This is a genomic window from Rhizobium sp. Root491 (assembly GCF_001427205.1).
GTDB lineage: Bacteria > Pseudomonadota > Alphaproteobacteria > Rhizobiales > Rhizobiaceae > Agrobacterium > Agrobacterium tumefaciens.
Genome location: NZ_LMFF01000017.1, coordinates 458,617 through 516,152, shown reverse-complemented (window position 1 = coordinate 516,152; position 57,536 = coordinate 458,617). Strand labels below are relative to the sequence as shown.

The 57,536-nt window shown below is 58.6% G+C and carries 52 protein-coding genes and 1 pseudogene (1 of these 53 running past the window's edge); 16 read left to right on the top strand and 37 right to left on the bottom strand.

Annotation, left to right across the window (positions count from 1 at the left end):
* Window positions 1-110: 110 nt before the first annotated feature.
* Window positions 111-1,394, top strand: coding sequence for a cystathionine gamma-synthase family protein (locus ASD46_RS22475; RefSeq protein ID WP_060642707.1), 1,284 nt, complete (start codon window positions 111-113; stop codon window positions 1,392-1,394).
* Between the two features lie 243 nt (window positions 1,395-1,637).
* Entirely contained in the window at window positions 1,638-2,573 is a 936-nt protein-coding gene (locus tag ASD46_RS22470; protein WP_060642706.1) for an MYG1 family protein, read from the top strand.
* Between the two features lie 151 nt (window positions 2,574-2,724).
* Here the strand turns inward: ASD46_RS22470 and ASD46_RS22465 are convergent, their stop codons facing one another.
* Entirely contained in the window at window positions 2,725-4,239 is a 1,515-nt protein-coding gene (locus tag ASD46_RS22465) for an MFS transporter (protein ID WP_323455143.1), read from the bottom strand.
* 133 nt (window positions 4,240-4,372) lie between these two features.
* Between ASD46_RS22465 and ASD46_RS22460 the strand changes: the two genes are divergently transcribed.
* A complete protein-coding gene (locus tag ASD46_RS22460; RefSeq protein ID WP_060642705.1) occupies window positions 4,373-5,263 on the top strand; it encodes a LysR family transcriptional regulator in 891 nt (296 codons plus the stop codon).
* 251 nt (window positions 5,264-5,514) lie between these two features.
* Complete coding sequence (locus tag ASD46_RS22455) at window positions 5,515-6,309, top strand: SDR family oxidoreductase (protein ID WP_060642704.1); 795 nt, start codon at window positions 5,515-5,517, stop codon at window positions 6,307-6,309.
* A 269-nt stretch (window positions 6,310-6,578) separates the two neighbouring features.
* On the opposite strand, the gene ASD46_RS27955 is transcribed toward ASD46_RS22455, so the two are convergent.
* Window positions 6,579-6,905, bottom strand: coding sequence for a GCG_CRPN prefix-to-repeats domain-containing protein (locus ASD46_RS27955; protein ID WP_013761339.1), 327 nt, complete (start codon window positions 6,903-6,905; stop codon window positions 6,579-6,581).
* Window positions 6,906-7,203: 298 nt separating this feature from the next.
* On the opposite strand from ASD46_RS27955, the gene ASD46_RS22445 reads away from it, so the two are divergent.
* Window positions 7,204-7,422, top strand: coding sequence for a hypothetical protein (locus ASD46_RS22445; protein ID WP_060642703.1), 219 nt, complete (start codon window positions 7,204-7,206; stop codon window positions 7,420-7,422).
* Between the two features lie 118 nt (window positions 7,423-7,540).
* Window positions 7,541-8,431 carry a LysR substrate-binding domain-containing protein gene (locus tag ASD46_RS22440; protein WP_013761341.1) on the top strand — a complete coding sequence of 297 codons (891 nt, stop codon included), beginning with the start codon at window positions 7,541-7,543 and terminating at the stop codon, window positions 8,429-8,431.
* Between the two features lie 6 nt (window positions 8,432-8,437).
* Here the strand turns inward: ASD46_RS22440 and ASD46_RS22435 are convergent, their stop codons facing one another.
* The gene (locus tag ASD46_RS22435) at window positions 8,438-8,704 is read right to left on the bottom strand and encodes a CBU_0592 family membrane protein (RefSeq protein WP_060642702.1); all 267 of its coding nucleotides are present in this window, start codon (window positions 8,702-8,704) and stop codon (window positions 8,438-8,440) included.
* Between the two features lie 233 nt (window positions 8,705-8,937).
* On the opposite strand from ASD46_RS22435, the gene ASD46_RS22430 reads away from it, so the two are divergent.
* From ASD46_RS22430 to ASD46_RS22410, 5 genes are all read left to right on the top strand, one after another.
* Window positions 8,938-10,500, top strand: coding sequence for an ABC transporter substrate-binding protein (locus ASD46_RS22430; RefSeq protein ID WP_060642701.1), 1,563 nt, complete (start codon window positions 8,938-8,940; stop codon window positions 10,498-10,500).
* A complete protein-coding gene (locus ASD46_RS22425) occupies window positions 10,500-11,447 on the top strand; it encodes an ABC transporter permease (protein ID WP_003517729.1) in 948 nt (315 codons plus the stop codon). The genes ASD46_RS22430 and ASD46_RS22425 overlap by 1 nt, the downstream gene beginning before the upstream one ends.
* The gene (locus tag ASD46_RS22420) at window positions 11,444-12,268 is read left to right on the top strand and encodes an ABC transporter permease (protein WP_019566413.1); all 825 of its coding nucleotides are present in this window, start codon (window positions 11,444-11,446) and stop codon (window positions 12,266-12,268) included. The genes ASD46_RS22425 and ASD46_RS22420 overlap by 4 nt, the downstream gene beginning before the upstream one ends.
* Window positions 12,265-13,878 carry an ABC transporter ATP-binding protein gene (locus ASD46_RS22415; protein WP_013761346.1) on the top strand — a complete coding sequence of 538 codons (1,614 nt, stop codon included), beginning with the start codon at window positions 12,265-12,267 and terminating at the stop codon, window positions 13,876-13,878. The genes ASD46_RS22420 and ASD46_RS22415 overlap by 4 nt, the downstream gene beginning before the upstream one ends.
* Window positions 13,879-13,983: 105 nt before the next feature.
* Window positions 13,984-15,987: a CocE/NonD family hydrolase gene (locus ASD46_RS22410; protein WP_060642700.1), complete on the top strand. Its 2,004-nt coding sequence runs from the start codon at window positions 13,984-13,986 to the stop codon at window positions 15,985-15,987.
* Between the two features lie 66 nt (window positions 15,988-16,053).
* On the opposite strand, the pseudogene ASD46_RS27850 reads toward ASD46_RS22410, so the two are convergent.
* A pseudogene (locus ASD46_RS27850) lies at window positions 16,054-16,259 on the bottom strand (type II toxin-antitoxin system VapC family toxin); the annotation flags it as partial.
* Window positions 16,260-16,482: 223 nt separating this feature from the next.
* Between ASD46_RS27850 and ASD46_RS22400 the strand changes: the two are divergent.
* Both ASD46_RS22400 and ASD46_RS22395 read left to right on the top strand, forming a co-directional pair.
* Complete coding sequence (locus ASD46_RS22400) at window positions 16,483-16,692, top strand: cold-shock protein (protein ID WP_003517737.1); 210 nt, start codon at window positions 16,483-16,485, stop codon at window positions 16,690-16,692.
* Window positions 16,693-16,821: 129 nt separating this feature from the next.
* Entirely contained in the window at window positions 16,822-17,046 is a 225-nt protein-coding gene (locus tag ASD46_RS22395; RefSeq protein ID WP_003517740.1) for a hypothetical protein, read from the top strand.
* Window positions 17,047-17,256: 210 nt separating this feature from the next.
* Here the strand turns inward: ASD46_RS22395 and ASD46_RS22390 are convergent, their stop codons facing one another.
* The 10 genes from ASD46_RS22390 to ampC all read right to left on the bottom strand — a co-directional run bounded on the left by ASD46_RS22390 (window position 17,257) and on the right by ampC (window position 29,698).
* Entirely contained in the window at window positions 17,257-18,294 is a 1,038-nt protein-coding gene (locus ASD46_RS22390) for a sensor histidine kinase (RefSeq protein ID WP_060642699.1), read from the bottom strand.
* A gap of 4 nt (window positions 18,295-18,298) precedes the next feature.
* The gene (locus tag ASD46_RS22385) at window positions 18,299-18,736 is read right to left on the bottom strand and encodes a response regulator (RefSeq protein WP_003517744.1); all 438 of its coding nucleotides are present in this window, start codon (window positions 18,734-18,736) and stop codon (window positions 18,299-18,301) included.
* Window positions 18,733-20,187 (bottom strand): sensor histidine kinase, encoded by a 1,455-nt coding sequence (locus tag ASD46_RS22380; RefSeq protein ID WP_060642698.1) that lies wholly within the window; start codon window positions 20,185-20,187, stop codon window positions 18,733-18,735. The genes ASD46_RS22385 and ASD46_RS22380 overlap by 4 nt, the downstream gene beginning before the upstream one ends.
* Window positions 20,188-20,427: 240 nt before the next feature.
* On the bottom strand, window positions 20,428-22,239 hold the full coding sequence (locus ASD46_RS22375) for an ABC transporter ATP-binding protein (protein ID WP_060642796.1): 1,812 nt from the start codon (window positions 22,237-22,239) through the stop codon (window positions 20,428-20,430).
* A gap of 4 nt (window positions 22,240-22,243) precedes the next feature.
* Window positions 22,244-24,028: a gamma-glutamyltransferase family protein gene (locus ASD46_RS22370; protein WP_060642697.1), complete on the bottom strand. Its 1,785-nt coding sequence runs from the start codon at window positions 24,026-24,028 to the stop codon at window positions 22,244-22,246.
* 22 nt (window positions 24,029-24,050) lie between these two features.
* The gene (locus ASD46_RS22365) at window positions 24,051-24,923 is read right to left on the bottom strand and encodes an ABC transporter permease (protein WP_013761355.1); all 873 of its coding nucleotides are present in this window, start codon (window positions 24,921-24,923) and stop codon (window positions 24,051-24,053) included.
* 11 nt (window positions 24,924-24,934) lie between these two features.
* On the bottom strand, window positions 24,935-25,882 hold the full coding sequence (locus ASD46_RS22360; RefSeq protein WP_003499573.1) for an ABC transporter permease: 948 nt from the start codon (window positions 25,880-25,882) through the stop codon (window positions 24,935-24,937).
* A 67-nt stretch (window positions 25,883-25,949) separates the two neighbouring features.
* The gene (locus ASD46_RS22355; protein ID WP_060642795.1) at window positions 25,950-27,458 is read right to left on the bottom strand and encodes an ABC transporter substrate-binding protein; all 1,509 of its coding nucleotides are present in this window, start codon (window positions 27,456-27,458) and stop codon (window positions 25,950-25,952) included.
* A 78-nt stretch (window positions 27,459-27,536) separates the two neighbouring features.
* Window positions 27,537-28,349 (bottom strand): FadR/GntR family transcriptional regulator, encoded by an 813-nt coding sequence (locus ASD46_RS22350; RefSeq protein ID WP_060642696.1) that lies wholly within the window; start codon window positions 28,347-28,349, stop codon window positions 27,537-27,539.
* A gap of 191 nt (window positions 28,350-28,540) precedes the next feature.
* On the bottom strand, window positions 28,541-29,698 hold the full coding sequence (gene ampC / locus ASD46_RS22345; protein ID WP_060642695.1) for a class C beta-lactamase: 1,158 nt from the start codon (window positions 29,696-29,698) through the stop codon (window positions 28,541-28,543).
* 133 nt (window positions 29,699-29,831) lie between these two features.
* Here ampC and ASD46_RS22340 point away from each other — a divergent pair, with 133 nt between their 5' ends.
* Window positions 29,832-30,710: a LysR substrate-binding domain-containing protein gene (locus ASD46_RS22340; RefSeq protein WP_060642694.1), complete on the top strand. Its 879-nt coding sequence runs from the start codon at window positions 29,832-29,834 to the stop codon at window positions 30,708-30,710.
* Window positions 30,711-30,716: 6 nt separating this feature from the next.
* Here ASD46_RS22340 and chrA read toward each other — a convergent pair whose 3' ends face one another.
* The 23 genes from chrA to ASD46_RS22225 all read right to left on the bottom strand — a co-directional run bounded on the left by chrA (window position 30,717) and on the right by ASD46_RS22225 (window position 55,380).
* A complete protein-coding gene (chrA, locus tag ASD46_RS22335; protein ID WP_060642693.1) occupies window positions 30,717-31,946 on the bottom strand; it encodes a chromate efflux transporter in 1,230 nt (409 codons plus the stop codon).
* Window positions 31,947-32,116: 170 nt separating this feature from the next.
* Window positions 32,117-33,343, bottom strand: a complete 1,227-nt coding sequence (locus ASD46_RS22330; RefSeq protein ID WP_060642692.1) for a DUF1501 domain-containing protein — start codon at window positions 33,341-33,343, stop codon at window positions 32,117-32,119.
* Window positions 33,344-33,345: 2 nt separating this feature from the next.
* Complete coding sequence (locus ASD46_RS22325; RefSeq protein WP_323455142.1) at window positions 33,346-34,863, bottom strand: DUF1800 family protein; 1,518 nt, start codon at window positions 34,861-34,863, stop codon at window positions 33,346-33,348.
* A gap of 76 nt (window positions 34,864-34,939) precedes the next feature.
* Complete coding sequence (locus ASD46_RS22320) at window positions 34,940-35,389, bottom strand: periplasmic heavy metal sensor (RefSeq protein WP_003517770.1); 450 nt, start codon at window positions 35,387-35,389, stop codon at window positions 34,940-34,942.
* A complete protein-coding gene (locus ASD46_RS22315; protein ID WP_236759185.1) occupies window positions 35,386-35,799 on the bottom strand; it encodes a hypothetical protein in 414 nt (137 codons plus the stop codon). Before ASD46_RS22315 ends, ASD46_RS22320 begins: the two co-directional genes overlap by 4 nt.
* Window positions 35,800-35,819: 20 nt before the next feature.
* A complete protein-coding gene (locus ASD46_RS22310; RefSeq protein WP_019566427.1) occupies window positions 35,820-36,365 on the bottom strand; it encodes an RNA polymerase sigma factor in 546 nt (181 codons plus the stop codon).
* Between the two features lie 198 nt (window positions 36,366-36,563).
* Window positions 36,564-37,322, bottom strand: coding sequence for an aspartate/glutamate racemase family protein (locus tag ASD46_RS22305; protein ID WP_025595993.1), 759 nt, complete (start codon window positions 37,320-37,322; stop codon window positions 36,564-36,566).
* Window positions 37,323-37,336: 14 nt separating this feature from the next.
* A complete protein-coding gene (locus tag ASD46_RS22300; RefSeq protein WP_060642690.1) occupies window positions 37,337-38,152 on the bottom strand; it encodes an ABC transporter permease in 816 nt (271 codons plus the stop codon).
* A 3-nt stretch (window positions 38,153-38,155) separates the two neighbouring features.
* Complete coding sequence (locus ASD46_RS22295; protein ID WP_060642689.1) at window positions 38,156-39,067, bottom strand: ABC transporter permease; 912 nt, start codon at window positions 39,065-39,067, stop codon at window positions 38,156-38,158.
* Between the two features lie 75 nt (window positions 39,068-39,142).
* Complete coding sequence (locus tag ASD46_RS22290; RefSeq protein WP_003517786.1) at window positions 39,143-40,432, bottom strand: ABC transporter substrate-binding protein; 1,290 nt, start codon at window positions 40,430-40,432, stop codon at window positions 39,143-39,145.
* Window positions 40,433-40,462: 30 nt separating this feature from the next.
* Complete coding sequence (locus ASD46_RS22285) at window positions 40,463-41,548, bottom strand: ABC transporter ATP-binding protein (protein WP_019566430.1); 1,086 nt, start codon at window positions 41,546-41,548, stop codon at window positions 40,463-40,465.
* A 313-nt stretch (window positions 41,549-41,861) separates the two neighbouring features.
* Window positions 41,862-42,587 (bottom strand): amino acid ABC transporter ATP-binding protein, encoded by a 726-nt coding sequence (locus tag ASD46_RS22280; protein ID WP_019566431.1) that lies wholly within the window; start codon window positions 42,585-42,587, stop codon window positions 41,862-41,864.
* Window positions 42,565-43,224, bottom strand: a complete 660-nt coding sequence (locus ASD46_RS22275) for an amino acid ABC transporter permease (RefSeq protein ID WP_019566432.1) — start codon at window positions 43,222-43,224, stop codon at window positions 42,565-42,567. The genes ASD46_RS22280 and ASD46_RS22275 overlap by 23 nt, the downstream gene beginning before the upstream one ends.
* Window positions 43,221-43,892 carry an amino acid ABC transporter permease gene (locus ASD46_RS22270; RefSeq protein WP_003517793.1) on the bottom strand — a complete coding sequence of 224 codons (672 nt, stop codon included), beginning with the start codon at window positions 43,890-43,892 and terminating at the stop codon, window positions 43,221-43,223. The genes ASD46_RS22275 and ASD46_RS22270 overlap by 4 nt, the downstream gene beginning before the upstream one ends.
* A gap of 71 nt (window positions 43,893-43,963) precedes the next feature.
* Window positions 43,964-44,749 carry a transporter substrate-binding domain-containing protein gene (locus tag ASD46_RS22265; protein ID WP_060642688.1) on the bottom strand — a complete coding sequence of 262 codons (786 nt, stop codon included), beginning with the start codon at window positions 44,747-44,749 and terminating at the stop codon, window positions 43,964-43,966.
* Window positions 44,746-45,498 carry a GntR family transcriptional regulator gene (locus tag ASD46_RS22260; RefSeq protein WP_003517798.1) on the bottom strand — a complete coding sequence of 251 codons (753 nt, stop codon included), beginning with the start codon at window positions 45,496-45,498 and terminating at the stop codon, window positions 44,746-44,748. Before ASD46_RS22260 ends, ASD46_RS22265 begins: the two co-directional genes overlap by 4 nt.
* 166 nt (window positions 45,499-45,664) lie before the next feature.
* Entirely contained in the window at window positions 45,665-46,645 is a 981-nt protein-coding gene (locus tag ASD46_RS22255) for a 3'-5' exonuclease (protein ID WP_060642687.1), read from the bottom strand.
* Window positions 46,646-46,844: 199 nt separating this feature from the next.
* Window positions 46,845-48,644 carry an NAD(P)/FAD-dependent oxidoreductase gene (locus ASD46_RS22250; protein ID WP_060642686.1) on the bottom strand — a complete coding sequence of 600 codons (1,800 nt, stop codon included), beginning with the start codon at window positions 48,642-48,644 and terminating at the stop codon, window positions 46,845-46,847.
* Window positions 48,645-48,710: 66 nt separating this feature from the next.
* Window positions 48,711-49,784, bottom strand: coding sequence for a 2,3-butanediol dehydrogenase (locus ASD46_RS22245; RefSeq protein ID WP_035199305.1), 1,074 nt, complete (start codon window positions 49,782-49,784; stop codon window positions 48,711-48,713).
* Window positions 49,785-49,960: 176 nt separating this feature from the next.
* Window positions 49,961-51,835 (bottom strand): sigma-54-dependent Fis family transcriptional regulator, encoded by a 1,875-nt coding sequence (locus tag ASD46_RS22240; RefSeq protein ID WP_060642685.1) that lies wholly within the window; start codon window positions 51,833-51,835, stop codon window positions 49,961-49,963.
* A gap of 109 nt (window positions 51,836-51,944) precedes the next feature.
* Window positions 51,945-52,358 (bottom strand): hypothetical protein, encoded by a 414-nt coding sequence (locus tag ASD46_RS22235; protein ID WP_035199307.1) that lies wholly within the window; start codon window positions 52,356-52,358, stop codon window positions 51,945-51,947.
* Between the two features lie 147 nt (window positions 52,359-52,505).
* Complete coding sequence (locus tag ASD46_RS22230) at window positions 52,506-53,399, bottom strand: lytic transglycosylase domain-containing protein (protein ID WP_003517809.1); 894 nt, start codon at window positions 53,397-53,399, stop codon at window positions 52,506-52,508.
* Between the two features lie 196 nt (window positions 53,400-53,595).
* Window positions 53,596-55,380 carry a methyl-accepting chemotaxis protein gene (locus ASD46_RS22225; RefSeq protein ID WP_060642684.1) on the bottom strand — a complete coding sequence of 595 codons (1,785 nt, stop codon included), beginning with the start codon at window positions 55,378-55,380 and terminating at the stop codon, window positions 53,596-53,598.
* Window positions 55,381-55,825: 445 nt separating this feature from the next.
* Here ASD46_RS22225 and ASD46_RS22220 point away from each other — a divergent pair, with 445 nt between their 5' ends.
* Window positions 55,826-56,299 (top strand): VOC family protein, encoded by a 474-nt coding sequence (locus ASD46_RS22220; RefSeq protein WP_025595986.1) that lies wholly within the window; start codon window positions 55,826-55,828, stop codon window positions 56,297-56,299.
* A gap of 260 nt (window positions 56,300-56,559) precedes the next feature.
* Window positions 56,560-57,536, top strand: the 5' portion of a protein-coding gene (locus ASD46_RS22215; RefSeq protein ID WP_003517816.1) for an extracellular solute-binding protein. The gene runs 367 nt beyond the window's last position; 977 of the gene's 1,344 nt are visible here — the first part of the coding sequence; its start codon is at window positions 56,560-56,562; the stop codon falls past the right edge of the window.

The following is a 57,536-nucleotide window of genomic DNA, read 5'->3' as shown; positions in this document are numbered from 1 at the left end:
CAATGTATTGCTTCATCAGACATATCCACGCTTCAGAATGCAAGGTATTTTGACTTGATTGGATGTAAGCTGCGGACAGTTCAACGTCTGTTGAGGAGGACCTTCCGCAAATGACTGCACCGCATCCGTCTAAAACCCATATCGGCAACCACGCTCTCCATCCTGAAACCCAGATGCTCAATTACGGCTACGATCCGGAATTGTCGGAAGGAGCGGTGAAGCCGCCTGTGTTTCTGACCTCGACCTTCGTCTTCAAGTCGGCGGAGGACGGTCGCGACTTCTTCGACTATGTCTCCGGCCGCAAGGAGCCGCCCGCAGGCAGAGGTGCAGGCCTCGTCTATTCGCGTTTCAACCATCCCAATAGCGAGATCGTCGAGGACCGCCTTGCCGTTTACGAACGCACCGAGAGTTGTGCGCTCTTCTCGTCCGGCATGTCCGCCATTTCGACGACGCTTTTCGCCTTCGTCCGGCCCGGCGACACCGTACTCCATTCCCAGCCTTTGTACGGCGGCACTGAGACGCTGCTGGCAAAGACCTTCCACAATTTCGGCGTTTCGGCGGTGGGTTTCGCCGACGGTGTCAGCGAGGCCTCGGTAATATCCGCCGCAGAGGCTGCGATGGCGAAAGGCAGGGTGTCCGTCATCCTCATCGAGACCCCCGCCAACCCGACAAACAGTATTGTCTATATCCCCATGATCAGCCGCGTTGCCGACGTGATCGGCCAGAAGCAGGGACACAGGCCAATCATCGCATGCGACAACACACTCCTCGGTCCGGTGTTCCAGCGGCCAATCGAGCACGGTGCCGATATCTCGCTCTATTCACTGACAAAATACGTTGGCGGGCACTCCGACCTCATTGCCGGAGCAGCGCTCGGTCGCAAGGATGTCATGAAGCAGGTGAAGGCATTACGCGGAGCGATCGGCACGCAGCTCGACCCGCATTCGTGCTGGATGCTCGGGCGCTCGCTTGAGACGCTACAAATCCGCATGGAGCGGGCAAACAGCAATGCCGAGGTGGTGGCCGAATTCCTGAAGGCGCATCCAAAGGTCGAGAAAATCCATTATCTGCCGTTTCACGATCCGGCGTCCCCGGTTGGCAAGGTGTTTGCAGATCAATGCACCGGTGCGGGATCGACCTTCTCGTTTGACATTGCGGGCGGGCAGGCAGCGTCTTTCAAATTCCTCAACGCTCTCACGATATTCAAACTCGCGGTCAGCCTTGGCGGTACGGAATCTCTCGCCTCCCATCCTGCAACGATGACGCATTCGGGTGTTCCGGCCGACGTCCGCCAGCGCATTGGTGTGCTTGATTCCACGATCCGGCTGTCAATCGGCATCGAACATCCCGACGATCTGGTCGCCGACCTGACCCTCTCTCTGGATGCCGCCTGACGAAGAGGCAAATGCCGCTCCTCCCCGACTGCAATACCCCAGTACATACGAAACGCGGAAACCAACGTAGTGCAGGAAGGCGATAAGGGGAGCGGCGTTACCTTCCGCTACGAGTGGAGACAGTCCCGAACCGGCAATATGATACAGAAGCGGCGAATGACGGGTTGAGATGGCGTCGGGCAAAGGGTATCAGGTGCCTCAATTCCAGGCGGACCTCCCGCAAGCAACAAGGCTTATCCTGACATGATCCCGGATTTTCTCGTCACCCATTCCGGTGGCTTCCATGCCGACGAACTGCTGTCCAGCGTCATCCTGACCCGACTTTTCCCGCAGGCCCGCATCGTCCGCAGCCGGGCGCCGGAATGGATCACCCCCGGCGTGGACCGCATCATCTACGATGTCGGCGGCGCCTATGACGCGACAAGCAGGATATTCGATCACCATCAGCGCGGCGCGCCGCTGAGGGATGACGGTCAGCCATATAGTTCATTCGGACTGATCTGGAAGCATTTCGGCCGGGACTATCTTGCCGCCTTCGGCATCCCCGATGAACATGTCGAAACCGTCCATACCTCTTTCGATGGCAGCTTTGTGCTGCCGGTCGATCTGGTCGACAATGGTGCGGTCAGCCCCTCCGTCGCCGGGCCGCTGGTTGCGCTGACGCTTCCTGTCCTGCTGGAAACTCTGAAACCTGTTTTTGACGAGACCGACCCCGAAGCCGATGATCGCAGTTTCCACGCGGCGCTCGTCATTGCCCGCAGCTTCGTCGAGGCGAAAATAGCCAAAAGCGCTGCGAAACTGCGCGCCGAGGCGCTTGTAATGCAGGCTATCGTCGATGCCGGTGAAGGTCATATTCTGGAATTGCCGATGGGTATGCCGTTTCGGCCCGCCATTGTGAAGGCGGGCGCCGACAATCTACTGTTTGTCGTTCACCCGCGTGACAAGGACTGGTGTCTGACCGGTATCCGTCGCGCGGATGAAGGCTTTGAACTTCGGGCAGACCTGCCTGCCGCATGGGCTGGCCTTACAAATGGCGATCTGGAAGCCGTTTGTGGCATTGAAGGCGCGAGTTTCTGCCACAACGGCCGGTTTATTGCCGCCGCCAAAACCCGTGATGCCGCCCTCGCCATGGCAGAACTGGCTGTGAAAGAGGCGATCTTGCCTGCTCCCGTAGTCTAGTTCATTGAACAACGGCACATGAGTAGGACATCGCCCGGAAGGCGGGCCGGCGAAGCATATCAAAGGATATGCCCGCAAATGTTCTTCGGCCGCATCACTGGACTCTCCTCCTCCATGCCCAACCGGGAACACCGTGTTCGTTCCCGATAATCTACGGAGCCGTTACTTTGTCGGCGACCGCAGCACTATTGGGCAGCAGGAGAAGGACTGCGATGGCACATAGCGCCGTTACCGCGGCAAGCCACCAGCAAAGTGTCGAAAACGCAGTCTGATAGGCATCCCGCAACAGGTCGTCCCCGATGTGGGACGATATTGCCGCTGCACCCGCCAGGTCGCCCACTGCCAGACGCTGACCTGTCTGATTCAAGAGGGGCGTAGACAAAGGCGCCAGCCGTCCGAGGGATGCCGAGGTCAATGCCGACAGGGCGGCGCTGACGACTGCTAGCGCGATGCCCTCACCGGCAACCCGCACGGTACTGAATATGCCGGTCGCCATTCCCGCACGCTCCACCGGCACGACGCCAACGGACAAGCCATCCATCAGGCCCCATGGCAGGCCGGCGCCCACCCCGATGACGAGCATGGGCAGAACGATCATGGCTCCATCCTCTGCCGTGAAGCCGGCAAGCCAGACGAGGCCAGAGGCGGAGATCAGCAGGCCGATGCCGCAGAGCATGCCCGGCGAAACATGACGCGCGAACATCGTCGCGACTATAGGCACCACCAGCATCGGAGCCGACAGTCCCAACATGATGAACCCCGCCCCGATTGCTCCTTGTTGCTCGATACCGATGAGGCGCAACGGAATGATAACAAGAAGAACAACGAAACAGGCGCAGGTGGCGATTGGCAATAGCTGCACCCCCACGAACCGCGGATAACGGAAGAGCGATAAGTCCAGCATCGGTCTCGCCGCCCGCATTTCGATCAAGACGAAGGCTGCAAGCGAAAATGCAAATCCTGTGCTGAAAGCGATGATACCGTTAGACCCGAGAACAGGCAGTTCGATCATCGCAACGGTGAAGAGGGTGAGTGTTAGGGTAAAGCTTGCAGCGCCCAGCCAGTCGAGTTCCGCCGCATTGGGATCCCTCGTTTCACGCATCCGTGGCGGGCCGAGGATCAGGGCAAGGAGGCCGATCAGGCCGCCGGCAAGGAATATTGCCCGCCATCCGACCGTTTCGATCATAAATCCCGTCAGCAGCGGACCAGATGCAAGACCGACGCCGAAGGTCGTTCCAAGCAACCCAAAGGCGCGCGTCCTAGCGTGGCCGTCGAATTCCTGCGCAAGTGCGGCCGTCCCTCCGGCCAGGGCAGCGGCGGCGCCCACGCCTTGACCGGCACGCAGCAGATCGATGATCCACACCGAAGGCGCAAATCCAAGCGCAAAGGAGAAGCCGGTAAACAGCGCAAGGCCGATCAAGAACACCCGCCTTCTGCCATATCGATCTGCAAGCGCGCCTGCCGCCATCAGAAGACTTCCGAAAGCCAGCATGAAGGCATTGGTGATCCAGGTGAGGGATGCAGACGATCCCCCGAGGTCCTGCCCGATCGCCGGCGTGGCAACCGCACCGGCGGAGAAGTTCAAAGGAAGGGTCAAGGCGGCAAGACACACCGCCACCAATACCGAATTCCGGCTGGCTGAGGCTCTATGAGGGGCATCGTTCATGCGAACTCCAATCGTGAAATGGGATCGCGACACCAAGGTCGCGTATCGGCATCCATCCTCATCAGACGACATGAATTCGACAATCAGCCTCATGGGCCTTTCATTGCGGATCAAAATTCTCTAATCAGTGACAATGGATAAGTTGAGCGAGATCGATGCCTTCGTCCGGGTTGCCGAAAGGCTGAATTTTGCCAAGGCCGGGCAGAGCCTGGGGCTCTCACCTTCTGCTGTCGGAAAGAGCGTTGCCCGACTGGAGGCATCTCTGGGCGTACGGCTGTTCAATCGCACCACCCGGCAGGTCTCCCTGACCAATGAAGGGGCAATGCTGTTTGAGCGGTATCGGTCCATCCTGACCGATCTGCGCGACGCACATGAAGCAGTAACGGACAATCTGGCCCTGCCCCGCGGCAGTCTGCGCGTGACGCTTCCGACAATCGGATACCGCTTTCTGCTGCCGATCGTGCCTGAATTTCGCCGGCGTTATCCCGATATCGATCTCGAACTCGACTTTAACGACAGGCGCGTCGATCTGATCGAGGGCGGCTTCGATGCTGCAATCCGCAGTGGCGAGCTTGATGATTCCAGCCTGATAGCGCGGCGTCTTGGTCCATTCCGCTTCATTTTATGCGCGTCGCCGGACTATTTTCAACGAATGGGCACGCCCCGGCACCCCAGCCATTTGCCAGAGCATGAAGCATTGCGCTTCCGCTTTCCGACCTCCGGCAGGTTTCAGGAATGGCTGCTGGAAAACGGCGACAACCCCCTGTCGAGCATGCGTATCGCCCTTACCTGCGGTAATATGGAGGCGATACGGGCGGCGGCGATTGACGGGATGGGGCTCGCTTACATGCCTGAATTCCTGGCGACGGACGCCATCAGGGATGGCCTGCTCGAGACGGTCCTGAACGAACATCTCGCCGCACCAGGCCAGTTTTCAATTGTCTGGCCATCAGCCCGCTTCATGGCGCCGCGGCTGCGCGCTTTCATCGATTTCGCGATCGAAAAGCTGTTTGTCGAAACGTGACTGGAGTATCTACGCATGACAGATGCCGGCGGGCTTATGCGCGCCGGTGGAGTTCGTCCATTGAAGCCACCGGCGGACTAGTACGGTGCATTTCTTGACCGACAAGACGGTGGTGGGTAAATAAAGGATGCTGATGAGGAGTTTATAACCATGGACAAAGATCGCCGATAATCCGGACTTGCGTCGATGACAGCGCAGTCTTTTCAAAACGACGCGTTGGCTGGCTCAGCATTTGCATCAAAGGAACATTCATGCCCAGACTTTCTGGAAAGACCGCACTCGTGACCGGCGCGGCGCGAGGAATTGGTGCGGCTATCGCCCAAGCGTTCGCTGACGAGGGGGCACAGGTCATCGTTACCGATATAGACGTGGATGGCGGCTTGTTGACCGCAGGCTCAATCGGCGGGAGGTTTGTCCGTCTCGACGTCGCATGCGAGGCAGACTGGGCGAAAATTGCCAGTCAATTTCCCAAGATGGACGTCGTCGTCAACAATGCGGGAATAACAGGCTTTGAAGGACCGTTCGAAGGGGCCCCGCCAGCCCATGATCCAGAAAATGCCCAACTTGCTGATTGGCACAAGGTCCATGCGGTCAACCTGGATGGCACTTTTCTGGGCTGCCGTTATGCAATCCGCGCCATGCGAGCAAATGGTGCGGGGTCGATTATCAACATTTCCTCACGCTCAGGGCTTGTCGGAATTCCAATGGCAGCGGCCTACGCCTCATCCAAGGCCGCCGTCCGCAACCACACCAAGAGCGTGGCCCTATATTGCGCCGGTCAGGGCCTGAACATCCGGTGCAATTCAATTCACCCTGCAGCCGTGATGACACCGATGTGGGAGCCGATGTTGGGAAATGGCCCGGATCGCAAAGATCGTGAAGCCGCGCTGGTCAAAGAAACGCCCATGCAACGCTTTGGCAGGGCCGCGGAGGTAGCCGCACTCGCAGTCCTGCTCGCATCTGACGAGGCAACTTATATGACTGGGGCCGAACTGAACATCGATGGCGGCATTCTTGCAGGATCAGCCGCAGCACCGGGAAGCTAGAATAACGGGCTATGGGATGACCGAACCTTTTTGGTTCATTGCCCCCATTATGATGGAAGATAGTAAAGGTCGAACTTCCACCGATCAGTTCTGTGGCACTCCCGGCAAACGCGTCAAAACCTTGGATCATTTGGGAAGAGTTCGGCCCAAATGATTTATGACGGCAATTGGCGCAAACCGATCAATCTATGCGTTGAAGATCGTCGCTAAAAACTCAAGACGCACCCAGACGGAAAAGGCCCTCCCGGTTCGGAGAGGGCCTGTTTTCATTACCATCGATAGTCGCGACGGTCTCGCCATTCGCGATGTTCGCGCCAATCTCTGCGCTCGCGCCATTCTCTGCGGGCCTGACGTTCACGCCACTCCCTGCGGGCTTCCCAACGATCACGTCTGTCCCAGCCGCGCTCATATCTCGGCGGTCCATTGGGCCGGCAATATCCGCGCGGCGATAGATGAAAGCCGCGTCCGCAAGCATAGTCCACACTTTGAACGTTGGATGCCAGGGGTGCGGCCGGTTGACCGACAGGCATCGCGTTCGCGCCACTGCCGAACAGGGCACCGAGAATTATTCCAGCGCTTAAAATCATCTTACGCATTTCATCTCCCTCCTTCCGGGATGGAGGAATTTAGCGCCCTTGCCGGTGAACTGTGGCTGAATGAATCTTGATGTTTTCGTGGCAAAAACTCCACAATTGTGGCAGATGCCGGCTTCGCGTTCCGATCACTGCGAAAGGGTGAAGCGGCGTCAAGGCGGCGCGGCCCACTGCCCCGCCCCAGTCAATGCAGACCTGTTATTCTTTTATGTGCCAGTGGGTTGAAGGGGCGCGATGTATCCCCTCCGGTTGCAGTCCTGCGGTTTTCGTCATAGTCCTCAAGCGAATGAGGAGACGGTGATTGAACCCCAATCTGGACACAAAGCCCGAACCAAAGCCAAAAAGCAAACGCCTCATCTGGCCTTGGGTGCTGTTGGCCGTTCTAACGATTGCAGCCGTTCTCACGCTTGCGGGCATCTATATTTACAGGGAGCTGACATCGACGGCCGAGGATCTGGCTCGAACCTGGCGCGACCTCGTGCAATTGTTCTGGCTGATAATGCCGGACCGTCAGCCCTAGTCTTGGGTAACAGAAAGGCGCTAGTGGCAAAGCCTGAGCGCAGCATGGAATCCCAAAAAAATTGAAGAGTTTGCGGCGGCGGTGTATCGGATCGCAAACTCTGTTTTTGGGAACCTGAATGCAACCGTCTTTTAGATTGCCGCCGCTGGAGGCGCTTGTTGTTTTTGAGGCAGCGTCCCGTTTGGGCAGCTTCTCCCGCGCGGGCAACGAGCTGGGCCTGACGCAGAGCGCCGTCAGCCGGCAGATCGGCAAGCTGGAAGCGTTCATTGGCTCCAAGCTTTTCGAGCGCGTGCCGACAGGCGTGCGACTGACGACCATCGGCGAAAACTACTCGATCGATATATCGCGGCTGATCCTCGATATCGCAAGTGTCACGGACGGCGTCCGCTCGTGGACCGGCGCCAGCCAGATCACCATCGCCTGCTCTCGCGGGATTGCGGATCAATGGTTCATGCCTCGCCTGCAGAAACTGAAACGCGATATTCCCGGCATCGAATTGCGGGTGCGGGTAACTGACGATGTGGCGCATCTGCGTCTGGATGAATTCGACCTCGCTATTTTCTATCGCAAGGAAAGACCGATTGGCGTCTGGCTATCGGAACTCGGTCAGGAGGAGGTCGTCCCCGTTTCTGCCCGCGGCATGACCAATCTTATGGAGCAGAGGGCACCGGTTTTGATCTCCATCGAAGATTCGATGCGGGAATGGCAGGATTGGAGCGACTGGTGGCGCTCGTCACACCTGTTGCCGCCACAGGATGCAATCCAGTGGAAACTCGGAGACTATGGCCTCTGCGTCGCGGCGGCATCGCAGGGGCTTGGTGCAACGCTTGGGTGGACCTGGCTCATCCGCGACCAACTGGATAGCGGAGCGCTCGTTCCTGTGCATTCCCATGCCATGCGTTCGGAAGGCAAATTTTACCTGATGCGACCGGCAGATCGCCACCAGCGTAAAATTGTGCGCGAGGTGTCCGATTGGCTGATTGCAGACAACCATAAAACCGCGCGCTGAAACCCGTCATGCCTGCGCAGGAGGTGTTTTGCGGCGCCGGTCCAGGAGGAACCGCGCGTAGCCGATGATGGTGAACAGCAGCCAGGCGACCTGTGAAATCAGCGAGCCGAGGTTGAAATTCCATATCAGCGAGTAGATCAGAAACACGCCACCCAGAACGTTTAAGAGAGTGTAGCGCCAGTCTTCTATCGTCAGAAGTCGTAGCTGCAACAGGGCATAGGCTAAGAGATAAAAAAACGCTCCTGCAAGGCCGACAAGATCCGCTAGCCCCATTGTATCCACTCCATAAACACGCCCGCCCGGCGAGCGCCTGCTACACCGGACCCGCTCCGGCGCATCCCTTTACTCCGCTTCGCAGATAACCGGATGCGCTCAGATTTCATGACCCCATGCGCAAAAATCATACCCCCCTGCGCGCATCGGTATCTAGTGCCGAACCGTCGAGTACGATACGCCACTGCCAGCCGCGCCTCGTCCGGCCCCGATAAAAAACAGGGAACCCAAACATGACATCCTCCCCCTTTTCCTTCTCGCTCGACCGGCGGCATTTTCTTGCCGGCGCGGCCAGCCTCGCGGCGCTTTCTGCCGGTTTCATTACAGACGCCAGTGCGCAAGGCGCGGACACACCGAGGAAGGGTGGCGTTTTGAAATTGGGTATCGGCGGCGGCAGCACCACGGATAACCTCGATCCCCGCATCCTGAAAGACTGGGTGCCGGTCAATCAGGCCTTCATGATCATGAACGGCCTTGTCGAGATCGATGCCAGCAATCACGCTGTGCCTGAATTGTTCGAAAGCTGGGAAGCGCAGCCCGGCGCCGTGGAGTGGGTCTTCAAGCTGCGTCAGGGTGTCACCTTCCACAACGGCAAGACCCTGACGGTGGAAGACGTCATCTACTCCATCAACCTACACCGTGGCGAAACCACCTCTGCGGCACGCTCGGTCGCGTCTGCGCTCAAGAGCGTCGACAAGCTTTCCGACACCGAGGTCAAGATCGTCCTCGAAAGCGGCAATGCCGACCTTCCTTACATCTTGTCCGACTACCATTTCCTCGTTGTGCCCGAAGGCTGGACGGATTTCAGCAAACCTGTCGGCACCGGGCCATTCGTGTTCGAAAGCTACGATCCGGGCGTTCGTTCGCGCTTTACCCGTAATCCGAATTACTGGAAGCCGAATGCCGCTCACGTTGACGCCGTGGAAGTCATCGTCATCAACGATATCGCCGCACGCACCAATGCCATGATGTCGGGTCAGGTCCATGCGATCAACCAGCTCGACTTCAAGACAGTAGACCTGCTGCGCCGTAACCCCAACCTCAACATCGTCCAATCGGCTGGCGGCCAGCACTTCACATTCCTGATGGATTGCACGCAGGCGCCATACAAGGACAACAATATCCGCCTTGCCATCAAGCACGCCATCGACCGCGAGCAGCTTTTGAAAACCGCGCTGCGTGGCTACGGCCGCATCGGGAACGATCATCCGATCCCGAGTTCTGACCGCTTTTATGCCGCGGATCTGGCGCAGCGTCCCTACGACCCCGAGAAGGCGAAGTTTTATCTGAAGCAGGCTGGCCTCGATACGCTCAAGGTAGAGATTTCCGCTTCCGACGCCGCCTTCTCCGGCGCTGTGGATGCAGCGGCGATTTTCCGCACGAGTGCGGCCAAGGGCGGCATCGATGTTTCTATCAAGCGCGAACCCGCCGATGGCTACTGGGACAACGTCTGGATGAAAGCTCCATTCTGCATGTCATACTGGGGCGGACGCCCGACAGCAGACCAGATGCTGACCATCGCTTACCAGTCCACCTCGGCGCAAAATGATACGCACTGGAAGAACGAAAACTTCGACAGGAAACTCATCGAGGCGCGTGCACTTCTCGATGATGCTAAGCGCAAGGAAATCTATGCCGAGCTTCAGGCGCTCATCTCCAATGAGGGCGGCGCCATGATCCCGATGTTCGGAGATTATCTGGATGCGACATCCAAGAAACTGAAGGGCGTGACCACGCATCCGATGTTCAACTTCATGGGTGCCCGTCTCGCTGAAAAGGTCTGGTTGGACGCATAATGACTAAGCTTATCCTGAAGCGCATTGCTTTGGGTATTTTGACGCTTCTGCTGGTGTCGGCGCTTATTTTCGCCGGCACTCAGCTTCTTCCCGGAGATGTGGCGTCGGCAATACTCGGACAGAATGCGACGCCTGAATCTCTCGCCGTGCTGCGCGCCGATCTCGGTCTGGAGCAGCCCCTTCTGCAACGTTATCTTTCCTGGCTCGGCGGTTTCGTAACCGGCGACCTTGGAAATTCGCTGGCAAACCACCAGCCTGTCGCAGCTCTCCTATGGCCGCGGTTCTGGAACACCATGGCGCTGGCGCTGTATGCCGCCGTCGTGTCCGTTCCGGTTGCCGTACTTCTGGGTCTGTTCAGTGCCATCTGGCGCGGCAGCCTGTTCGATCGGGCTGTCAACATCGTTGCGCTGGGCTTTGTTTCCCTTCCGGAATATTTTCTGGGCCTGTTGCTGATCCTTTTCGTGTCCGTGCAGTACAATCTTTTGCCGAGCCTTGCTGACACTTATCCGGGCATGGGCTTTGCGGATTGGCTGAAAGCCACCACGCTTCCTGCTCTGACGCTGGTTCTGGTTACTGTGGCGCAGATGCTGCGCATGACCCGTACCGCCGTTCTTGCGGTGATGGATCAGGCCTATGTCGAAACAGCCTATCTCAAGGGATTGCGGACCAAACGCGTGGTTCTCCGCCACGCGCTTCCCAACGCCGCGGCCCCGATCGTCAACGTCGTATCGTTCAACATCGCCTATCTCATCACCGGTGTGGTGCTGGTAGAGGCCGTGTTCAACTATAACGGCCTTGGCCGTTTCATGGTCGATGCCGTTTCGAAGCGGGACCTTCCACTGGTACAGGCGGCAGCCCTCGTTTTCGGCGCAACCTACGTCATTCTAAACATCATTGCCGATGTGTCGGCAATTGCGCTTAACCCGCGCCTGAGGCATCCCCGATGAAAATGCTCCGCACCATCACCCCAACCGCATGGGTCGGTCTTTTCATCATTTCGGTCAACATCGTCCTGTTCGCAGCCGGTCCGCATATCGCGCCTTTCGGGCAGGAGGAGATCGTCGGTTCGCCTTTCGATCCGCCTTCGGCAATGCACTGGTTTGGCCTTGATCAGAACGGACGCGATATGCTGTCGCGCCTTTTGGCCGGTGCGCAAATCTCCATCGGCGTTTCGCTGGCGGCGTCCCTGCTCTCCTTCACAATCGGCATCACGCTTGGTTTCATCGCGGCTATCTTCGGCGGCTGGCTCGATATGGTTCTCTCGCGCATCGTCGACACTGTCATGTGTATTCCAGTGCTGATCTCGGCTCTTGTCGTGCTGCAGGCGCTAGGCTCGTCCATCCCCGTGCTGATAGTGACCATTGCGCTTCTGGATTCCACCCGCGTCTTCCGTCTGGCGCGCATTGTCGCCCAGGGCGTGAATGTGCTGGAATATGCCGAGACCGCGCGCCTGCGCGGAGAAGGCCTGATCTGGCTGGTGTTCAGGGAGATACTGCCCAATGCCCTGCCGCCGCTCATTGCGGAATTCGGCTTGCGTTTCTGCTTCACCTTTCTGTTCGTGGCCGGTCTGTCCTTTCTCGGGCTTGGCGTTCAGCCGCCTTTCGCAGACTGGGGCGGCATGGTGAAGGACAACCAGCAGGCCATTCTTTATGGCCTCTACGCACCGCTTTATCCGGCCGCTGCCATCGCCGTTCTCACCATCGGCGTCAATCTCGTCGTGGACTGGCTGCTGGCTGGCCGCAGCGCAATTCAGGGAGCAGACCGATGAGTAACAATGAGGTCTTGCAAATTCGCGGCCTGAAAGTTGCTGCACCGAATGGAGCAATTCTGGTTGATGGTATCGATCTGGATCTCAAGCGCGGTGAGGTCAAAGGGCTGATCGGTGAATCCGGCGCCGGTAAATCCACCATCGGGCTTGCCGCCATGGGATATGGCCGAAACGGTTGCCGAATCGTTGGTGGAGAAATCGTCGTGAATGGCGTTTCGCTGATGACGGTGGATCGCGCCGGTCGTGAGGCGGCGCGCGGTGCGCGCATCGCTTATGTGGCGCAAAGTGCAGCTGCGGCGTTCAACCCTGCCATGAAGATTGGCGAACAGATTATCGAGGGGCCGCTTTACCACGGCGTCATGAACCGGCGGGAAGCCGAAGCCTGGATGCTGGAACTGCTGCAAGCGCTGCAACTTCCCGATTATCAGAATTTCGGCGACCGTTACCCGCATCAGGTCTCCGGTGGGCAGTTACAGCGCGCGATGGTGGCCATGGCGATGTCATGCCGCCCTGACATACTCGTGCTGGACGAACCCACAACGGCACTCGATGTCACCACGCAGATAGAGGTTCTGGCCCTGCTCCGCAGCCTCATCCAGCGCTACAATACCGCCGCCCTCTACATCACGCATGACCTTGCCGTCGTCGCGCAGATTGCTGACAGCATCATGGTCTTGCGCCATGGCAAAAAGGTAGAAGCCGGTTCTGCCGAGGATATCCTGGAGCACCCGCAGGAAGACTATACGCGCCGCCTTGTATCCGAACGCCAAGCCAGCATGTCCGGCGAATCCGTCCAGAACAGGGGTGGTGAAATCCTGCTGGAAGCGCGTGGCGTCACCGCCTACTACGGTCGCAAGAAGGTGCTGGACAACGTTCACTGCGAAATCCGAAAGGGCGAAACACTGGCAGTCGTGGGTGAATCCGGTTCGGGAAAATCCACTTTGGCCAGGGTTATTGCCGGGTTGCCGCCGCAATCCTCCGGAGTCATTTCGCTGGCTGGACACCGGCTTGCGGACAAGTACTCCAGGCGTTCGCGCGAAGATCTTCGCCGTATCCAGCTCGTTTACCAGCTTCCGGATGTGGCGCTCAATCCACGCCACACCGTCGGCGAGATCATCGGCCGTCCCATGTCGTTCTATTTCGGAATGAATGAAGATGAGCGCGCCTCCGAGGTGAACCGGTTGCTGGACCTGATCGGTCTGCCCCGGGAGTTTGCAGAGCGCCTGCCAAAAGCGCTTTCCGGGGGGCAGAAGCAGCGCGTGTGTATCGCACGCGCACTTGCCGCAAGACCCGATCTTATCATCTGCGACGAGGTGACATCGGCACTTGATCCTCTCGTGGCAGAAGAAATTCTCAGACTGTTGCGGTCGTTGCAGGATGAACTGGGCGTCTCCTATCTGTTCATCACCCATGACCTCGGCGTCGTTCGCCGGCTCGCCGACAGGACGATGGTGATGCAGCATGGCCGCATTGTCGAAACCGGCACGACCAAGGAGGTTTTTGCACCTCCTTACCAACCCTATACCGAACAGCTCATCACCTCCGTCCCCGAACTGCGGCGCGACTGGCTGGATGGCGTGCTGGCAAAACGTGGCCTCCCCGCCGCATGATCTGCGGGGCGGTTCACTCTTTGATGGGAACCGCCTCGCATTCTTTCATTGTTGTCTCCCGGCAAAGCGATGCCCGCTTCAAATGACCCGACTGGAATACCCCAAATGACAATACGTGTTGAAGAACATATCTGGATTCCCATGAGCGATGGCGTACGCCTTGGTGCTCGCCTTTGGCTGCCGGAGGGCGCGGAACAATCGCCGGTTCCCGCCATTCTCGAGTATATTCCCTATCGCAAGCGAGACGGAACCCGCGGGCGCGACGAGCCGATGCACGGCTATTTTGCCAGCCAGGGATATGCCGCAATTCGCGTGGACATGCGTGGCACAGGCGAATCCGATGGCCACATGGCGGACGAATATCTGAAGCAGGAACAGGACGACGCACTCGAGGTGATCGACTGGATTTCCCGCCAGCCGTGGTGCAGCGGCAATGTCGGCATGATGGGTAAGAGCTGGGGCGGCTTCAACGGCCTGCAGGTCGCCGCCCGCCGTCCGCCGGCACTGAAAGCTGTCATCACCGCCTATTCGACCGACAACCGTTATACCGACGACATTCACTACATGGGCGGCCTGCTGCTGAACGACAATCTGTGGTGGGGCACCATCATGCTTGCTTATCAGAGCCGTCCGCTCGATCCAGAGATCGTCGGTGACACGTGGCGCGACAGCTGGATCGAGCGCCTGGAGAAGCTCCCCTTCTTTCCCGCACTCTGGCTGGAACACCAACGTTACGACGATTACTGGAAACACGGCTCGGTCTGCGAAGACTGGAGCGCAATTGAATGCCCGGTCCTTGCCATCGGCGCATGGGCGGACAGCTATACCAATGCCGTCCCGCGGCTTCTGGAGAACCTTCAGGTCCCGCGCCGCGGCATCATCGGTCCGTGGGGCCATATCTACCCCCAAGATGGTGTTCCCGGTCCCGCAATTGGCTTCCTGCAGGAAGCAACGCGCTGGTGGGACCATTGGCTGAAAGGCAAGGACACCGGCGTCATGGACGAGCCGATGCTGCGCGCCTTCGTCAGCGACACGATCGAACCGACCGGTACGCGCACGACGACGCAAGGCCGCTGGGTGGGGGAAGCAACATGGCCTTCGCCTGAAATTGCAACCCGCTCGCTTTACCCCGGTGCAGCGAAGGAACTGCGCGATACGGCAAGCGAACCGGCAATTCTCAGCATTCGTTCGCCGCAAAGCCACGGCAAGGCGGGCGGGGAATGGATGGCGACCGGATGCCCCGGCGAACATCCAACCGATCAGCGGCTCGACAACGGTGGCGCGCTCGTTTTCGAAACCGCCTTGATGGAAGAGGATTTCGATATTCTCGGTGCGCCGGTAGCGCGTCTGCGTATTGCCGCAGATTGCCCTGTCGCGCAGATTTCACTGCGCCTCAACGACGTCCTGCCGGATGGCCGTGTCACACGTGTCAGTTATCAGGTTTTCAACCTGACCCACCGCGATAGCCACGAAAATCCGGAAGCATTGGAACCCGGCAAATTTTACGATGTCGCAATCAAGCTCAATGATTGCGGTTATCGTTTTGCCAAAGGGCACCGGCTGCAACTCGCCATCGCCACGGCCTACTGGCCGATGGTATGGACATCGCCTTACGATGCGACGATCAGCGTTTCCGTTGCAGAAAGCGCGCTTGACCTGCCCGTGCGTGCCACCGGTGACGACAAGCCTGTGCGTTTCGAGGCCCCTGCCCACGGCCCATCGACACCCATGACGCAGGTAGATCCCGGCACGGTCCGCCGCTGGACCGAACAGGACCATGAGACGGGTATCAACACCTATGTCACGGAAGGCGTGGGCGGGTTGTTCGGCGAGGGCGTGTTGCGGTTTGACGACATCGACACCGAACTCAGCCATAGTCTGCGGCGTGAATTGACCATTCGCGACGGAGATCCCCTCTCCGCGAAATACGTCCTCACCCAGACATATGAAATTGGCCGGGATGGGTGGCGCATCAAGATAGAGAGCCGCACCGAGATGCGCTCCGACAGGGAAAATTTCTACCTGACAGGAGAACTTTCGGCACTCGAAAATGGCAGCCTCGTCAAAACCCGGAAGTGGGATGAGCGCTACAAACGCGACCTCATCTGATGTCGCATGGCCCTTGCAGCTATTTGCGGGGGCCTACAACATACCATTGTCTCGATACCGTATTTGTCAGCTTTCCTGTTCAGGAGCGATCAATGTCACGGTTGGGAAACAGGATCGATATCGGCCTACGTCTCGTGTCAGAAGCGGGAGACCTTGAACTGCGGCATGAGCCCCAATAAAAGAGTCTGGCAAAACGTCTGTGCGGGATCCGCCTGCACGGCGATACTGCGTGAAGACCTTCCCGCTAAAAACAATGCAGAGCGAGTAAAAGGGATGGCCAAGCACAACTTTTTGTCGAGACGCAAAATTAGAAAAACTAATAGTTGACGCAACCGTGCAAGCACGCTATAACGAACCATCGAATTTGCTTGCTTAGCTTTGCTTGTTGCGCGATTGGCACCGCGTTCTGAACGAACCTTTCCTTTCAAAATCGCTATCAATGTTCGCAGCGCTTCTCAGTGCTGTGGGTCCTCTATCGCTATGAAAGGGTTCATCATGACCACTGGCACAGTTAAATGGTTTAATTCCACTAAAGGCTTCGGCTTCATTCAGCCTGACAACGGCGGCACAGATGCCTTCGTTCATATCTCCGCCGTTGAGCGGGCTGGTATGCGCGAACTCGTCGAAGGCCAGAAGATCGGCTTCGACCTGGAACGCGACAACAAGTCCGGCAAAATGTCGGCCTGCAATCTGCAGGCTGCCTAACGGGTTTTGCTTCCCTTTGACCACGGATGTACTGGCACTGCCGGAAGCACCCCGAACCAATCAAGGCCAGGCAAATTGCCTGGCCTTTTGTTTTCCGCTCGCATGCCGAGCCTTACCACCGGAACACCCATGACAGAAAAATACAGTATCTCGCGCCAGAAGGCCGAGGTTGCCTTCAGCAACATCCAGACGCCGTTCTTCGCAAAGGACAAAGCGCTCGACGAGCTTGATTCGATCACGCAATCCCGCGACGCCAAGACCTTGCGGCTGCGGGAAGCACGTCTTGCAAAGGAACAGTCTGATCGCATTTCTGCGACATCCGCTCTTCTTGCCAAGCGTGCCCGTGCACGATGATGGTTTTGACGGCATCGTCAGAACAGGTGCCTGAAGCCAATTCGCATCAGACGGCTTCCTGACCATCCCGGTATATACAGACGCCGGGCCTTGAGCTGTTGCATGCCTGTCAACTCCCAGGCAAGCTTACGTTCCAGCTGCCCAAGCGCGGCGCCAGTTATATTAAATCACTAAATTAGAATTATATTTAAAAACCGAAGCTATCGGCGTTTACGTCTCGCTCCAGATCATCGTGTAACGCGTTCCCTTGGCCTGTTCCGGGTGCGTATGCGTTTGCTCGACGCGAGCACCAATGTTCTGAGCCATTGCCATAATCAGCTTTGTTCCGAGGCCAGTACCACGCGGAGATGCGTCGGGCTTTGAACCCACACCATCGTCTTCGACAACGAGAACAAATTGCCTATTTTCTTCCGAAAGTCCGACGCGAACCGTGCCGGATTGATCTGGATAAGCGTACTTCAGCGCGTTGGTCAGCAGCTCGGTGATGATGACACCCAGAGCTACGGCATGGTCTGCCTTGAGGCTGATGTCACAAAGCGATGTTTCAACGGTAATGGACGAAGAGCCGGGAACCGCCTGAAACAACCCATCGATGATCGACGTCAGGTACGAATTGAGCGATACCAGACCTATATTGTCGGTATTGTAAAGGCTGCGGTGAACGCCGGCGATCGCCGAAATCCTGCTTTGGGTTTCCAGCAAGGCGACTTCGGCTTCCTCAGACTTGATGGTGTTTATCTGCAGGCGAATCATCGCGGATACCAGCGAGAGGCTGTTGGCCACCCGATGGTTCATCTCCTTCACCATCATTTCCGCATGTTCCTTGGCCTTCACCAGCAACCGGTCGGATTCTTCCTTCGTCTGACGCAGACGATGGTTTTCCAGCGACTGATCGATAGCCGTAAGCAACAGCGGGAAAAAGTCGTCACCGACATTCTTTATGACGTAGTCGGCGGCACCCGCCTTGAGGGCGTCGATCGCGATCTGGGCTTCGTTCGATCCCGTTACATAAAGAACGGGAACCCGCCCCGGCAAGGACTGAATCGCGGCAAGGAACTCCATTCCCGTCGATGTCTGGAAGTAATGGTCCAGAACGACGATATCGAACTGCTCGTCTTGAAACATCTTGAGCCCGGACGCCACGGATGCGGCATGGACCACCTCCATTCCGTGACGACCGAGGATCCGGCTGGAAAGCCGCGCCAGAGCCGGATCATCATCAACATACAAAACGCGCAATGCCATCATGCCTTCAAGGTACTTGAATTACGGAGAAGAACAGGCCGAGGTTCTTTATCGCACTCGCAAAGCCTTCGTAGTCGACCGGCTTGGTTATATAGACATTTGCACCAAGGTCATAACATTTCTGAATCTCGGTTTCGTCATCCGTCGTCGTCAAAACGACCACCGGCAAACGGCGCGTATATTCGTTACTCTTGATCTCCTCGAGAATTCGGATACCCGACATATCAGGGAGGTTAAGATCGAGCAAAACGAGAAGATATCGATCTTTGCTGACAACGCCATCGCGGTTTTCACCGAGGATGTAGTCGAGTGCCTTTGCACCGAGCGTAAAGGGCATGATCTCGTTATTCACACCTGCGCGACGTACGTTCTTCTCGATCAGCCGAGCATGACCTTCGTCATCCTCGATCATAATGATCGTTACCTCTTGACCGGTTGCCTTCATTTTTCGCCTTCTTTCGTCACTTTTCTGAGATCGCTCGGCAACAGCAATGTAAATGTACTGCCTTTGCCAAGTTCGGAACTCACCTTAATGTCTCCTCCTAAACTTCTTATTAGCGACCGAACATGGGCAAGGCCGATGCCTTCCCCCGGTTGATCCTGATCACCGGCGCGGCGAAAGAGTTCGAACACCCGTTCCAGATCATGCTCGCCAATGCCACGCCCGTTGTCGCTGACTTCGATGCTGATGGCACCCCGCCCGGACGGATAAGCACGGGCAGTCAATCGCAGCGGTCGTCCCGGCATCTGGTATTTCACCGCATTGTCGAAAAGATTGCCAAGGATTTGGTCGAGAGAGATACGATCCGTCACGACTGTCAGCTTTGATGTCTCGACACTGATCTCGCCGCCATTGGCATTGATCTGGTGACGAACCGTCTCGGAGAGCGATGACAGCAATGTCTCTATGTCGACTTTTTCCGGTTGCAGCTTTCGCTGACCATCGCGCGATATCTTCAAGATCGCATTGATCAGCTGATCCATCTTGCGTGTCGAAGAGCGGATGAAACTGATCGCCTCGGGAAGATCTTCCTCGACAGCCAGTCTGGCATCCCGAACCACGTCGTCGGAAGGCATTTTGCCGTCTGCGAGCACATATGCGGTGACCGGCTTCAGGGACGTATCGAATTCGGAGAGGAACCCCATGATATTGACGAGCGGCGCACGCAAATCATGCGTGACGATATAGGCGAAGCGCTGAATTTCCTGATTGGCGCTGCGAAGATCACGGGTTCTTTCCTCAACCCGCTCCTCCAGATGGCGATTTAACTCGTCAACATCTTCCCGAGACCGGTTCAACGCACGGATATATGTGAAAACCAGAAAGATTGAACCGCCGACAACAAGCAGGATCGCCAGCGTGCCGCCGAGCGTTACCCATTGCAATGTATTGGCGGCGCCAAGTTGGTCTCCGACGATGATGCGGAGCCGATCGTCGGTCTGCGATTGCAGCTTCGACAAGATCGCCCTGATTTCGCTCATGAACCGTTTGCCGTCATTCTCACGGACGACTTCGACTGCCTCGGTGATGCGTCCTGCCTTTTGCAGATCGATGGTTTCCTGGGTTTCAGCCAGCTTGTTGGCGACGGCATTACCGAGATCCGTCAGATCCTGCTCGTATTGCTTCTGGTCCTTCAGCACTTCGAGAAGTCTGGACTGCCTCTGCGGCAACAGGCTCAAGGCCTCCTGATATGGGCTCAGATACTCGATGTTGTTGGTCAGCAGATAACCCCTCTGCCCCGTTTCAATGTCCTGCATCGACGTCAGGATATCGAGAATGGCAGCCCGCACACGGCGCAACTCGGCTGTTTCTTGCGAGTACCGGTTGTTCACCTGCACCAGCCACAGCGAAGTGGCGACCATTCCGGTCAATATTGCAACACCCACAGCGAGCATAAACAGGCTTCGCTGAGCAAAAGGCGAAAAACTAATCACAGTTGTAAATTCCCGGCATGCACCTCATTCGCGCGCAAACTAGAATATGCGGCGCATTGAATCGAACGTTTTATTTTCGATTCATATGGGAACCACTTTTGACGACGCGCGTTGAGCAAGGCTGTAAAAAATATTCCGCTCAGAATAGCGGATAGCGGTGCGAAACTTCACGGTTTTTCAACCCGGAATGCCAGAATTGCCTTAAACAACCTGAACCAGATGGCCCGGGGAAACGGTTTTATAGTTTCGCGTCGGCGTTTGAAATCCCATCGGCCGTATCGGGCTTTTCAGTTCATCGTTGGATATGCCGCGCTTTATACCGCGTCGCGCCGGATCGGGTACCGGCACTGCCGCCATAAGTTTCTTCGTGTAGGCATGTTGCGGATTGTCGAAAACAGCAGCGCGCGGGCCGATCTCCACAATCTCGCCGAGATACATCACCGCGACGCGATGGCTGACGCGCTCCACCACCGCCATATCGTGGGAGATGAAGAGGAAGGCGAGATCGAGGCTCTGTTGCAGGTCGAGGAGCAGGTTGCAGACCTGCGCCTTGATCGAAACATCAAGAGCTGACACGCTTTCGTCGGCAACAATGACCTTCGGATCGAGGGCAAGCGCACGGGCAATCGCGATGCGCTGGCGCTGGCCGCCGGAAAATTCGTGAGGATAGCGGCTCGCCATGTCGGCGGTTAGACCAACCTTTTCGAGGAGATCGGCAGTCTTTTCCTTCGCCTGCTTCGTGGTGCCCAGTTTGTGCTTGATGAAGGGTTCGGAAATCGCCGTACCCACCGTCATGCGCGGATTGAGCGACGAGAACGGATCCTGAAAGATCATCTGTACGGACTTACGCATATTGCGCAGGCCGACGGTATCGAGCCGCATCACATCGTAACCATCGAGCGAAACCTCGCCGGCCGTCGGTTCGACAAGACGCATGATCGAGCGGCCGGTCGTCGACTTTCCGCAACCGGACTCGCCGACCAGTGCAAGCGTCTCCCCCTGAAACAGATCGAAGGAGACGTTTTCGACCGCGTGAACCGCACCCGTCTGCCGGGCCAAAAGGCCGGAGCGGATGGGAAACCGCGTCACGAGGTTCTTGACCGACAGGACAGGTGTCTGTCCGCTCGTAACCGTTTCGGCCACTTCTACCGGCTCGGTCGACAGGCCGGTTTTCATGTCGAGTACCGGAAAGCGCGTCGGCCACTGCCGGTCGCGCATCGAGCCGAGCTTCGGCACCGCCGAAAGCAGCGCCCGCGTATAGGGATGCTTGCCGCGCTGGAATATATCCCCGGTTGGTCCGGTCTCGACCTCATCGCCCCGGAACATCACAATGGTGCGGTCGGCGATCTCCGCCACGACGCCCATATCATGAGTAATGAAGAGGACCGACATGCCCTCCTCTTCCTGAAGCAGTTTGATCAGATCGAGAATCTGGCCCTGAATGGTGACGTCGAGCGCGGTCGTCGGTTCATCGGCGATCAGCAGTTTCGGCCGGGAAGCGAGCGCCATTGCGATCATCACGCGCTGGCGCATGCCACCGGAAAACTGATGCGGATACTCGTCAAAGCGACCGGCCGCGTTGGGAATACGAACCTTTTCGAGAAGCCGGACCGTCTCCGCCCTTGCCTGCTGCTTCGAAAAGCCCTTGTGCCGGATGAGGACCTCGGAAATCTGGCGGCCGATCGTGAAGATGGGATTGAGCGACGTCATAGGCTCCTGAAATATCATCGAGACGTCGTTGCCCCGCACGCCCCGCATTTCCTTCTCGGAAAGCGCCAGAAGATTGCGCCCGTTCAAGAGAACTTCACCCTCAATCCGGCTGAAAGCGGGGCTAAGCAGGCGCATGATGGACAGCGAGGTGACGGACTTTCCCGAACCGGACTCGCCGACAATCGCGACGGTTTCGCCCGGAGCGACATCGAAGGAGACGTTACGGACGACGCTCTTCCAAGCATCATCGACGAGAAAAGAAGTGGTCAGGTTTCTAACGGAGAGAACAGGCGTCTTATTCATGATGTCATCGTCCCACAGCATAGGCCTGCATCAGTCGCGGGGTTGCGGCGGCCCGCAGCAGGCCATCGGCATCCCGCTTTGCGGCAGTCAGGCGCCCCACCGACCACGCATCGGCAACGGTGACCTTGTGTCCGCGGCGGCGAAGCTCCTGCAGCGTGATATCACCCACGGTGCTTTCCACCATGATCTCGCCCGGCGAACTGGTGCGCGGATAAAACGAGCCCGGAAAATGCGAGGTATGGAACAGCGGCATGTCGATGGCCGCCTGCAGGTTCTTGCCGTGATGCGCATAACGCAGGAAGAAGGGCAGCTGCCACTGATCCTGCTGATCGCCGCCCGGAGTACCGAACACCATGGAAGGGCGTCCCTGATGCAGCGCGAGCGAGGGTGTCAACGTGGTGCGCGGGCGTTTTCCCGGTGCGAGCGAGGTCGGCAGGCCTTCCTTCAACCAGAACATCTGGGCGCGGGAATTGAGCGCAAAGCCCAATCCCGGAACGATTGGCGATGATTGCAGCCAGCCGCCGGACGGCGTGGTTGAGACCATGTTGCCCCAGCGGTCTATGACATCGATATGCACGGTATCGCCGCGTTTTTCGGTAAGATGCGACATGGTGGGCTCGTAGACGGTGCCCTTGCCGCTCATTTCGGCGAGCATGGCCATGGTGGCGTCCACCTGCTTCTCGTAACCCGGCACGATGCCGGGACGCAGATCGAGCGACGCCTCGGTGCCGATCAGTTTACGACGCCCGGCATTGTAGCCTTCAGAGAGAAGATATTCCGTCGGAATCTGGCCGAAATCAGGATCGCCGTAATAGACCTCACGGTCGGCAAAGGCGAGCTTCATGGCCTCAACGATGGTGTGGATGAAATCGGGGCCGGACGGGTCCATGGCCGCAAGATCGAAGCCTTTCAACAGGGCGAGCGACTGCAACAAAACCGGTCCCTGCCCCCAGGCAGGCGTCTTTGCAATCGTCCAGTCAAGATAATCAAGCGTCTGCGGCGCTTCGATGGTCGCGCTCCAGTCCGCCATATCCTGCGCCGTCAGCACGCCCTTGTGCTTGGTGCCGCTTGCATCCATGACTTCAGCGGTCTTGACGTAAGTGTCGATGGCTTCCGCTACGAAACCCCGATAGAAAGCGTCGCGTGCGGCTTCAATCTGGTTTTCGCGACCCGAACGCGCTTCGGATTCAGTGACGATCCGCTTGTAGGTTTCCGCAAGTACAGGATTCCTGAAAAGGGCGTGCGGCTCGGGTGCGGCACCACCCGGCAGCCAGGTCTCGTAGGATGTCGGCCATTCCTTTTCGAAGAATTCCGCCAGCCCCTTGATGGTGGCGGAAACGCGCGGCAGAGTCGGATGTCCGTATTCGGCATAATAGATGGCTGGTTCCAGCACCTCGCGCACGCTCATCGTGCCGTAGTCGCGCAGCATCAGCATCCAGCCATCGAAGGCTCCGGGAATGACGGTTGCAAGCAGACCATCGCCGGGGATCAGCTTAAGCCCCTCCGAGGTATAGTGCTCGATGGTGGCGCCACTCGGAGCAGGCCCCTGCGCGCAGATGACTTCGACCTTGTCCTTCTTCTTTGAATAAAAGACGGCAGGCATGTCGCCGCCGGGGCCACAGAGATGCGGTTCGACGATCTGCAGCACGAAGCCGGTGGCAACCGCTGCGTCGAAGGCGTTACCTCCCTTTTCGAGGATTGCCATGCCCACGGCCGATGCGATCCAGTGCGTCGAGGTGACGACGCCGAATGTGCCAAGGATCTCGGGGCGTGTGGTAAATTCGGTCATTCAGTCAGTTCCTTATGAGAAATCATGCTTCGCGCGGATCGAGCGCATCACGCAGGCCATCGCCCAGGAGATTGAAGCCTATGACGACGAGGAAAATTGCAATGCCGGGCCACATCGTCATCCACGGCGCCTGGCTCAGAAAGTTCTTCGCGGTGTTCAGCATGGAACCCCACGACGGCGCCGGTGCCTGCTGGCCAAGGCCGAGGAAGGACAGGCTCGCTTCCGCAATGATGGCCGTCGCAACCGTCAAGGTCGCCTGCACGATGATGGGAGCAAAGACATTTGGCAGGATGTATCGTGTCATGATGTCGAAGTGGTTGAGGCCAATCGACCTTGCCCCCTCGACATAATCTTCCATCTTGACCGCTAGCACCTGACCACGGGTCAACCGAACGAAAATCGGCATGGCGGAAAGCCCGATGGCGATCATCGCATTGGTAAGGCTCGGGCCAAGGAAGGCCGCAAGGGCAATAGCCATGATGAGGAACGGCATAGCCAGCAGCGCTTCGGTGATGCGCGATATGACCATATCCACCCAGCCACCGAAATAACCGGCGATCAACCCGAAGGGCACGCCGATGACCACCGCAATCATGACGGAGACAACACCCGCCATCAGCGAGGCGCGCGCGCCATAAATCATGCGCGAAAGGATATCACGGCCAAGATCGTCGGTGCCGAGCCAGTGGGCGGCGGACGGCGCCTTGCGGATGGCCGACCAGCTGGTCGCAATAGGGTCAGCAATCGGCAGGATCGGTGCTGCAACGGCAAGTACCGTGAAGAAAAGCACGATAATCAGACCGGCGAGCGCCGATTTGTTGCGCTTCATTTTCTTCCAGGCGCGGCTTTCCTGCCGCGGCACCGGTACGGACAGGTTTTGATCGAGAGCGGTCATGATATCAGGCCTCAGATCGTCGCCCTGAGGCGAGGGTTAAGCAGGACATAGGCAATGTCCGCCAGCAGGTTCATGAGGATGAAGCCGACCGCGGTGCAGAGCACGATGCCCTGGACGACGGCGTAATCGCGGGTGAAGACCGCATCGACGGTCATCTTGCCGAAGCCGGGAATGGTGAATATCTGCTCCGTCAGAACCGCACCGGCCAGCAACTCACCGAAAAGCAGTGCCAACAGCGTGATGACGGGCAGAAGCGCGTTGCGAAAACTGTGCGACAGGATGATCTCGCGCGGCGAAAGCCCCTTGGCGCGGGCGGTGCGGATATAGTCTGAACTCAAAACCGCGACCATTGCCGAACGCGTGTGGCGCATCAACGTTGCCGCAAGCGCATTGCCGAGCACGAAGGCGGGCATGATCATCGTCTCGATGGAGCGAACGGGGTCGACGAATATCGATTCATATCCGGATGCCGGCAGCCAGCCGAGCTTCACTGACACCAGCAGGATCAGCATGATGCCGAGCCAGAAATTCGGGATCGACAGGCCGGAAAGCGCCACGATATTGGCGGTGTAGTCGATCCATGTGTTTTTCTTGACGGCGGCCAGAATGCCTATCGGAATACCGATGACCATCGCAAAGAACATCGCCATCACAGCCAGCTGGATGGTGACCGGCAGCTTCTGGCCGATCAGTTCCAGCACCGGCTGGTTGGTCCTCAGCGAAATACCGAAATCGCCGGTCACCACGCCGCCCAGCCAGTTGATGTACTGGAGCGGTACCGGGTCGTTCAGGCGATACTTCTCCCGCAGGAATTCAATCGTCGCCGGATCACGCTCCTCACCCGCCATGGCGAGAACAGGATCACCCGGCAACAGTTTCTGCAGCGAGAAGACGAAGATGGAGATGATCAAAAGCGTCGGGATCGCGACCAGCAGTCGCTTGCCGATATAGACAGGCATGGCATTGCCCCCGTTCGTGCACGTTCTGGAGGGCCGCACGGCAAGCCGTGCGGCGGATTTGAAGCGCTTAGTCCTTGCTGACGCCGAGAAGGCGGATCATGCCATCAGGCGAAGGCTCCCAGCCCTTGACCTTCTTGGAAATGGCATAGGCATAGGGCTGGTGGCCGAGATAGATGATCGGCATCTCGTCGTTTAGGATGACGCTTGCCGCATCGTATTTCTCCTTGCGGACCGCATCTTCAGTCGAGGCGCGTGCTTCGTTCAGCAGCTTGTCGACTTCAGGATTACAATATTTCACATCGTTGATGCCGCCCTTGCAGGTGACGAACTGGTGAAGATTGCCATCGGGATCGATACGACCAGACCAGTCGGAACGGCTGAGCTGATAGTTGCCGGCGGTCTGTTCGGAAAGAAGCGTCGCAAATTCGGTGGCCTTCAGCGTCACGTTGAAGCCAGCCTCCGCCACCATGGACTGGATCACCTGCATCATCTGCGTCTGCGTGGTGTTGTTGGCGTGCTGAAGTTCGATATCGAGCTTCTCGTAGCCAGCCTCCTTCATCAACTGCTTGGCTTTGTCGATGTCGCGGGGCGGCACCGGCAGGTTCTGGTTGAACCAGGGGCTTGTCGGCGGGAATGACTGATTGCCGGCCTTGGACGTACCCTCAAACACGATCTGGCCGATCGCTTCGCGGTCAATCGCATAGGAGAAGGCCTGACGCAGGCGCTTGTCCTTGCCGAGCGGATTGTCAGCGCGCGCGCCGTTGTTGATGTTGACATACATGGCCATGTAGCCCGGACCGATCACGTCCGCATAGGTCAATTTGGGGTCATTCTTGACGGATTCCGCATCGGACGCCGAGATACGTTCGGCAATGTCGAGATCGCCAGAGCGGAGGTTTGCAAGCTTCACAGTGGTATCGGGAATTGGCAAGTAGACGATCTTGTCGACCTTGATCTTGTCCTTGTCCCAATAATCCGCGAATTTTTCGAGGACGATACGGTCCTGCTGGATGCGCTCGACGAATTTGAACGGTCCGGCGCAAACCGGCTTGGAGCCGAAATTCGCGCCCAGTTCCTTGGCGGCCTTCGGCGCGACGATCATGCCCGCGCGATCTGAAAGCTGGGCAAGCAGCGTGACATCGGGCGTCTTCAGCGTGAACTTGACTTCCAGCGGCCCGGTGGCCTCAACCTTTTCAACCGAGGACAACTCGCTCTTGCGGCGAGATTCCGGAAGGGTCATGTTGCGCTCGATGGTGGCAACGACGGCGGCCGCATCCAGCGTCTCGCCGTCGTGGAACTTCACGCCATCGCGAATTTTCATCGTCAGCACCTTGCCACCCTCGGACCAGGCCCATTCGGTGGCAAGTTGGGGAACGATCTTCATGTCCTGCGAGATATCCACCAGCTTGTCGCACATGGAGGTGTAGACGATACGGCCGACGAAGGTGCGCGATTGCGCGGGATCAAGCACGTCCGCGTCATCGTTGAGGCCGATGCGCAATTCGGAAGACATGGCTGGTGCGGTCAGAAACGCGCTTGCCAACAGCGCCGCAGTCAGTGTGTAGATTTTCTTCATGTTCGATCCTCTGGTCTGGTTTTCTTTGACTTTTGTCATTGGCCAGCCCCGAAGGACCGGCGGGTTCTCGTCCGCGGCCTATGAGGCCGGAGCAAGCGGATTGTCGGCTTCGTTGATGCTCTTCGCCGCACGGTCTTCCGCAGCGCTCTCCTCCTGAAACCCGAGCGAAGTGGCGCGGATCAATCGTTCCTGATGCATGAGAAGGTGCTGGCGCATCGCCTCTCCGGCACGCGCCGGATCGCGATCGGCAATGGCATCGACGATGGCGACATGCTGTTCGAAAGACGCCTTGCCATTCGTGCCACTGCGCCGGGCGAGTTCGCGTATCGACTGCCAGGCATCGTCCTGGCGAATACGGTTCACGACATCGAAGATCGACAGGAACAGCTTGTTGCCAGCACTCTGGGCTATCTGGCGGTGGAGCGAGCCGTCCCACAATTCCTTGGCATCGGCATCCGTGCTTTCGCCGGTCTTCTTGACGAGCGCGCGCATGCGCTCTACCTCGGCGGGCTTGGCGCGCATGGCTGCAAGCTGCGCCAGTTGCGGTTCGATGCGCAGGCGGACTTCCATGATTTCCATGATATCGGTGCTGGCGACCATTTCGGTAACCTGGGTGGACCAATCGTCCGGCTTTTCACCCACAAAGGTTCCGGCCCCCTGGCGACGCCAGATAAGACCCTCGGCCTCCAGAACCTCCAGAGCACGGCGGATTGACCGGCGGCCGACATTGAAGGTCTCGGCAAATGCCCGCTCCGTCGGCAGGCGGCCGTCATTCGCGAGATTCTTCGTCTGAATATACTCGCGAAGCTTTGCCAGAGCGTAGTTTGAATTGTCGTTAGGGTTTGTCGCCAAGCCGCACCATTTGTGTGAACCAATCGAACATTGGTTCATTTGGTGAGAAATTTCGGCAGACGTCAAGCCCATTTTTGAGCCTTGATTACAAGCGCTCAAAATATGGGCATACGCCGATTTTCAGGGTCGGAAATGCATGCTTTCAAGGCAGGGATGACAATGCAGGCGAGCAAATGAATCACGACCGAAATGCCACCCTTGTCCTGTACGCGTTTACGCCAGCACTGACATCATTCGGAGCTTTTGAGTCCGTTCAAAATCTCGTAAGCCACGGCAACACGATCCTCATTGGGATAGTTTTTATTGGCCAGAATGACGATACCGAGTTTTTGCTCCGGTATGAACGCCACATAGGCGCCGAAACCGTTGGTGGAGCCGGTCTTGTTGATGAAGACATCGCCACGCGGCTTTATCGGCGGCGAAATTTCCGATACCGGCACCGTCTTGAGCAAGGCGCCGGAGTTCGTTTCGATCAGTGTTTTCAGCGCGGCTGGGTAGGCATATTGCTCCCAGATCATATCCTGCGTCATCGCGCCAACGCTGAAATATCCCGTATGAGTGTTGGCGATCGCCTGCTGGAGTTTTCCGTCCAGCTTTTCCAGCCCCATATTCGCATTGACGAAACGGATCATGTCGGTTGCCGTCGATCTGACCCCGTAAGCCTCCGATGACAGAATGGCTGGCGTCATGCGGGCCGGTTCGCCGGTTCTCTTATAACCCTGCGCATAATCGGCCATCTTTGCCTTGGGCACCACGGTGAAGGTGCTCTTCAATCCAAGCGCCGGAAACAGTACGTCCTGCATTGCGCTGTCATAGCTTTGGCCCATGGCCTTTGCGGTGACGTATCCGAGCATTCCGATGCTGGGATTGGCGTAGGTTCTGTGCGTTCCCGCCTTGTATGCGGGCTTCCATGCCTTGAGATAGGCCAAAAGCTGCGGCTCCGTCTTGACATTGTCCGGCACCTGCAACGGAAAGCCGCCGGCGGTGTGAGTGCCAAGATGCATCAGCGTGACATCGCCAAACGGTTTGCTCTTCATGGAGGGAAGATAGTCTTCGACCTTGCCTGATAGTGACAGTTTGCCCTGCGTCTCCGCATAGGTACTGAGCGTGACCGTGAATGTCTTGCTGATGGAACCCAGCTCGAAAATCGTCTGCGGGGTAACCGGCTGGCCCGTAGTTTTGGACATGACACCGTAGGTGAAGACGTGGTTTTCGCCATCGACACTGATGCCAACGGCCAGACCCGGAATACCGTTCTTCTCCATCACCGGCTTGATCGCTGCATCCGTTATCGCTTTCAGCCTGGCATCATCAGCGGCAAAAGCCTGCGTGAACAGGCTCGTCGAGATCAATGTGGCCAATGCAATATGTCTGCGATTAAGTTTCATCTTTCGCGTTCTCCAAAACCTCAAGTGGATTTTCGGCGCCTGCGCCGTCCCCAGCGAAAGACGTTTAACCGCCCTACATTGCACGAACAAATCATGATATCTCGGACGAGGCATAACAAAATCTAGGTCTTGAATGGTTCGGCAATTTCTTCCACTGAACGGCTTGAGGGCATTTGAGGCATCAGCGCGGCACCTCAGTTTCACCCGCGCGGCCATAGAGCTCTGCGTGACGCAGGCGGCTGTGAGCCAACAGGTGAAGGGCCTCGAAAAACGATTGGGGGTTTCCCTTTTTCAACGGCTTCCAAGAGGCCTGAAAATCACCGCGGAAGGCGAAGCCCTGCTACCGACGGTCACCAGCTCTTTCGACCAGATGGCGATCACGCTCGACAGGATCGAAGCCGGTCAGGTGCGCGAACTGCTGTTTCTGGGCGTCGTGGGAACCTTTGCCGTGGGCTGGCTGCTGCCGCGGCTGAGGGAATTTCAAAAGCGGCACCCGTTCATCGACGTGCGCGTTTCCACCAACAACAACCGCGTGGAAATGGCCGCCGAAGGTCTCGATTTCGCCATTCGATTCGGCCAGGGCTCCTGGCATGGCACGGATGCATTCCGGCTTTTCGAGGCGCCCCTTTCGCCTCTCTGTACGCCGAAACTGGCGGAGACACTGAAATCCCCCGCTGATCTCGCGGACGCCACGCTGTTGCGCAGCTACAGGTCTGACGAATGGGCCACGTGGTTTGCAGCGGCTGGCGTAACACCGGTGGCGCAGGTGAATGCCGGCATCGTTTTCGATACCTCGCTCGGCATGATGGAGGCCGCATTGCAAGGGCTCGGCGTGGCGCTCGCCCCGCCATCGATGTTCTCGCGGCATCTGGCATCCGGGGCTATCGTCCAGCCCTTCCCCGTCACCATATCGCTCGGCAGCTACTGGCTGACGAGGCTGCAATCAAAGCCGCCGACACCAGCCATGCGGGCCTTCTCGGACTGGATGTTTACCAATATCGGTCCTGCGTAAGACGGCCTATGACAGGGCGAGCAGAACGCCACCAATCGCGCAGATGACCACCACGATCCATGGCGGCGTCTTCCACACCGTCAACAGGATGAAACCCGTCAGCGCAAGTGCAAAATCCTTCGGCATGAATATGGCGCTTGTCCACACCGGATCATAAAGCGCGGCCCCGAGAATGCCAACGACGGCGGCATTTGCGCCGCGCATGGCAGCCTGCGCCAGAAGGTGCTTGCGAAACCCCTCCCAGAAGGGCAGCGCACCGACGAGCAGTAGCATGCCCGGCAAAAAGATCGCGACAAGCGCAATGACTGCTCCCGCAATACCGTTCGGCTGCGGCCCCACCACAGCGCCGAGGTAGGCCGCGAAGGTGAACAGCGGGCCGGGAACGGCCTGGGTTGCACCGTAACCGGCGATAAACGCATCTTCCGTCACCCAGCCCGTGGAAACCACTGCCGATTGGAGCAACGGCAGCACCACATGGCCGCCACCAAAGACAAGGGCGCCGGCACGATAGAACGCATCGAACAATGAGAGGCCTTGCGAGCCGGCCATCGCCGCGAAGACCGGCAGGAAGGCCAGCAGGAGCGCGAAAGTGGCAAGCGCAATGTATCCGACACTTTTCGGCACCCGGAATGCGAGATGGGATGCCTGACGCGCGGCCTCGCTGCGGCAGAAGAAAAGCCCCGCAATGGCACCCAAGGCAAGCGCCAGAATCTGGCCAAAAGCCCCCGCGACAAACACCACGCAGATGATGCCGACGAGCGCGATGCTGGCACGCTGTCTATCTGGGGCAAGGTTCTTTGCCATGCCCCAGACGGCCTGCGCCACCACGGCGACCGCAACGATCTTGAGGCCATGCAACAGGCCGGTACCGACCGGCCCTTCTATCGACGCGGCGACCATGGCGAAGAGAAGCAGGAGGATAGCGGACGGCAGGGTGAAGGCCGTCCAGGCCGCCAGCGCACCGAGCGGCCCTGCCCGCAGCAACCCAAAGGCAAAACCGACCTGGCTGGAGGCCGGCCCCGGCAAGAACTGGCAGAGCGCCACGAGATCGGCATAACCCGCCTCGTCGATCCATTTGCGCCGCACAACCAGCTCATCGCGAAAATAACCGAGATGGGCGATGGGACCGCCGAAGGAGGTGACCCCGAGCTTCAGGAACGCCGTAAAAACTTCGCCGGGCGTGCCGCTTCGAGGGGTGGCCGCTTCAGTGCGGATGGTTTGCGTTGACGACTTCACGAAAAAGCTCCCTGAGCGTGCAACGGCTGTTCGTCTACACAATGTCCGTATCAAAAACGATATCGATATCAGACACTATTATGACAGGGATATGAAGAGGCGGAAGCGCGTCCTCGATGAACGGGATCGTTCGACGCGCGCCATATCTTCGTTTCACGCCTTTTCGAGCCTCAGACGATCAGTCCCTTCATGGGCCGGATGGCCTCCGAACCGGGAAAGACCGCCTTGTCGAGCATGGCAGCGCTTGCGCCGAGATGATCGACCGCGAGGCCCTTGATGATCGCGCGAATATCCGTCGTGGGCGCAAGGTCCCGCCCATCCCGCAACTGCGCGAGCTTGAGGCCGGGCCAATCGGCGATGACACGCCCGCCACGGATGCTGCCGCCGGCGAGAAAGGCCGTTGTTGCCGTTCCGTGGTCAGTTCCTTCCGTACCGTTGATACGGGCGGTACGGCCAAATTCCGTCGCGACCAATATGGCCGTATCCTTCCAGACCGGCCCCAGCTCCTGCTCGAAGGCGGCAAGCGCATTGTCCAGCCCGCTCAACAATTTTGAAAGACGCTCGACCTCATGGGCATGGGTGTCCCAACCCTCGAAAGCCAGCGCCGCAACGCGCGGCCCTTCTGGGTGCGCAATCAGCCGTGCGGCACCCCGCGCCATCTGCTCCATGCCAACAGGATCACCCGGACCACCGCGCGCCTTGATATCGACGCCGGAGGCGATCCTGCCGGTTTCGATGCCCTCGGCAAGCAATGCCGCCAGCATCGGGTCCGTCTGGCCGTAGAGATCGGCAAGGCGCGGAGCGAGATCGCCATCGGCGGGTTTGAGAACGGATGGCGCCCATCCCAATATCGGTGCCTTGCCGCGAATGACAAGCGGAGCGCTGGCGCCAATGGCAAGGCCGCTCACCCGCTGCCCGGCCGCAGCTGGATTGATGGCTTCACCCGCCGGCAACTGTTCGAGCAGACGGTTCAGCCAACCCGTCGCGACATGGCCGGGGGTCGGAAAACCAGATTCCAGCACATCCTGGCCATCAAAATGCGAACGGTCACGATAACCGGTGGCGCTGGCGTGGACCACCGCTGCCTCGCCCTTCCGGTACAGCCGCTGGAAATTGCGAAGGGATGGATGGAGCGCAAAGAAACCATCGAGCGCGAGGGCTGGATTGTCGCCTTCAGTGCGCATGGCGATCTGTTGCCTTAGCGCCTCATAGTCGGGGTCGCCGACGGGCGGCACGGCGGTCAGCCCGTCGAGCGCGCCGCGCAGGATGATGGTGACGAAACGTGGGTCACGCCCGCCGGCAGCAAAAGCAAAGCGCGGCATGAAGGCCCAGGCAAAAAGCGCGCCGCCTGTGCCAAGAAGAGCGCGGCGGGTTGGAGAAAGATGTTCACACAGCATGGTCAACGCCTCTGGAATTCGGGGGAAAGGAAAGCAATCGTCAGTCCCTGCGGTTTGCTCTCAGCCCGCTGCACGGCCTTTTTCGTCTCCTCGGACAAAAGTGGCCCCAGCCGGTCTGCGACGAAGTCGCGCGGATCGATTGAACCCGCAACCTGATGGGCGAACAGACTGGCGGCATCGATACGCGTTGCCAGGCCCTCGGAAGAACCCCAGCTATCGGTGACATCGGCAAAACCGTTCGGTCCGGAGGGGTTCCACAGCGGCTGACCCAACGCGTTGAGCACGGAAATTACCTGCTCGGGTTTTGGCACTATTCCACTCGCCCTGATGACGGTCGTCACGAAATCTAACGGGGGTCTGAGCTTGGTCAGCGCCGAACTCCAAGACTGTTCAGCCTCGATAAGCGCCATATAGGTGGCGGAAAGATCGCCGTGGCTCTTGGTGTAGGCGGCAGCAAGTTTCGCCACCAGGTCCGGTGGTGGATGGTCGCTGACGAAATGCCGTACCAGCTTGTAAGCGAGATGGCTGGCCGTCGCCGGATGATGCGCGAGATCTCGCAGCGCCCGCCGCCCCTGCTCTACCCCCGCTTCACCATAGGTGATGCCCATCACGGCATGGTCGCCGGGTTCATGGTTGTTGGCGTTGAAGGAAAATCGGCCAAGCGGACCCGAACGCTTCTCATCGCGATAGACGCTCCAGCCGGTGATGATGCGGGCAAGTGCTGTAACATCGGCCTGACTATAGCCGCCATCCACCCCAAGCGTATGCAGTTCCATGATTTCGCGCGCGAGGTTTTCGTTGAGCCCGCGCTTGCCGTTCCTGTTGGCCTGCGAATTCGGTCCGATCGATTGCTGATTGTCGAGAAAATACAGCATGGCGGGGTGGGTCTCGACTGCGACCAGCATATCCTCGAAATTGCCGAAGACATGCGGACGGATCGCCTCACGCTCGAAAGCGCCGGCGAGAATGTGCACATCACCGCCCTTGCCGGTGGCAACCGCGAAGTGGTTGGCCCAGAACATTGCCAACCGCTCGCCAAAACCGATCAGCGACTGGCGTATTGTGCCGTTGAAGCGGGCGTCCGCCTCCGCAAGCAGTATCTGCTGGGGAAAATAGGGGCGCTTGGTGGCCGGCGCGTCCGGCTTCTTGTCCTGTGGAGCACTGGCAGGCGGCACCATGCCCGCATTGTCCATAGCGTTTGCGGCAGTTGCCATTGCCGGCGATGGTGGGCTCATGGCCCCTGCGGTCGCACCTGCGGTGCCGGTGGTGGCCGCGACGGTAAGGACAGCAGGTTTTTCACGCTCGGCCTTGATCTCCTTGTTATACGCCATCAGCGATATCAGAAGATCGGCGCTGGAATGAAGCTGTGCGCCGACAGGAATTGGTGTGGCGCGTTCGGTAATTTCCAGCCGCAACAGATCGCGCGGGTCGTCTTTGATCGCCTGGATATCGCCTTCACGCGCGCCGAGGCCGAAACGCCACAGACAGAGTGCTGCATCCAATTCCCTGGAATTTGACATGGCCGATACGAACTCCGTTTCGTTATCGACCATTCAACGGGCGCCAGGGCCAAAATCCGTCGTTGTTGAAATGTGATTATTTCGTGGCCGGTTTCGGCGCCTCACGGGCGAGCAAGCCTTCCGCCAGCCGGCGCCGCGCCTCTAGCGACAATGTGCGGGCGAACTCCACGGCCTGCATCTCGGTTGCGGCGCGGACCTCATATTCCGCCTTGCGGGCACGCTCAAGCGCTGCGGACAATGCCTCCGGGTCAAGCGTTTCTGCCCCCATCAGGGACGCCGCCTCGATACGCGCCTGGCGCGCCTCGGCGGAGGTTTCCCGCATGGTCCTGCGTGCATCGCTAAGGCTGCGCCGGAAGGCCTCCCTTTCGGTCTTTGGCAATTGTTCGCCCGCAAGCGGCATGCGGGCAGCGGCAGCGGCCGGGTCGTTCCGCAGATAAACGAACCCTGCACCGGCAAGCGCGCAGACAAGAAATGTATTCGCGACGAGAAGGACAACGACTATCCAGCGGAAATTCTGATCGCTCATTTCGTCTCCTCGGTCATTTCGTTTTCGGTTTGCAGGTTTCCGAACGCGGTCAACGTATCGCCCAATGTCAGGGCGGGCGGTGGCGTGAGGTTGATGACGGCAACCGCTCCCGTCAGCGCACCCGCAAGGCTGATGCCGATCATGCCCGCACCCAGCCCGTACCGGACGATCCATCTGCGTCTGGTGGTCTGCGCCTTTGCCTGCGCCATGATCTTCGCGTTGAGCATGGCCGAAGGGTCGCGAAGACGATATGCCGACAGCGTAAAATCGAGAGGTGCCGCCTGCGCAATCAGGCGCCTGCCGTCTGCCGTATCCGCATAAGCCATGGCCTCCGGCCGCCGGTCTTCCGGCCAGCGTTGTGGATCGGCACCATAGGCCGCCACAAGATCGGAAAAAACCTTGTTATCCATGAGCGTCTTCTTCGCCCCGTTCATTGGTCGCCCTCATTCAAAATCGCATGGAGTGCCCGGCGGCCACGCGCCAGAAGGCTTTCCAGTGCGTCCACACTGACATGCATGACATCAGCCGCCTCGCGGTTCGACATCTCCTGATAATAGACCAGAACGATCGCCTCCCTTTGTCGCGCGGGTATGGCCTGCAAGGCGCGCGCCACGGCACCGCTCTCGTCACCATCATATGGCAGGGCGGCATCAGGCAGCACACTGCCGTCAATCTGTTCGGGCGGCTCAGCAACCGATATTTCCCGGCGCTTTCGCAACCGGTCGTAACAGAGGTTCAGCGCCACCCGGTGGATCCATGTGTCGAATTTCGCACGCCCCTGCCGCCACGTGCCTGCATGTTTCCATATGCGCAGGAAGGTCTCCTGCGCGATGTCTTCCGCCTCTGCCGGATCACCCAGCATACGCGTGGCAAGCGCCATGATCCTCGGCAGTTTGGCCGTCACCAGAGCCTGCATCGCGCGGACATCTCCCGCAGCGACATCCGCCACCAAATCTGCATCCGGATCGCTTACCATGTATCGGGCTTTGTCTCCGTACTGTCCTGTCGGACACGGGCGAAATCCATGCGGAATGACGGCGGCTTCAGTGAGGATGTCCCGCACCTTGCCACTTTAACGCAGACCCGCGCAAAATCCGTCGCCGATTTCTGGGAAATATTCGCGTGCATTTTACGGCAGACCGCGTCACCGCCCGAACACATTGGAACGGCTGTTTCAACCGTCCACAGACACCCCGGAAAGCCTGTCCGGCCCGAACGCTTCAAGCAATCCGCGATAGGGCTTGGCGAGTGGCGTGGCATAGGCGCCGCGCTTGGCGGTCGAAAGCCCCATCGATACCAGCGATTCCGCCTGTTTCACCGCCGCAGCGACTCCATCGATAACAGGCACGCCGAATTCGCTGCGCAACTCGGCGGTGAGATCCGCCATACCGGCGCAGCCAAGCACAATCGCTTCGGCGCGATCTTGACGCAGGGCCAGTGAAATCTCCTCCCGCAGTCTCTCCCTGGCATTTGATGCCGGATCTTCCAGCGACAGGACGGGAATATCGGCGGCACGCACATTGCAGCGGGCAGACATGCCATAACGGTGAACGAGATGTTCGAGCGGCAGCCGCGAACGCTCCATCGTCGTAACGATCGTAAACCTCTGCGCGATGAATGCCGTGGCTGAAACCGCCGCTTCGCAAATCCCAATTACGGGTATGTCGGCGAGCGCGCGGGCCGCATCGAGCCCGGTGTCGTCGAAACAGGCGATGACGGCTGCCCTGGCACCAAGCGTCGGCGCCTTGGCAAGCTCGAGCAGCAGGCCGGGTACCGCGAAAACCTCATCGTAATATCCTTCGATGGAGACAGGCCCCATGGAAGAGGTCACTGCGAGGATTTCCGTATCGCAACTGGCCGCGCGCGTCGCCGCGTCGGCGATCGTCGCTGTCATGGATTGCGTCGTATTCGGATTAATGACGAGGATGCGCATGTTCTGTTTTTTCATCAACGCGAATGGCGACGGTTCAGAGTGACGATCAGGCCAAGCGTGGCCGCAATAACCAGGAAGGAGAAAAGGGTCGTGACGGCTCCGAGCGCGTAAAGCACTGGCGTCGTGACGTTGGTGGTCATGCCGTAGATTTCCAGCGGCAGGGTGTTGTAGGTGCCTGACGTCATCAGCGTGCGGGCAAATTCGTCATAGGAAAGCGTAAAGCCGAACAGGCCGACGCCTATCAGGCTCGGTGCAATCATCGGCAGCACCACATGGGCAAACGTCTGCCAGGCGGATGCCCCGAGATCGCGGGCGGCTTCTTCATAGGATGGAGAAAAACGGTTGAAAACCGCCAGCATGATGAGCACGCCGAATGGCAGCGTCCAGGTCAGGTGCGCGCCAAATGCTGATGTATACCATGAAGGTTCCAGCCCAAGCTGTTGGAAAAGAACGCCGATACCGAGTGATATGATGATCGATGGCACCACGAGGCTTGCGACGGAAAGATAGAATAGCGGCGTCGCGCCGATGAATTTGCGCCGGAAAGCGAGACCCGCCAAAAGCGAGACGAACACCGTGACGACCATGACCATGACGCCAAGCCCGAAGGAACGGCGGAACGAGCCGCCAAAATCGCCGACCGCCTGCTGTTCGAAAAGATTGCCGAACCAGTGCAGCGAAACACCGTTGAGTGGAAAGGTCAGTCCGCCATTCGGCCCCTGAAAGGCCAGGATGAGGATTGCCGACAGCGGGCCGTAGAGGAACAGCACGAAGAGCAGAAAAAAGAAGGCGAGGACATAGAATTCACGGCCGCGTTTTTCCGAATGCATGGGTCACAGCTCCTTGCGGATATCGACGATGCGCAGGATGCCCGCGACCATCAGAAGAACGAGGATGAGCAGGATGACGGCATTTGCGGCCGCCGCGGGATATTGTAGCAGCGACATCTGGTTCTTCATCATCAGTGCCACCGACGCGCTCTGCCCGCCGGACATCACCTGAACCGTGGAGAAATCGGCCATGACAAGCGTCACGACAAAGATGCTGCCGATCGCCATGCCAGGTTTGGCAAGCGGAATGATAACGTTCCAGAGGGTCTGCCAGCCAGTCGCCCCGGCATCGCGCGCCGCTTCGATCAGCGATTTGTCGATGCGCATCAGCGTGTTGAAGATGGGTGTGACCATGAAAAGCGTATAAAGATGCACCATGGCCAGCACCACGGCAAAATCCGAATAGAGCAGCCATTCGATTGGCGCAGGTACGATGCCGGCGCTGACCAGCGCGCTGTTGACCAGCCCGTTGCGCCCGAGAACGGGAATCCAGGAAATCATGCGGATGATGTTCGACGTCAGGAAAGGCACGGTGCAGACGAGGAACAGAACCATCTGCATGGTGGTGGTGCGGATATGAAAAGCGAGGAAATAAGCTATCCAGAAACCGCAGAACAGCGTGATCGCCCAGACGATGGCGGCGAATTTCAGCGTGTTGATATAGGTTTGCCACGTGACCCAGGAACCGAGCGTCTCGGTATAGTTGAAGGTCACGAAACCCGGATACATCTGGGCAAAATCATAATCCCAGAAACTGACGACGGCGATCATGACGATCGGTAAAAGCAGGAAAAAGCCGAGGATCAGGAAAAGCGGTGTGGCCTGAATATAGGACACAAGCTTCTGCGGCAGGGCGAAGCTGCGGGACGGCTTGTCCTTTTTTTCGCTCACGCCGATGAATCTGACTGTCACCAAGGCTTTTCTCCTGCTGGCTGCCTGTGAAAGAGAGGCCGCGTCGGCGCGGCCTCATGTCTGCGAAAGGCGAGAAGATCAGGCCGCGATGAACTCGTTCCAGCGACGAACCATGTAGCGGTCCTCGTCCATGACGGAGTTCCAGCAGGCGACCTTGCCCATGCGCTCTTGGAACGAACCGCCGTCGCGCACTGCACCGGCTTTTTCCATGACCTTGCCATCAGGCGCGATGATATCGCCCTGCGCGGGCTTGCCTTCGACCCAGTAGCCCCACTCGTCGGCCGACATATGTTCCTTGGCCGTATCCATGGCGGCGGAGTAATAGCCCTGACGGTTGAGGTAGGCGCCGACCCAGCCGGAGGTGTACCAGTTGATATACTCATAGGCCGCATCCAGCTTGGCACCGGAGAGGTGCTTGGCAAGGCCAAGGCCGCCGCCCCATGAGCGATAGCCTTCCTTGAGCGGCTGGTATTTGCAGGCGATGCCCTTGGAGCGAACGGCGGCGACGGCGGGCGACCACATGGACTGGATCACGACTTCACCCGACGCCATGAGGTTGACGCTTTCATCGAAGCTCTTCCAGAAAGCGCGGAACTGCCCGTCCTTCTTGGCCTTGATGAGGAAGTCGATGGTCTTGTCGATCTCCTCCTTCGTCATGTTGCCCTTGTCGGCATATTTGATGTTGCCCATGGCTTCCATGATCATCGCCGCATCCATGATGCCGATGGAGGGGATGTTGAGGATAGAGGCCTTGCCCTTGAACTTGGGGTCCATGATATCGGCCCAGCTGGTGATATCGCGGCCGACGAGATCGGGGCGAATGCCGAGCGTATCGGCATTGTAGATGGTCGGAACCATGGTGAAATAATCGGTTTCGCTTTTCGCAAACTTCTTGTCGCCGGGCTTTTCGACGAAACCGACCGTGTGCGGGGCGGTACCCTGGGCCACGACGCTATCGGGCGTCAGCTTGCCGTTTTTAAACAGCGGAACGATCTTGTCGTAATATTTCAGCTTCTTGATTTCCATTGGCTGAATGACACCCGCCGGGTAGACCTTCTTCAGGATCCAGTATTCGATATCGGCGATATCGTAGGAGTTCGGCTGGGTCACGGCGCGCTGCGCGGCCGCATCCGAATCCGTCGCCGTCATCTCCAGTGTGATACCGAGATCAGCCTTGCACTTTTCGGCAATCGCATTGAGGTTCGAAACACCCGTGCCGAACTGGCGGATCGTGATCGGGTTCTGCGCCCATATGGTCGGGAAACCGGTGACAAGGCCGGAGCCGATGGCCGCGCCTGTTGCGGCGGCACCTGCCTTTAGAAGGCCACGGCGGGACAGGCCCTTGTTGCTGTTGGAGTTGTCGGTCATTTCAAAGTTCTCCTCTGGTTATTTTTGGGGTCACTTCTCTACCCGGCCGAGCACGATGGCATCGGCCGCATTCCATGAAAGCGGTATGGCGTCGCCGGTCTTTACCGGCTTTTCGAAGAAGGCGACGTCGCTGAGGATGGCGTTGAAATCCTCAATGCCCGCGCCGGTCACGGCGATCTTCACGCTTGCACCGCGATATTCGACATTCGAGACGATGCCGGTAAAACCGAAACCGGGTTGATCCGCCTCGCCGACGCGCACACGGTCGGTACGAACGGCGATATCGACCGCGCCGTCATCCGGGGCAACGCCGCCTGCCGTGAAGGTGCCGCCGCCCGCAACCTCCAGCGTGACGAGATCGCCGTTCTTTTCCTTGAACCGGCCGGAAATGACATTGTGATCGCCCATGAAGCGGGCGACGAAAGCGGTGGCCGGGCGCTCAAACAGCTCGCGCGGCGTCGCTGCCTGCTCGATGCGGCCATCATTCATGACGACGATGACGTCGGCCAGCGCCATTGCCTCTTCCTGACTGTGTGTGACGTGAACAAAGGTGATGCCGAGCGAGGTTTGCAGCTTCTTCAGCTCGGCCCGCATACGGATCTTGAGGAAAGGATCGAGTGCCGAAAGCGGCTCATCCAGCAGCAACGCCTCGGGGTCGGTGATAAGCGCGCGAGCCAACGCCACGCGCTGCTGCTGCCCGCCGGAAAGCTGGGCCGGGCGCCGGGTGGCATAGGGTTCGAGCTGCATCAGCCGCAGCATCTCCAGCGCCTTGGCGCGGCGCGCCTCCTTGTCCACCCCCTTCATCTTGAGGCTGAAGGCAACGTTGTCGACGAGATCGAGATGAGGAAACAGCGCATAGGACTGGAACATCATTGCCGTGCCGCGTTTAGCGGGCGGCAGATCGGTGACGACCACATTACCAAGCCTGACATCGCCGCTTGAAATGCTTTCGTGGCCGGCGATCATTCGCAGTGTCGAGGTCTTGCCGCAGCCCGAAGGACCAAGCAGGCAGCAGTAACTTCCTGCCGGTATCTTGAGGCTTATGGCATGCACCGCGGTGGTGTTGCCATAAATCTTAGAAACGGAAGCGATGTCGATTGCTGCGGCTTTGCTCATGAACACTCTCCTGCGACGTCTTTGTCATGCAGGAGCCGTGCCAATCGGCTTTGCCATTGATATAAAACGGGAATTTCGATGTGTCCACCAGTCCCGCCACCGGCCTGCTCAAATTTACATCGATTGTTTTCGATTTGGTGCGGAAATTGTATGCGATCTGAGCGACCGACAGGGAAACATGAAATCGGGAAAAGAGTGCCATCGAAACGAACTGGCTGACACTACTGGAATAGCGGACATTTTCCCGGCAAACACAACACAAAGGCTACTGCCGACGCACGCACCGCTCCGGTCGCGTGCGTCGGTACTGTGCTTAGATCATGCCAAGGAACTGCTTGAGTTCCGGCGTCTGGGGGTTGGCAAAAACATCTTCCGGCGGCCCGATCTCGTGCACGCGGCCCTGATGCATGAAGACGACGCGCGAGCAGACGTCGCGAGCAAACTTCATTTCATGCGTCACCATCAGCAGCGTCATGCCTTCCTTTGCCAGTTCGCGCACGACGGCCAGCACCTCAGACACGAGTTCGGGGTCGAGCGCCGAGGTAATCTCGTCACAGAGAAGGGCGATAGGCTGCATGGCAAGGGCGCGGGCAATCGCCACGCGCTGCTGCTGGCCGCCGGACAGTTCATCCGGATAGGCATCGAACTTGTGCGCCAGCCCGACACGCTCCAGCATCCTGCGCGCCGTCACCTCGGCCTCCGGCTTGGTGACCTTTTTCACCACCATCTGCGAAAGCATGACATTGCCGCCGGCCGTCAGATGCGGAAAGAGGTTGAATTGCTGGAAGATCATGCCGACCTTCAGCCGCAATGCCTTCAGATGCAGCTCATCGTCCAGCAACTGCGCACCCGCCACCTGGATCGAGCCGGCGCTGATCGTCTCCAGTCCGTTGATGCAGCGAAGCAGCGTCGATTTTCCAGAGCCGCTTTTGCCGATGATGGCGATCACCTCGCCGGGTTCGACATCCAGATTTATGCCCTTCAGCACCTCATTGTCGCCAAAGCTCTTGTGGACTTCAGTGATTTCGATGAGCGACATTGAGCTTCCTTTCTAGGAACTGGCTGGATTTCGACAGCGGCCAGCAGAGGGCGAAATAGATGAGAGCAACCAGCCCATAGACGGTGAAGGGCTGGAAGGTGGCATTGGTGACGATCGTGCCAGCCTTGGACAGTTCAACGAAACCGATGATGGAGGTGAGTGCTGTGCCCTTGACGACCTGCACGGAAAAACCGACCGTTGGCGGAATGGCGATCTTAAGCGCCTGCGGCAGGATGACGTAACGCATCTGTTGCAGGCGGCCCATGGCAAGGCTGGCGGACGCCTCCCACTGGCCCTTCGCAATCGCCTCAACGCAGCCGCGCCAGATTTCCGCAAGGAAGGCAGCGGTCCAGAGGATAAGCGCCACTCCAGCCGCAAGCCAGGCCGGAACATCAACCCCGAGGAGACCGAGGCCGAAAAAAGCGATGAAAAGCTGCATCAGCAGCGGGGTGCCCTGAAAGACTTCGATATAGATGCGGGCAGCACGGTTCAAAGCCCGGCGCGGGCTGATGCGCAACCACAGAAGCACGATGCCCACCATACCGCCGCCGATGAAGGAAACGAGCGATAGCAACAGCGTCCAGCGGGTGGAGAGCAGCAGGTTGCGCAGAATGTCCCAAAAGGTGAATTCAGTCATCGTGCCGCCCTCCTCGGGAAAAGAAAGCTGCCGAGCGCCAGCATGCCCTGCCGCAACAGGATGGCGAGCAGCAGGTAGATGACGGTTGACAGGATGTAGGCTTCGAAGGCGCGGAACGTGCGCGACTGGATGAAGTTCGCCGCAAAGGTCAGGTCTTCCACCGCAATCTGCGAAACGACGGCCGAGCCGAGCATGACGATCACCACTTGCGAGGAAAGCGCCGGCCAGATGCGTTGCAGCGAGGGTGTGAGCACCACATGGCGAAACGTTTCGAAGCGCGTCATGGCAAGGCTCGCGCCCGCCTCGAACTGGCCCTTCGGCGTCGCCTGAATACCGGCGCGGATGATCTCGCAACTATAGGCGCCCAGATTGACGATCATCGCCAGATTTGCCGCGGTCAGCTCTGTAAGCTTGAAACCAAGCGATGGCAGGCCAAAGAAGATGAAAAACAACTGGATCAGAAAAGGCGTATTGCGGATGAGCTCCACATAGGTGCCGACGATGGGCTTCAACCATGAAGGTCCGAGCGCCCTGGCCCAGGCGCAGGCGATGCCAAGTGAAACGCCGACCACGCCGCCGACCAGCGTGAGTTGGCTGGTAATGGCGATGCCTTTGGCAATTTGTGGCCAATATTCGCCAAGCCACAGGAAATCAAATTGATAGCTCAAGAAACAGTCCCCTTGCGCCGGTGGAGAAGGCGTCATCCCGGCGGATCCGGGATGACCATGGCAAACGATGATCAAAGGTCTTTCGGCAGATCCTGGCCAAGCCACTTGGTGGCGATCGCATTCAGCGAGCCGTCGGCCTTGGCTGCAGCTACGGTGGCGTTGACCTTTTCCAGTAAGGCCGGCTCGTTCTTGTTGAGGCCGATGTAGCAGGGAGAGTTCTTGATGAGGAACTTCAATTCCGGACGCTTCGGGGGGTTCTTGGCGAGGATGGCGGCTGCAACCACGTTGCCGGTCGCGACAACTTCCACCTGGCCCGAAAGGAAGGCCGAGATGGTGCCGTTATTGTCCTCGTAACGCTTGATGGTGGCGTCCGAAGGCGCGACCTTCGTCAGTTCCAGGTCCTCGACGGCACCGCGCGTGACGGCGATGGTCTTGCCCTTAAGGTCTTCGGCCTTGGAGATCGCGACGTCGGCCGGGCCGAAAACGCCGTTGAAGAAAGGCGCGTAAGCATCAGAGAAATCAATAACTTTTTCACGATCTGCATTCTTGCCGAGGCTGGAGATAACGAGATCGACCTTGTTGGTCTGGAGATAGGGAACACGGTTGGCACTGGTGACCGGGACGAGTTCCACCTTCACGCCCAGCTTGTCGGCGATCATCTTGGCCATGTCGATGTCGTAGCCCTGCGGGGTCATATCAGCAGCAACGCTGCCGAAGGGCGGGAAATCCTGCGGTACGGCCACACGCAGCGTGCCGCGTGCGGTGATGTCGGCAAGGGCGTCCGCCTTGGCGGGCGCGGAAAGACCAAAGGCGGCAGCCATGGCGGCGGCAGCGATGAGGGTCCGTCTGAAGATCATATGTCATTCTCCTTGTGTTGATTGTGTTGCATGTGAATTTTATCCGGATCGCCGCCATTCATTTCCGGTAGGGCGAGCGACCGGCGAAGGCCGGCGAGAGGATCGGGGCGTCGAGTGAGGTCGAGGCCGGTTTCCACCTCGTCCAGATGCTCGATGGAAAGCTCCGCCGCCCTCACGAAATCGCCCGCAGCCATCGCGTCGAAGATACGGCAATGCCCCTCATGGGACTGGAGGGCATGAAACTCCGACTGGTAGAGCATGGAGATCAGAATTGTCCGGGCGGTCAGATCGCGTAGCAGCTCGATGAGCACGGCATTGCCGCAAAGCTCGGCGATGCGGATATGAAAATCGCCCATGAGGCAGGTAAGGCGCTGGCGGTCACCTGCGGCTATTGCGACTTTCTCTTCCTCAAGATGCGCGACGAGGACCTTGCGCCCCTCCTCCGACAGCATCCGCATGCTGCGAAGCAATCCGGATTCGATAATCCGCCGCGCCTCATAGATGGTCATCGCCTCCTCGGCGGAGGGCTCGACGACGAACCACCCTCGCCGCGCGCTGACATGGACGATGCCACGTGTTTCCAGCCGCATCATCGCCTCCCGTACCCGCGTACGTGAAACGGAGAAGAGTCCAGCCAGCTGATTTTCGCTGAGCCGCGTGCCCGGCCGGATGCGCGCCGAAAGAATGCCGGAAACGATGGCTTCTTCGATGTTTATCTGACGGTCCTGCTTGGTATGTAAATCTTGCATACAAGACTGAAAGCAAGGCCCGTGCCAGAACAGATATTGTTTTAAAATCAAAATGCCGCGAAAAAGCTCGCGCCTACCCGCTCAAATTTTGAGCAAGAAAATCGACAAACATCAAAAAAAACGCAGAGCTGTGCAAACTTGACGGTATGGCCGTCGCGGTTTCTTTCTAGCCGGCTTTGAACCGGTCGAATGCCGTCAGATACTTGACCGTGGGATCGGCGTCCCAGCGGTAAATTTCGGTTCGGAGGAAATGCAGCTCTTCCTCGAGCTTTTCCTCCGCCAGTTCCACCCACCAGGATTTGGGCCGGCCATCGGAACCATCAGACCAGCGATAGCCCCGCTTTTTCAGATGATCCTTCATGTCGAACGGGCTGTTCTCCGCGTAAATGCGAACCCGGGAGTGCTGGCTGGCTTCATGGAGTTCCGTGAAGGGCGTCCCGCTTTGGCCAGCGCGTACCTGTTCCAGCACCTCCAGCAGAGCGAAACAATCGTCGACTGCTCGGTGGCCATCATGGAAATAGCCGGATTGCCCGATGAGGTAGGCGAGCTTGCTGCCCTCAAAACCCCGACCACTCCAGTCAATCTCAGAAACGGAGCAGGCCCAGGCCTTATTGCGGAAGATCGGCGAGAAGGCCTCGCAAAACGGACGATCGAAGCCGGCATTGTGGGCAATGATCAGATCAGCACCTTCAACAAGGGAGGTCAGCCGGTCGATGTCTATCGTCTGTCCGGCAACCATTTCATCGGTGATACCCGTCAGGCGCGTGATTTCTTCCGGGATGGAAGTGCCCGGCTGTCGCAGACCGCCATAGACCCCGGTGACATCCCCGATCGTGCCCTGATCGTCGAATGTGAACGTAATGACGCCGATTTCGATGATCTCGTCAGTTCGGTGGTTGAGGCCCGTGGTCTCGGTGTCGAGGATCACGCCCTGACGTGGAAACCCCGGTCGCGGCTGCTCGCATATCGCGCGCGCCTGCAACTTGCGCAGGACGCGGTAATTGCCTGTGGATTCGAGATATCCGACCAAAGCCTCATCATCAGGAACCGATTTCTGCGTCGTTTCACGACCACCCGCTTTTCGCCCGCGCTCAGCCTGAGGAAGCCGCGCCGTCGCGGAAGCGAAAAAATCCAACTGGGAGGTCATTGTTCTTCTGTCCGCTTTGGCCGGAAATCGATATTGAGTTTTCCAACATATGCGCAGAGGCTCACACTAACAACAGCGGTTGCCGTGATCCACAGAAACCGGGCGGCGTCCGTTTGGCATTGCCCGCATTGGATTCAGAAAGGGGGCGGAATGTTCCGCCCCCTTTCTGCATTACCATTATCGATCGAAATACCCGTGGTCAGCGTGTGTGGTGAACCGGTTGCAATGCATAGACAGGTGTAGGAAGCCCCTCCATGCGCGCCTTCAACTGCAAGGCGAGATATTGCGAATAATGCCGCGACTGGTGCAGGTTGCCGCCGTGGAACCACAGCGCCTCCTGCTGCGTCGGCTTCCACATGTTGCGCTGCTCGCCTTCCCACGGCCCCGGGTCTTTCGGCGTATCCGAACCGAGACCCCAGACCTTGCCGACCCTGTCTGCCGTTTCCTGATCGATGAGATCAGCGACCCAGCCATTCATCGAACCATATCCCGTCGCATAGACAATGACGTCAGCAGAGATCTCCTTGCCGTCAGCGAGTTTGATCGAGTTTTCGGTGATCTCGTCAACCTGACCGGCGGCAAGCTTCACCTTGCCATCGATGATCAGCTGCGAGGCGCCGATATCAATATAATAACCGGAGCCGCGCCGCAGGTACTTCATGAAGAGGCCGGAGCCATCCGCACCCCAGTCTAGCTGGAACCCGGCTTTTTCCAGTGCGGCGTAAAAATCGGCGTCGCGCTCCCTCATCTTGTCGTAAAGCGGGATCTGGAACTCATGCATGATCCGGTAGGGCAGCGACGCGAAGATGAGATCGGCCTTCGCCGTCGTCACCCCATTCGCCAACGCCTGTTCGGAATAGAGCGCACCGAGCCCTATATCCATCAGCGTGTCGGATTTGACGATATGGGTCGTCGAGCGCTGGATCATGGTCACATCGATACCCGCTTCGTAGAGCGCGGCGCAGATATCATGGGCCGAATTGTTGGAACCGATCACGGCGACCTTCTTGCCCTTGTACCCATCCGGCCCCGGATGCTGCGAGGAATGGTGCTGATCGCCGTTGAAGCGCTCGCGCCCCTTGAAATCCGGAATATTAGCCTTGCCGGACATGCCGGTGGCAAAGACCAGTTGCTTTGGCCGGAGCACGACTTCCTCGCCATCGCGATCGACGACGATCGACCATTCCTTCGCCGCCTCGTCCCACTTGGCGGATTTGGCAGTGGAGCGGGTCCAGTAGTTCAGTTCCATTACCTTGGTGTAGAATTCGAGCCAGTCACCGATCTTGTCCTTGGGGGCAAAGACCGGCCAGTTCTTCGGAAAATCGATGTAAGGCAGATGGTCGTACCAGACCGGGTCATGCAGGCAGAGCGACTTGTAGCGCTTGCGCCAGCTATCACCCGGCCGCTCGTTCTTTTCGAGTATGATCGTCGGCACGCCGAGCTGGCGCAACCGGGCACCGAGCGCGATGCCGCCCTGCCCACCGCCGATGATGACGGTATAGGGCTGCTTGTCATAACCGAGCGTGCGCGCTTCCTCCTCGCGCTCCTCCATCCAGGTTTTGGCACCAAGGTTCTGGCCGTGCCTTGCGCCGAGCGGGCGGGTGAAGCCCGATTTTTCCTCATGGCCCTTCAGTTCGGAAAGCGCCGTCAGCAGCGTCCATATCTGCCCGTTCCTGAAGCGCACGAGGCCGTAGCCGCGCCCTGTCGCCGTCTCGAAGGTGATCCAGCTTTCAAGCACACCATCCGCCTCCGTCGCCTCCTCGCCGGTAGCGATGCGCCAGTTTGTGGGTCTGGCTGTCGAAAGCTGCGCCTGCAGCATGTCGCGCACCTGATCGCGACCTTCGACGGTCTTGATGTTCCAGGTAAAGGCAACGAGGTCGCGCCAGTAGCAATCCTCGGCAAACAGATTAACGGCATCATCGATGCGGCCAGCTTCGAGTGCTGCCCCGAACGTATCGAGAAGCGCCTGAAGGCGGGTGGTGGGGGTCTTGTCGAGCATGTATTCCTCCTCCTGCTCAATGTGGAAACGGGACGGCTCCTCAACCGCCCCGCACTTCAAATCGGCCTATCGTGACAGGTCGATCAGGATCTTCAGATGCTTGCCGGCCGGGTCGAGCAGCTGGTCGAACCCTTCCGTGACCGCCTCGCTGAGTGAGACGTTTTTGGTAACGATCCGGCTCGCCGGGATCTGGCCGCTGGCGATCAGCCGGGCAACACGCGGCCAGTAGTGAGTCGGATAGGCCCAGGAGCCGCGGATATCGATGTCCTTGAAGGTCACGTCGAACCAGTTCAGCGGGTTTTCGCCGGGGTGGAGGCCGGTCTGCACCACAACGCCCTGCTTTCGCACGGCATCGGCGCAGTTCTTCAGCGCATATTCATTGCCGACGCATTCGATGGCGACATCGCAGCCAACATTGCCTTCGGTCTCGGCGCGGATGACATCGCCCACCTTTTCCGTCTTGGGATTGATCGTGCGCACCTCGCCAAGCGCCGCCCGCGCCAGCGCCAGACGCGTGTCGTTGAGATCGGAAAGAAATATCTGCGAGGCACCGGCCGCCCTGGCCGCCATGGCGACGAGAATGCCGATCGGCCCGGCACCGGTCACAAGCACGCTGCTGCCGGCCGTGACACCGCCACGGTCGCAGGCATAAACCGCGACTGCCGTCGGCTCGATGAGGGCCGCTTCCTGATCGGAAAGCGCATCGGGTATCGGCTGGACGTTATAGTCGTTGAGAAGAGCGGCCTGCGCCATGCCGCCGGAATGCCAGGACAGACCGGCGAGAGCGAGATTTTTACTCAGGTGATAAAGACCGCGATCAGCATAATAGTCGCCATGACGCGGCATGATGAGCGGCTGGATCGATACCCGGTCGCCGGGCTTTACGTGGCTAACGCCCTCGCCTACGGCCTTTACGACACCGCCGAATTCATGACCGAGAATTTGCGGCCCGTGCGCGCCGGTGAAAGGATGCGGCTCCTTCGGCACGAAGATCGGGCCATAGGCATATTCGTGCAGGTCCGTGCCGCAGATGCCGCAGAACTTGTTTTCGACGAGCACCTCACCCGGACCGGGCTCGGGCGGCATATCCACATCCTCGATGCGTAGGTCCTTGGCGGCGTGAAAGCGCAGTGCTTTCATTGCATTTCCTCCTGTAGTTCTTGCACAGAAGGATCAGCAAGCGGCATGCCAGAATGGCTTGCGCCATATCTTGACGTATTTTCAATTGGTTACAAATTCAGCTCTTAGGCTCGCCGGCAGAATGCAACAGGTTCCGTGCAACAGGTGTTGCAATGGTCGCACCGGTTCGGACGCAGTCAATTCAGGCGTTTGAGACGGCGGTGAATGGTGGAGCGGTTGACGCCGAGGCTTCGCGCCAGCGCCGAGACGTTGTTGCCGCAGTCCTTCAGCGCCCGGCGCAGATCGTCGTCATCGCGCAAAGCATCATCGGTGGCGACTTCGGCAAAGAGGTGTTCAGGCAGGCAACCCGGATTGATCTTGCCGCCATCGGAAAGCGCGGCTGCAACCCGCAGTGCATTGAAGAGTTCGCGCAGATTGCCCGGCCAGTCATGGTCAAGCAGAATTGCCCGTGCCGCCTTATCGATCCTGTAGGTCTCGCCGTTTTCCTTCTCGATGCGGCGGAGAAACTGATCGATCAGCCAGCCGAGATCCTCGCGCTCCCGCAGCGCCGGCAGCGTCACCGTTGCGGCGTTCAGGCGATAATAGAGGTCCTGCCGGAAACGGCCTTCCTTCACCAGTTCGGCAAGATCGCGGTGCGATGCGGACAGTACTCTCAGACGCACCGGCTTGGCTTTCAATGCGCCAACCGGCTGCACCTCGTTTTCCGAAAGCACGCGCAGCAGGCGGCTTTGAAGAGAAAGCGGCATGTCGCCAATCTCATCCAGGAACAAAGTGCCGCCACTTGCCTCCTCGATGAGACCGCGCTTGCCTTTCTGGCTGGCGCCGGTGAAGGCACCGGGCGTATAGCCGAACAATTCGGATTCGATCAGATGCTCCGGGATTGCCGCACAATTGACGGCGACGAAATTACCGTCGCTGTTGCAGCTGTCATGGATCGCCCGTGCCAGATATTCCTTGCCGCTGCCCGTCTCACCCTGAATGAGGATGGGAATATCGCGGGCGGCAAGCTTTGCTGCCCGCGCCTGCACCTTTTCCATCGCCGGATCGCCGTTGCTCATGTCCCTCAGCGCTCGCGGCAAGCGTGGCTCAGGCTTGACAGGAGCGCGAATGCTGACGGCGGGCGCGATCGCGCTGGCAAAAAGCACCAGACCGTTGCGGGCGCGCAAAAGCCGCTCGCCATTCGGCCGCCCGCGCATGAAGCGCGGCAGGTCGTCCACATCGATATCGAAGACCGAGGAAATCGGCTGGCCGAGAAAATCGCGGGTGGCAAGCCCGTGCATGTTCATGGAGCGCGCCAGCGCGCCGAAGCCACCATGGGTCATGCCGGTGACACGTCCGCTGCCATCAAGGGCGATCGCCGCATCGGGATCGACGTCAAGAAACTCAGGTGAACGGGCAAGACGCAACACCCAGTCATTGCGGGTGCGGGTCATGAGATTGGCAAGCTCGATGCGCCGCGCGGTGGAGGCAACGAGATGCAGCGCCAGTTGCTGGCTGGCCTTGGCCGTCGGCGAGCGCAGCTGGGAAATGTCGAGCACGGCGGTGAGATCGCCGAGCGTATCGAAGACGGGCGCCGCAGTGCAGGTCAGCCCGATATGGCTGGTATCGAAATGGTCATCCTGATGGATGATCACCGGCTCGCCGGAAACGAGGCAGGCGCCAACAGCGCAGGTGCCGGCCCGGTTTTCCGACCATTCCGAGCCAAGGTAAAGCCCCGCCCGCCGCAACTGGTTGTCGAAGGTCGGGTCGCCCATGAAATCGACGGTAACGCCGCGCGCATCCGACAGCAGCAGGACGTAATTCTGCTCGGCAATCTGGTTGAACAGGGCTTCGAGACCGGAGCGGCCGATACGGATGAGCTCCTCGGCCTGCTCGCGATGCTCCCGAAGCTTCAGCTCGGGCACGATATAGGCTTCCTGCGCAATCGTTGGGTCGAGCTTGTAGTCATTGAGGCAGCGCAGCCAGGACTGGATGACCGGCGTATCACGCGGGCTGACCGCGCCCATGCCGACACGTTCGATCTCTCGTATATGCGACAGCGTCGATACCATGCACGCATCCTCCGGCACGGATGGTCGCATATTAGGAGATCGCCCACAATCCACCTCTTACGGTGGTTCGGTCGTTCGAAGCGATGTAACAGTCTCAAATGCGACCGCCTCAGGTGTTTGGGCGATTGATAATGTTCTCGCAATTGGCCGGATTGCCGATGATTTCGCTGGTCTTGATGGTGGAAGCGGGATCCGCGGTGATCTTGATGATGCAGTCGCGGCGATGCTCCTTGATCTTCATGCCTTCCGTTTCCGATATCCGCACCTGCCCGTTCAAGGTGCGGATTTCCCGCTTGTTGGAGAGGCCGGCATAGGTCTCAACATCCACCTTCAGCCAATAGGATTCCGTCGCGCCCTTTTCGATGACCACCTTGTTAGGACGGCCAAGTCTGGCGATAGCCGCATCCAGGGGTTGGCCCACGAGGCTCGCCACCGTTCGCGATGCGTCCGTCTGCCCGGTCGTGGCGCACCCAGAAATGGCGGCCAGCACGCCGACCAGACATCCCGCTTCAAGCCATCTCATTTTCAGTTTTCTTCCCTCACAGAATACCATCAGCCGACACGTTCCGTCGTCAGCGTTGCAATCTAGGCTCGATAATTTTGCTCTGAAAGGAGGTGCGACCCAGATGCTGATCAACTTGTTATGATCGACAGGGTCATACAGGTGATCTCATCTGTTGCGGAACACGGTGCAGGGAATGCCGGCCTGGCGGATTTCGCCGCAAAGCTCGTTGGCCTGGGCGCGTGTATCGCGGCCGATGCGGGCGGCATAACGCGGGCGCGAACCGAAATTGCCGCCTCGCTGCCGCACGATCAAAGCTCGTTCGGCATTAAGCGGCCCGGATAGTTGGCCAATGGCGCGGGTAAAAAGCCGGTTCGCCACCGCCGGATTATAATGCGCGGCAAGCTGCACGCCCCAGGGCGCCCAGTCGGCCGACGAGATGAGGACAGGATCGTTCATCGTTCGCGTGTCGGCCAGACGCAGACAGGCATCGATGAAAGAGCGGGTCTCATCCAATGCCGGGGCCGCCTTTTCCGGCGGGTTGTCCTTCCATTTCTCAACCGGATATCCCGTTATCGCAAACACATAATCCCGGGTTTCCGTCGGCAGCCGACCGGTCGCGATAAAATTCCGCAATCCCGCCTCGCCCGCATTATAAGCTGCGGCGGCGAGACCGAAATTGCCAAACTGCGTATTCAGCTCGGACAGATACCGGGAAGAGGCCTCGAGTGCGGCGATTATGTTGAAGCTGTCTTTGAGACCACGCAGCTTTGCGGTTCCAGGCATGAACTGTGCTATGCCTTCCGCGCCCTTCGGGCTGACCGCATTGGCCCGGAACAGGCTTTCCCGCCAGATGAGCCGGGCGAAATAATCCGGCGGAACGGCGTGGCGCCCGGCCAGAACCTCGATGGCGTGACACAGGTCGTTATTGTAGCTTTCGACACGGATGCACAATTCCGGCGCGACATCATGGGTGTAGGTGCAGGAGACTTTGCCATCGGCCTTCTCCTCGGCCCCGGTCGTGCCACTGGCAAGCGCCAGCAACCACAGAGCAAGACTCACGCAGCGTGTCGATATCCCCGCCAAGCAAAACTCCCCGCAAATCCCACGCCCGATACGCCGATTATCAGGCATTCTGCAAGATATGCCCAGACCTACGGCTCTTCTTCAATGGAAGCTTCGGTTTGGGCCTTGCCGAGGCTTCCATGCGTCCAAAATAAAGGTCGCATTTCCGCGTCGGCAAGGCCATCTTGTGTGCTTAAAAGTCCTGCCAATCCTCATGTTCAACGGCGACTGCAGCGGAACCGCGCACCGCAAGCGGGCGGGATGCCGGGCGACGCGGAGTGGCAAAGGTAGCCTGCTGCTCGAAGCCGCTCCGCGACGACGATGTCGAGTGCGATACGTCATCGAACCGGAATTGCCCTAAAAGCTCAAACAACGCTGCCGCTTCCCGTGCAAGGCTGTGGCTGGCAGCCGTCTGCTCCTCAACCATCGCGGCATTCTGCTGCGTTCCCTGGTCAACGGTGTTGACCGCCTGATTTATCTCGGCGAGCGCGGTCGACTGTTCGCGCGCGGCATCGACGATCGCTACGACATTGGTGTTGATGTCGCGCACCTGTTCCGCGATTTCCTGCAAGGCAGAGCCCGCTTTGGTAACAAGGCCAACGCCGTTTTCAACCTGCGTGCCAGACGCGTTGATCAGGCTCTTGATTTCCTTTGCGGCAGTCGCCGAGCGTTGCGCAAGTTCGCGAACTTCCTGCGCGACCACGGCAAAACCCTTGCCTGCTTCGCCTGCGCGGGCAGCTTCCACGCCTGCATTCAGCGCAAGCAGATTGGTCTGAAAGGCAATCTCGTCGATAACGCCGATAATATTCGAAATCTCACGCGACGATTTTTCGATCTGGTCCATGGCACTGATCGCATCGCGCACAACCTGACCTGAATGTTCGGCGTGGTCGCGGGCACGGCCGACGATTTTTCCAGCCTCTTCCGCCCGGCGGCTTGAATCATTGACGGTGGTGGTGATCTCCTCGAGGGCCGCAGCCGTCTCCTCGATAGAGGCGGCCTGCTGTTCCGTACGTCTGGCGAGATCGTCGGCCGCGGACCTTATTTCATTCGACCCCGAAGAAATGGCGCCGGCATTTTCAGAGACCAGCGTCATGGCCTTCTTGAGCTTTTTCGAGGCTGCGTTGAAGTCGGACCGCAATCTTTCAAGCGAGGGGATAAAGGGTTTGTCGATGCTCTGCGAAAGATCACCGTCAGCCAGATTGGTCAGGGACTGCGCGAGCTTCTCGACATTTTCAACACGTCCGGTCACGTCGGTGGCAAATTTGACGACTTTGAACACCTTGCCGGACAAATCGAAGATCGGATTATAGGAGGCCTGAATGAAAACCTTGCGACCGCCCTTGCCAAGCCGCATGAATTCATCCGCCACCAGATCGCCGCCGGCAAGCCTTTTCCAGAATTGCGCATATTGCGGGGACTGTGTGTAGGCGGGTTCGCAGAACATCGAATGATGCCTTCCCTGCACCTCGGCGAGCGAATAGCCGAGCGACGCCAGAAAATTCTCGTTAGCCGTCAGGACCTCGCCGTTCGGAGAGAACTCGATGATGGCCTGCGCCCGCGACAGGGCGTCGATCTTGCCCGCATCTTCCGCCGCCTTCAGCTTGCGCTCGGTAATATCCGTGGCGATCTTGACCACTTTCACCGGCTTGCCGCGACGGTACACCGGATTATAGGAGGCCTCGATCCAGACTTCCCTGCCACCCTTGCCAATGCGCTTGTACTGCCGCTGATCGAACTGGCCGGCCGAAAGCTTTGACCAGAAGGCCTTGTAGTCCTGCGATGACACGACTTCAGGTTCAACGAACATGCTGTGATGTCTGCCGACTATTTCCGCCAGCTCGTAACCGAGCGCACGACAGAAATTCTCGTTGGCGGCGAGAATCTTTCCGGCCATATCAAATTCGATGATGGCTTGAGATTTGGAGAGCGCGGCAAGAACCGCGAAAGCATTGGCACCACGATCAAGAAAACTCACGCGCGATCCTCCGATGGCAGCTGGACGGTTTCTACTGAAAATCGTTCACCAACAATATGATTACATTATTAAATAATATTTAAGGATAATCTTGACGTTGATCACGCGAGTTGATGGTACGGGCGAAATTTGGGCAATACGCGTCTTCCTGCCGCAAAAATCTGCACATTAGATCAAGCACGCGCTTCACGTCACAAAGAGACATTGTTTCATATTTATTCTTCAGAACGGGCGCGGCTGGGCCCGGCATATGATGCCTATCGCCGAGAGGTGAGGCGCTGGATTTAAATATCCATGCGCGTCGCGTTTGATCATCGCGCCGGCGCCGTCATGACGCACAACCTTTATTCCTTTGCAAAATTGCACCTTCCCGCCTCCTCTCGGAACGATCGGCGCATGGCGACATTGTTTACCGAATGGGGCTTTCTTTTGGGAGGAACACGCCGTGAAGAAGAACATGATCTGCATCTGGTACGATAGGGATGCCGAGGCCGCAGCCAGATTTTATGCCGAGACCTTTCCCGACAGTACCGTCAATTCCGTCTATCGGGCGCCGGGCGATTACCCCTCCGGCAAGGAGGGGGACGTGCTGATGGTGGAATTCACGGTGGCAGGCGTCTCCTGTATCGGCCTCAACGGTGGTCCGACATTCAAGCACACCGAGGCTTTCTCGTTCCAGATTTCGACTGAAGATCAGGAAGAGACGGACCGATACTGGAATGCCATCGTCGGCAACGGCGGAGAAGAAAGTGCCTGCGGCTGGTGCAAGGACCGATGGGGCATCTCCTGGCAGATCACCCCGCGGGTGCTGATGGAAGCAATGTCCGCCGGCGGCGCCGAGGCCAAACGTGCCTTCGCGGCAATGATGGATATGAAGAAAATCGACGTCGCCACCATCGAGGCGGCACGTCGGGGTTGATGCTAACAAGTCATTCAGCGACAAGTAGCGAAGAAAGACATTTCAAGTAAAGAACTGAAAAGAAACGGAAAATCAGATAAAACCCGTTTATCTGATTTTCCCCGGACGCCTATGCGTGCCTGTACCTTCACTCATCACAAAACGTTCAACAAAGTGTAAGCGATCCGTCAAAGACGGCTGCTAGCAGAGCCCGTGGCTTCGTGTTGGGGACGTGACGTCCTCGCCGGTCATGCCATTACTCCATCAACGGGGCTCAACTTATGAAATCTTCCGCTCTGACCTCTTTCGTGGCAGGCGTTGCCATTGCCGCCGCCTTCGGCGCCACGGCTGCCCACGCAGAAAAGACCAAATTCGAATTCTGGCACGGCCTTTCCGGCGATCTCGGCGACCGCGTTCAGGAAACCTGCAAGAAGTTCAACGACTCCCAGGCTGAATTCGAAATCGTCTGCACGTCGCAGAACGACTACGACGCCACGCTGCAGAACACCATTGCCGCCTACCGCGCCAAGAAGCAGCCCGCCATTACCCAGATCTACGATGCCGGCACGCTGGACATGATGTTGTCCAAGGCTTTCGTTCCCGCCAAGAAGCTGATGGCCGACAACGGCTACAAGATCGACTGGAACAACTATTTCCCCGGCATTGCCAATTATTATGCAACGGCTGACGGCGAGCTGAACTCCTTCCCCTATAATTCCTCCACCGCGGTCTTCTATTACAATGTCACCGCTTTCGAAAAAGCCGGCATCACCTTCAAGCCCGACACATGGGAACAGGTTGAAGAAGCCGCCCGGAAGCTCAAGACGGCCGGTTTCGAATGCCCGCTGGCCTTTAATTTCGACACCTGGATGCTGATGGAACAGTTCTCTGCCATCCACAACCAGCCAATCGCCACCAAGGGCAACGGTTATCAGGGCCTCGACGCCGAACTGACGATCAACAAGACGAAGTTCGTTGATCAGGTCAAATTCTTCAAGAAGATGCAGGACGAGAAGCTGTTCGTCGTCAAGACCAAGCAGCTCGGCATGGACATCCTGCCCGCTTTCACCTCGCAGACCTGCCAGATGTTCATGTCCTCGATTGCCGGCCATGGCACCGTCGGCAAGACCATGCCTGAGGGCGTGAAGTGGGACGTCGCCATGCTGCCGATCTGGAAGGGCACCGAGCGCCACAACTCGCTGGTTGGCGGCGCTTCGCTCTGGGTCATGGCTGGTCGTCCGGAAGCTGAATACAAGGG

Excerpts from the sequence above, each read along its gene's own strand:
- ASD46_RS22250 (WP_060642686.1), bottom strand. The coding sequence starts at position 48,644 with ATGCTCGACAAGACCCCCACCACCCGCCTTCAGGCGCTTCTCGATACG.
- ASD46_RS22435 (WP_060642702.1), bottom strand. The coding sequence starts at position 8,704 with ATGGGGCTAGCGGATCTTGTCGGCCTTGCAGGAGCGTTTTTTTATCTC.
- ASD46_RS22320 (WP_003517770.1), bottom strand. The coding sequence starts at position 35,389 with ATGAGCGATCAGAATTTCCGCTGGATAGTCGTTGTCCTTCTCGTCGCG.
- ASD46_RS22430 (WP_060642701.1), top strand. The coding sequence starts at position 8,938 with ATGACATCCTCCCCCTTTTCCTTCTCGCTCGACCGGCGGCATTTTCTT.
- ASD46_RS22440 (WP_013761341.1), top strand. The coding sequence starts at position 7,541 with ATGCAACCGTCTTTTAGATTGCCGCCGCTGGAGGCGCTTGTTGTTTTT.
- ASD46_RS22280 (WP_019566431.1), bottom strand. The coding sequence starts at position 42,587 with ATGTCGCTCATCGAAATCACTGAAGTCCACAAGAGCTTTGGCGACAAT.
- ASD46_RS22350 (WP_060642696.1), bottom strand. The coding sequence starts at position 28,349 with ATGAACCAATGTTCGATTGGTTCACACAAATGGTGCGGCTTGGCGACA.
- ASD46_RS22400 (WP_003517737.1), top strand. The coding sequence starts at position 16,483 with ATGACCACTGGCACAGTTAAATGGTTTAATTCCACTAAAGGCTTCGGC.
- ASD46_RS27955 (WP_013761339.1), bottom strand. The coding sequence starts at position 6,905 with ATGCGTAAGATGATTTTAAGCGCTGGAATAATTCTCGGTGCCCTGTTC.
- ASD46_RS22365 (WP_013761355.1), bottom strand. The coding sequence starts at position 24,923 with ATGACCGCTCTCGATCAAAACCTGTCCGTACCGGTGCCGCGGCAGGAA.
- ASD46_RS22235 (WP_035199307.1), bottom strand. The coding sequence starts at position 52,358 with ATGAGATGGCTTGAAGCGGGATGTCTGGTCGGCGTGCTGGCCGCCATT.
- ASD46_RS22370 (WP_060642697.1), bottom strand. The coding sequence starts at position 24,028 with ATGACCGAATTTACCACACGCCCCGAGATCCTTGGCACATTCGGCGTC.
- ASD46_RS22390 (WP_060642699.1), bottom strand. The coding sequence starts at position 18,294 with ATGATGGCATTGCGCGTTTTGTATGTTGATGATGATCCGGCTCTGGCG.
- ASD46_RS22285 (WP_019566430.1), bottom strand. The coding sequence starts at position 41,548 with ATGAGCAAAGCCGCAGCAATCGACATCGCTTCCGTTTCTAAGATTTAT.
- ampC (WP_060642695.1), bottom strand. The coding sequence starts at position 29,698 with ATGAAACTTAATCGCAGACATATTGCATTGGCCACATTGATCTCGACG.
- ASD46_RS22375 (WP_060642796.1), bottom strand. The coding sequence starts at position 22,239 with ATGAATAAGACGCCTGTTCTCTCCGTTAGAAACCTGACCACTTCTTTT.
- ASD46_RS22360 (WP_003499573.1), bottom strand. The coding sequence starts at position 25,882 with ATGCCTGTCTATATCGGCAAGCGACTGCTGGTCGCGATCCCGACGCTT.
- ASD46_RS22475 (WP_060642707.1), top strand. The coding sequence starts at position 111 with ATGACTGCACCGCATCCGTCTAAAACCCATATCGGCAACCACGCTCTC.
- ASD46_RS22455 (WP_060642704.1), top strand. The coding sequence starts at position 5,515 with ATGCCCAGACTTTCTGGAAAGACCGCACTCGTGACCGGCGCGGCGCGA.
- ASD46_RS22355 (WP_060642795.1), bottom strand. The coding sequence starts at position 27,458 with ATGAAGAAAATCTACACACTGACTGCGGCGCTGTTGGCAAGCGCGTTT.
- ASD46_RS22315 (WP_236759185.1), bottom strand. The coding sequence starts at position 35,799 with ATGGATAACAAGGTTTTTTCCGATCTTGTGGCGGCCTATGGTGCCGAT.
- ASD46_RS22255 (WP_060642687.1), bottom strand. The coding sequence starts at position 46,645 with ATGACCTCCCAGTTGGATTTTTTCGCTTCCGCGACGGCGCGGCTTCCT.
- ASD46_RS22245 (WP_035199305.1), bottom strand. The coding sequence starts at position 49,784 with ATGAAAGCACTGCGCTTTCACGCCGCCAAGGACCTACGCATCGAGGAT.
- ASD46_RS22465 (WP_323455143.1), bottom strand. The coding sequence starts at position 4,239 with ATGAACGATGCCCCTCATAGAGCCTCAGCCAGCCGGAATTCGGTATTG.
- ASD46_RS22410 (WP_060642700.1), top strand. The coding sequence starts at position 13,984 with ATGACAATACGTGTTGAAGAACATATCTGGATTCCCATGAGCGATGGC.
- ASD46_RS22260 (WP_003517798.1), bottom strand. The coding sequence starts at position 45,498 with ATGCAAGATTTACATACCAAGCAGGACCGTCAGATAAACATCGAAGAA.
- ASD46_RS22380 (WP_060642698.1), bottom strand. The coding sequence starts at position 20,187 with ATGCTCGCTGTGGGTGTTGCAATATTGACCGGAATGGTCGCCACTTCG.
- ASD46_RS22240 (WP_060642685.1), bottom strand. The coding sequence starts at position 51,835 with ATGGTATCGACGCTGTCGCATATACGAGAGATCGAACGTGTCGGCATG.
- ASD46_RS22415 (WP_013761346.1), top strand. The coding sequence starts at position 12,265 with ATGAGTAACAATGAGGTCTTGCAAATTCGCGGCCTGAAAGTTGCTGCA.
- ASD46_RS22420 (WP_019566413.1), top strand. The coding sequence starts at position 11,444 with ATGAAAATGCTCCGCACCATCACCCCAACCGCATGGGTCGGTCTTTTC.
- ASD46_RS22275 (WP_019566432.1), bottom strand. The coding sequence starts at position 43,224 with ATGACTGAATTCACCTTTTGGGACATTCTGCGCAACCTGCTGCTCTCC.
- ASD46_RS22330 (WP_060642692.1), bottom strand. The coding sequence starts at position 33,343 with ATGCTGTGTGAACATCTTTCTCCAACCCGCCGCGCTCTTCTTGGCACA.
- ASD46_RS22310 (WP_019566427.1), bottom strand. The coding sequence starts at position 36,365 with ATGGTAAGCGATCCGGATGCAGATTTGGTGGCGGATGTCGCTGCGGGA.
- ASD46_RS22340 (WP_060642694.1), top strand. The coding sequence starts at position 29,832 with ATGGTTCGGCAATTTCTTCCACTGAACGGCTTGAGGGCATTTGAGGCA.
- ASD46_RS22265 (WP_060642688.1), bottom strand. The coding sequence starts at position 44,749 with ATGATCTTCAGACGGACCCTCATCGCTGCCGCCGCCATGGCTGCCGCC.
- ASD46_RS22385 (WP_003517744.1), bottom strand. The coding sequence starts at position 18,736 with ATGAAGGCAACCGGTCAAGAGGTAACGATCATTATGATCGAGGATGAC.
- ASD46_RS22290 (WP_003517786.1), bottom strand. The coding sequence starts at position 40,432 with ATGACCGACAACTCCAACAGCAACAAGGGCCTGTCCCGCCGTGGCCTT.
- ASD46_RS22300 (WP_060642690.1), bottom strand. The coding sequence starts at position 38,152 with ATGCATTCGGAAAAACGCGGCCGTGAATTCTATGTCCTCGCCTTCTTT.
- ASD46_RS22325 (WP_323455142.1), bottom strand. The coding sequence starts at position 34,863 with ATGTCAAATTCCAGGGAATTGGATGCAGCACTCTGTCTGTGGCGTTTC.
- ASD46_RS22305 (WP_025595993.1), bottom strand. The coding sequence starts at position 37,322 with ATGCGCATCCTCGTCATTAATCCGAATACGACGCAATCCATGACAGCG.
- ASD46_RS22395 (WP_003517740.1), top strand. The coding sequence starts at position 16,822 with ATGACAGAAAAATACAGTATCTCGCGCCAGAAGGCCGAGGTTGCCTTC.
- ASD46_RS22470 (WP_060642706.1), top strand. The coding sequence starts at position 1,638 with ATGATCCCGGATTTTCTCGTCACCCATTCCGGTGGCTTCCATGCCGAC.
- ASD46_RS22460 (WP_060642705.1), top strand. The coding sequence starts at position 4,373 with ATGGATAAGTTGAGCGAGATCGATGCCTTCGTCCGGGTTGCCGAAAGG.
- ASD46_RS22425 (WP_003517729.1), top strand. The coding sequence starts at position 10,500 with ATGACTAAGCTTATCCTGAAGCGCATTGCTTTGGGTATTTTGACGCTT.